This is a genomic window from Rhodoferax sp. ZS1R25 (assembly GCF_056521335.1).
Genome location: NZ_JBWMAZ010000002.1, coordinates 1,300,451 through 1,355,911 on the forward strand (window position 1 = coordinate 1,300,451; position 55,461 = coordinate 1,355,911).

54 protein-coding genes (2 of these 54 only partly in view) are annotated in these 55,461 nt (G+C 64.9%); 28 read left to right on the plus strand and 26 right to left on the minus strand.

What is annotated here, in order from left to right; all coding sequences use genetic code 11:
- From AC097R_RS16925 to queE, 5 genes are all read right to left on the minus strand, one after another.
- On the minus strand, window positions 1-273 hold the start of the coding sequence (locus AC097R_RS16925; RefSeq protein ID WP_479599355.1) for a dihydrofolate reductase family protein. 399 nt of this gene lie to the left of the window's left edge; 273 of the gene's 672 nt are visible here — the first part of the coding sequence; it begins with the start codon at window positions 271-273; its stop codon lies beyond the left edge, outside the window.
- Window positions 270-1,508: an MFS transporter gene (locus tag AC097R_RS16930; RefSeq protein ID WP_479599356.1), complete on the minus strand. Its 1,239-nt coding sequence runs from the start codon at window positions 1,506-1,508 to the stop codon at window positions 270-272. The genes AC097R_RS16925 and AC097R_RS16930 overlap by 4 nt, the downstream gene beginning before the upstream one ends.
- Window positions 1,505-2,851, minus strand: a complete 1,347-nt coding sequence (gene guaD, locus AC097R_RS16935; protein WP_479599357.1) for a guanine deaminase — start codon at window positions 2,849-2,851, stop codon at window positions 1,505-1,507. The genes AC097R_RS16930 and guaD overlap by 4 nt, the downstream gene beginning before the upstream one ends.
- Before the next feature lie 75 nt (window positions 2,852-2,926).
- Window positions 2,927-3,331: a 6-carboxytetrahydropterin synthase gene (locus AC097R_RS16940; RefSeq protein WP_479599358.1), complete on the minus strand. Its 405-nt coding sequence runs from the start codon at window positions 3,329-3,331 to the stop codon at window positions 2,927-2,929.
- Window positions 3,328-3,963 carry a 7-carboxy-7-deazaguanine synthase gene (queE, locus tag AC097R_RS16945; protein WP_479599359.1) on the minus strand — a complete coding sequence of 212 codons (636 nt, stop codon included), beginning with the start codon at window positions 3,961-3,963 and terminating at the stop codon, window positions 3,328-3,330. The genes AC097R_RS16940 and queE overlap by 4 nt, the downstream gene beginning before the upstream one ends.
- 233 nt (window positions 3,964-4,196) lie before the next feature.
- On the opposite strand from queE, the gene atzF reads away from it, so the two are divergent.
- The 11 genes from atzF to AC097R_RS17000 all read left to right on the plus strand — a co-directional run bounded on the left by atzF (window position 4,197) and on the right by AC097R_RS17000 (window position 14,984).
- A complete protein-coding gene (gene atzF, locus AC097R_RS16950) occupies window positions 4,197-5,915 on the plus strand; it encodes an allophanate hydrolase (RefSeq protein WP_479599360.1) in 1,719 nt (572 codons plus the stop codon).
- Window positions 5,912-6,133, plus strand: coding sequence for an AtzG-like protein (locus AC097R_RS16955; RefSeq protein ID WP_479599361.1), 222 nt, complete (start codon window positions 5,912-5,914; stop codon window positions 6,131-6,133). Before atzF ends, AC097R_RS16955 begins: the two co-directional genes overlap by 4 nt.
- Window positions 6,130-7,539: an AtzE family amidohydrolase gene (locus tag AC097R_RS16960; RefSeq protein WP_479599362.1), complete on the plus strand. Its 1,410-nt coding sequence runs from the start codon at window positions 6,130-6,132 to the stop codon at window positions 7,537-7,539. Before AC097R_RS16955 ends, AC097R_RS16960 begins: the two co-directional genes overlap by 4 nt.
- 1 nt (window position 7,540) lies before the next feature.
- Window positions 7,541-7,915: an oxalurate catabolism protein HpxZ gene (gene hpxZ / locus AC097R_RS16965; RefSeq protein WP_479599363.1), complete on the plus strand. Its 375-nt coding sequence runs from the start codon at window positions 7,541-7,543 to the stop codon at window positions 7,913-7,915.
- A 121-nt stretch (window positions 7,916-8,036) separates the two neighbouring features.
- Window positions 8,037-9,155 carry a BMP family ABC transporter substrate-binding protein gene (locus AC097R_RS16970; protein WP_479599364.1) on the plus strand — a complete coding sequence of 373 codons (1,119 nt, stop codon included), beginning with the start codon at window positions 8,037-8,039 and terminating at the stop codon, window positions 9,153-9,155.
- Window positions 9,156-9,179: 24 nt separating this feature from the next.
- On the plus strand, window positions 9,180-10,271 hold the full coding sequence (locus AC097R_RS16975; RefSeq protein ID WP_479599365.1) for an ABC transporter permease: 1,092 nt from the start codon (window positions 9,180-9,182) through the stop codon (window positions 10,269-10,271).
- A complete protein-coding gene (locus AC097R_RS16980) occupies window positions 10,268-11,185 on the plus strand; it encodes an ABC transporter permease (protein WP_479599366.1) in 918 nt (305 codons plus the stop codon). Before AC097R_RS16975 ends, AC097R_RS16980 begins: the two co-directional genes overlap by 4 nt.
- 21 nt (window positions 11,186-11,206) lie before the next feature.
- Entirely contained in the window at window positions 11,207-11,902 is a 696-nt protein-coding gene (gene biuH, locus AC097R_RS16985) for a biuret amidohydrolase (RefSeq protein WP_479599367.1), read from the plus strand.
- A gap of 11 nt (window positions 11,903-11,913) precedes the next feature.
- Window positions 11,914-13,581, plus strand: coding sequence for an ABC transporter ATP-binding protein (locus AC097R_RS16990; protein ID WP_479599368.1), 1,668 nt, complete (start codon window positions 11,914-11,916; stop codon window positions 13,579-13,581).
- A gap of 12 nt (window positions 13,582-13,593) precedes the next feature.
- Window positions 13,594-14,280, plus strand: coding sequence for a cysteine hydrolase family protein (locus AC097R_RS16995; RefSeq protein WP_479599369.1), 687 nt, complete (start codon window positions 13,594-13,596; stop codon window positions 14,278-14,280).
- A complete protein-coding gene (locus AC097R_RS17000; RefSeq protein ID WP_479599370.1) occupies window positions 14,280-14,984 on the plus strand; it encodes a GntR family transcriptional regulator in 705 nt (234 codons plus the stop codon). Before AC097R_RS16995 ends, AC097R_RS17000 begins: the two co-directional genes overlap by 1 nt.
- A gap of 15 nt (window positions 14,985-14,999) precedes the next feature.
- Here AC097R_RS17000 and AC097R_RS17005 read toward each other — a convergent pair whose 3' ends face one another.
- Window positions 15,000-16,073, minus strand: a complete 1,074-nt coding sequence (locus AC097R_RS17005; protein WP_479599371.1) for a DUF1989 domain-containing protein — start codon at window positions 16,071-16,073, stop codon at window positions 15,000-15,002.
- 181 nt (window positions 16,074-16,254) lie between these two features.
- On the opposite strand from AC097R_RS17005, the gene AC097R_RS17010 reads away from it, so the two are divergent.
- The 5 genes from AC097R_RS17010 to AC097R_RS17030 all read left to right on the plus strand — a co-directional run bounded on the left by AC097R_RS17010 (window position 16,255) and on the right by AC097R_RS17030 (window position 21,700).
- Window positions 16,255-17,019, plus strand: a complete 765-nt coding sequence (locus AC097R_RS17010; protein ID WP_479599372.1) for a GntR family transcriptional regulator — start codon at window positions 16,255-16,257, stop codon at window positions 17,017-17,019.
- A 40-nt stretch (window positions 17,020-17,059) separates the two neighbouring features.
- Window positions 17,060-18,172 carry a BMP family ABC transporter substrate-binding protein gene (locus AC097R_RS17015; RefSeq protein ID WP_479599373.1) on the plus strand — a complete coding sequence of 371 codons (1,113 nt, stop codon included), beginning with the start codon at window positions 17,060-17,062 and terminating at the stop codon, window positions 18,170-18,172.
- Window positions 18,173-18,194: 22 nt separating this feature from the next.
- The gene (locus AC097R_RS17020; protein ID WP_479599374.1) at window positions 18,195-18,830 is read left to right on the plus strand and encodes a flavin reductase family protein; all 636 of its coding nucleotides are present in this window, start codon (window positions 18,195-18,197) and stop codon (window positions 18,828-18,830) included.
- A gap of 55 nt (window positions 18,831-18,885) precedes the next feature.
- Window positions 18,886-19,680 (plus strand): tetratricopeptide repeat protein, encoded by a 795-nt coding sequence (locus tag AC097R_RS17025; RefSeq protein ID WP_479599375.1) that lies wholly within the window; start codon window positions 18,886-18,888, stop codon window positions 19,678-19,680.
- Window positions 19,681-20,191: 511 nt separating this feature from the next.
- Window positions 20,192-21,700, plus strand: a complete 1,509-nt coding sequence (locus AC097R_RS17030; RefSeq protein WP_479599376.1) for an aminotransferase-like domain-containing protein — start codon at window positions 20,192-20,194, stop codon at window positions 21,698-21,700.
- Here AC097R_RS17030 and AC097R_RS17035 read toward each other — a convergent pair.
- From AC097R_RS17035 to AC097R_RS17050, 4 genes are read right to left on the minus strand one after another with little or no spacing between them, the layout of a single operon-like run.
- Window positions 21,693-22,730: an adenosine deaminase gene (locus AC097R_RS17035; protein WP_479599377.1), complete on the minus strand. Its 1,038-nt coding sequence runs from the start codon at window positions 22,728-22,730 to the stop codon at window positions 21,693-21,695. The two genes, AC097R_RS17030 and AC097R_RS17035, sit on opposite strands and share 8 nt — an antisense overlap.
- Before the next feature lie 31 nt (window positions 22,731-22,761).
- Window positions 22,762-23,448 (minus strand): glutathione S-transferase family protein, encoded by a 687-nt coding sequence (locus tag AC097R_RS17040; protein WP_479599378.1) that lies wholly within the window; start codon window positions 23,446-23,448, stop codon window positions 22,762-22,764.
- A gap of 11 nt (window positions 23,449-23,459) precedes the next feature.
- A complete protein-coding gene (locus AC097R_RS17045; protein ID WP_479599379.1) occupies window positions 23,460-25,190 on the minus strand; it encodes a PDR/VanB family oxidoreductase in 1,731 nt (576 codons plus the stop codon).
- The gene (locus AC097R_RS17050; protein ID WP_479599380.1) at window positions 25,190-26,044 is read right to left on the minus strand and encodes an aromatic ring-hydroxylating dioxygenase subunit alpha; all 855 of its coding nucleotides are present in this window, start codon (window positions 26,042-26,044) and stop codon (window positions 25,190-25,192) included. Before AC097R_RS17050 ends, AC097R_RS17045 begins: the two co-directional genes overlap by 1 nt.
- A gap of 90 nt (window positions 26,045-26,134) precedes the next feature.
- Here AC097R_RS17050 and AC097R_RS17055 point away from each other — a divergent pair, with 90 nt between their 5' ends.
- Complete coding sequence (locus AC097R_RS17055) at window positions 26,135-26,806, plus strand: GntR family transcriptional regulator (RefSeq protein ID WP_479599381.1); 672 nt, start codon at window positions 26,135-26,137, stop codon at window positions 26,804-26,806.
- Between the two features lie 62 nt (window positions 26,807-26,868).
- Here the strand turns inward: AC097R_RS17055 and AC097R_RS17060 are convergent, their stop codons facing one another.
- From AC097R_RS17060 to AC097R_RS17080, 5 genes are read right to left on the minus strand one after another with little or no spacing between them, the layout of a single operon-like run.
- Window positions 26,869-28,029 carry a BMP family ABC transporter substrate-binding protein gene (locus tag AC097R_RS17060; RefSeq protein WP_479599382.1) on the minus strand — a complete coding sequence of 387 codons (1,161 nt, stop codon included), beginning with the start codon at window positions 28,027-28,029 and terminating at the stop codon, window positions 26,869-26,871.
- 48 nt (window positions 28,030-28,077) lie between these two features.
- The gene (locus tag AC097R_RS17065) at window positions 28,078-28,998 is read right to left on the minus strand and encodes an ABC transporter permease (RefSeq protein ID WP_479599383.1); all 921 of its coding nucleotides are present in this window, start codon (window positions 28,996-28,998) and stop codon (window positions 28,078-28,080) included.
- Window positions 28,998-30,074, minus strand: a complete 1,077-nt coding sequence (locus AC097R_RS17070; RefSeq protein ID WP_479599384.1) for an ABC transporter permease — start codon at window positions 30,072-30,074, stop codon at window positions 28,998-29,000. Before AC097R_RS17070 ends, AC097R_RS17065 begins: the two co-directional genes overlap by 1 nt.
- Complete coding sequence (locus AC097R_RS17075) at window positions 30,067-31,626, minus strand: ABC transporter ATP-binding protein (protein ID WP_479599385.1); 1,560 nt, start codon at window positions 31,624-31,626, stop codon at window positions 30,067-30,069. Before AC097R_RS17075 ends, AC097R_RS17070 begins: the two co-directional genes overlap by 8 nt.
- Window positions 31,627-31,639: 13 nt before the next feature.
- The gene (locus AC097R_RS17080) at window positions 31,640-32,572 is read right to left on the minus strand and encodes a LysR family transcriptional regulator (RefSeq protein WP_479599386.1); all 933 of its coding nucleotides are present in this window, start codon (window positions 32,570-32,572) and stop codon (window positions 31,640-31,642) included.
- An 86-nt stretch (window positions 32,573-32,658) separates the two neighbouring features.
- Here AC097R_RS17080 and xdhA point away from each other — a divergent pair, with 86 nt between their 5' ends.
- On the plus strand, window positions 32,659-34,137 hold the full coding sequence (gene xdhA, locus AC097R_RS17085) for a xanthine dehydrogenase small subunit (protein WP_479599387.1): 1,479 nt from the start codon (window positions 32,659-32,661) through the stop codon (window positions 34,135-34,137).
- Window positions 34,134-36,464: a xanthine dehydrogenase molybdopterin binding subunit gene (gene xdhB, locus AC097R_RS17090; protein WP_479599388.1), complete on the plus strand. Its 2,331-nt coding sequence runs from the start codon at window positions 34,134-34,136 to the stop codon at window positions 36,462-36,464. The genes xdhA and xdhB overlap by 4 nt, the downstream gene beginning before the upstream one ends.
- Window positions 36,465-36,483: 19 nt before the next feature.
- On the opposite strand, the gene AC097R_RS17095 is transcribed toward xdhB, so the two are convergent.
- A complete protein-coding gene (locus tag AC097R_RS17095; protein ID WP_479599389.1) occupies window positions 36,484-37,320 on the minus strand; it encodes a phytanoyl-CoA dioxygenase family protein in 837 nt (278 codons plus the stop codon).
- A gap of 64 nt (window positions 37,321-37,384) precedes the next feature.
- Here AC097R_RS17095 and AC097R_RS17100 point away from each other — a divergent pair, with 64 nt between their 5' ends.
- Window positions 37,385-37,678 carry a helix-turn-helix domain-containing protein gene (locus tag AC097R_RS17100; protein ID WP_479599390.1) on the plus strand — a complete coding sequence of 98 codons (294 nt, stop codon included), beginning with the start codon at window positions 37,385-37,387 and terminating at the stop codon, window positions 37,676-37,678.
- On the opposite strand, the gene AC097R_RS17105 is transcribed toward AC097R_RS17100, so the two are convergent.
- The 3 genes from AC097R_RS17105 to AC097R_RS17115 all read right to left on the minus strand — a co-directional run bounded on the left by AC097R_RS17105 (window position 37,675) and on the right by AC097R_RS17115 (window position 39,919).
- Window positions 37,675-38,358, minus strand: a complete 684-nt coding sequence (locus tag AC097R_RS17105; RefSeq protein ID WP_479599391.1) for an ankyrin repeat domain-containing protein — start codon at window positions 38,356-38,358, stop codon at window positions 37,675-37,677. The two genes, AC097R_RS17100 and AC097R_RS17105, sit on opposite strands and share 4 nt — an antisense overlap.
- Window positions 38,359-38,367: 9 nt before the next feature.
- Entirely contained in the window at window positions 38,368-38,865 is a 498-nt protein-coding gene (locus AC097R_RS17110) for a GlcG/HbpS family heme-binding protein (RefSeq protein ID WP_479599392.1), read from the minus strand.
- A gap of 178 nt (window positions 38,866-39,043) precedes the next feature.
- Window positions 39,044-39,919 (minus strand): LysR family transcriptional regulator, encoded by an 876-nt coding sequence (locus tag AC097R_RS17115; RefSeq protein WP_479599393.1) that lies wholly within the window; start codon window positions 39,917-39,919, stop codon window positions 39,044-39,046.
- Between the two features lie 125 nt (window positions 39,920-40,044).
- Between AC097R_RS17115 and AC097R_RS17120 the strand changes: the two genes are divergently transcribed.
- Entirely contained in the window at window positions 40,045-41,115 is a 1,071-nt protein-coding gene (locus tag AC097R_RS17120; RefSeq protein WP_479599394.1) for an alkene reductase, read from the plus strand.
- Window positions 41,116-41,131: 16 nt separating this feature from the next.
- A complete protein-coding gene (locus AC097R_RS17125; RefSeq protein ID WP_479599395.1) occupies window positions 41,132-42,067 on the plus strand; it encodes an NADP-dependent oxidoreductase in 936 nt (311 codons plus the stop codon).
- A gap of 78 nt (window positions 42,068-42,145) precedes the next feature.
- Here the strand turns inward: AC097R_RS17125 and AC097R_RS17130 are convergent, their stop codons facing one another.
- The 5 genes from AC097R_RS17130 to AC097R_RS17150 all read right to left on the minus strand — a co-directional run bounded on the left by AC097R_RS17130 (window position 42,146) and on the right by AC097R_RS17150 (window position 48,076).
- Window positions 42,146-42,778 (minus strand): response regulator transcription factor, encoded by a 633-nt coding sequence (locus tag AC097R_RS17130; RefSeq protein ID WP_479599396.1) that lies wholly within the window; start codon window positions 42,776-42,778, stop codon window positions 42,146-42,148.
- On the minus strand, window positions 42,775-44,247 hold the full coding sequence (locus AC097R_RS17135) for a sensor histidine kinase (RefSeq protein WP_479599397.1): 1,473 nt from the start codon (window positions 44,245-44,247) through the stop codon (window positions 42,775-42,777). The genes AC097R_RS17130 and AC097R_RS17135 overlap by 4 nt, the downstream gene beginning before the upstream one ends.
- Entirely contained in the window at window positions 44,231-45,745 is a 1,515-nt protein-coding gene (locus AC097R_RS17140) for a diguanylate cyclase domain-containing protein (RefSeq protein WP_479599398.1), read from the minus strand. The genes AC097R_RS17135 and AC097R_RS17140 overlap by 17 nt, the downstream gene beginning before the upstream one ends.
- 231 nt (window positions 45,746-45,976) lie before the next feature.
- On the minus strand, window positions 45,977-46,627 hold the full coding sequence (locus AC097R_RS17145) for a Crp/Fnr family transcriptional regulator (RefSeq protein WP_479599399.1): 651 nt from the start codon (window positions 46,625-46,627) through the stop codon (window positions 45,977-45,979).
- A gap of 84 nt (window positions 46,628-46,711) precedes the next feature.
- Window positions 46,712-48,076, minus strand: a complete 1,365-nt coding sequence (locus AC097R_RS17150; RefSeq protein ID WP_479599400.1) for a glycerate kinase type-2 family protein — start codon at window positions 48,074-48,076, stop codon at window positions 46,712-46,714.
- A gap of 176 nt (window positions 48,077-48,252) precedes the next feature.
- On the opposite strand from AC097R_RS17150, the gene AC097R_RS17155 reads away from it, so the two are divergent.
- Window positions 48,253-49,689 (plus strand): 8-oxoguanine deaminase, encoded by a 1,437-nt coding sequence (locus AC097R_RS17155; RefSeq protein WP_479599401.1) that lies wholly within the window; start codon window positions 48,253-48,255, stop codon window positions 49,687-49,689.
- On the opposite strand, the gene gudD is transcribed toward AC097R_RS17155, so the two are convergent.
- Window positions 49,686-51,038 (minus strand): glucarate dehydratase, encoded by a 1,353-nt coding sequence (gene gudD, locus AC097R_RS17160; RefSeq protein ID WP_479599402.1) that lies wholly within the window; start codon window positions 51,036-51,038, stop codon window positions 49,686-49,688. The two genes, AC097R_RS17155 and gudD, sit on opposite strands and share 4 nt — an antisense overlap.
- A 61-nt stretch (window positions 51,039-51,099) precedes the next feature.
- Complete coding sequence (locus AC097R_RS17165; RefSeq protein WP_479599403.1) at window positions 51,100-51,879, minus strand: FadR/GntR family transcriptional regulator; 780 nt, start codon at window positions 51,877-51,879, stop codon at window positions 51,100-51,102.
- 85 nt (window positions 51,880-51,964) lie between these two features.
- Between AC097R_RS17165 and AC097R_RS17170 the strand changes: the two genes are divergently transcribed.
- The 5 genes from AC097R_RS17170 to AC097R_RS17190 all read left to right on the plus strand — a co-directional run.
- Complete coding sequence (locus AC097R_RS17170) at window positions 51,965-52,792, plus strand: NAD-dependent epimerase/dehydratase family protein (RefSeq protein ID WP_479599404.1); 828 nt, start codon at window positions 51,965-51,967, stop codon at window positions 52,790-52,792.
- Between the two features lie 7 nt (window positions 52,793-52,799).
- Window positions 52,800-53,717: an SMP-30/gluconolactonase/LRE family protein gene (locus AC097R_RS17175; RefSeq protein ID WP_479599405.1), complete on the plus strand. Its 918-nt coding sequence runs from the start codon at window positions 52,800-52,802 to the stop codon at window positions 53,715-53,717.
- A 20-nt stretch (window positions 53,718-53,737) separates the two neighbouring features.
- A complete protein-coding gene (locus AC097R_RS17180) occupies window positions 53,738-54,706 on the plus strand; it encodes a TRAP transporter substrate-binding protein (RefSeq protein WP_479599406.1) in 969 nt (322 codons plus the stop codon).
- Between the two features lie 63 nt (window positions 54,707-54,769).
- Entirely contained in the window at window positions 54,770-55,258 is a 489-nt protein-coding gene (locus AC097R_RS17185) for a TRAP transporter small permease (RefSeq protein WP_479599407.1), read from the plus strand.
- Window positions 55,249-55,461 carry the 5' portion of a TRAP transporter large permease gene (locus AC097R_RS17190; protein WP_479599408.1) on the plus strand. 1,080 nt of this gene lie beyond the right edge of the window, so only the first 213 of its 1,293 coding nucleotides appear in the window; it begins with the start codon at window positions 55,249-55,251; its stop codon lies off the right edge, out of view. Before AC097R_RS17185 ends, AC097R_RS17190 begins: the two co-directional genes overlap by 10 nt.

Here is a 55,461-nt window from a genome sequence, read left to right on the forward strand (position 1 = left end):
CATGTCGGGCCAGGGACCGCGATCCGGGCTGAACATATTTCTACCGAGAATCCAGGCGCCCACATTGCCGAAGCCCCGTGCCGCGAAGTCATCATCGATGCCCGTAGTGCCACCGTCGGCACCAAAGAGTTTCTGTTGGAACGTGCGTGTGGGGAACAACCACTGGTGCAAATCGGTCCCGCCCACGCCGAGCGGATGGCTGAGGTCCTGGTTCGGCCCCGCGCCGTATCCGTCCAGCGAAATGGTAAAGCCCTCAACTCGAACGCGTGTCATGTGCATGCCTTTCTTGAAATGGGCACCAATACTTCTGTGCCGCGAATGGGGTTGCCGCGGCGCTCCAGCATCACAGACGCCGCGAATACGAACAGGCCAATGAACGACAGGAAGGCACCCACATAGCCGGTGGCGGCATAGCCGTAGCCAAAGGCAATGGCCAGACCGCCCAGCCAGGCACCCAGGGCGTTGGCGATATTGAAGGCCGAGTGCATCGAGGCGGCCGCCAGCGTCTGGCCGTCCGCGGCCACATCCATCAGGCGCGTCTGGATGGCAGGCCCCGCGGCAAAGGTGCAACCAATCAGGAACGCCGAGGTACACAACATCCAGGGCGAGGCGGCGGTGAGGCTGAACAGCGTCATCACCACGATGTTGAACACCAGCATGCCACCGATGGTTCCCATCAAGGCGATGTCCGCCAGTTTGGAGCCCACGACATTGCCCACATTCATGCCGATGCCGAACAGCACCATGATCACGGGAATCATGCCTACGGGCATGTGCGCCACCTCGGTGGCCGTGCTGGCGATGTAGGAGAAGATGGAGAACATGCCGCCAAAGCCGGTGGCGGCGAGCGTGAGGGTCAGCAGCACTTGCGGGTGGGTGAACGCCACCAATTCCCGCATCACGCTGGCGCCTGCTTGCGGCTTGTCCCGCGGCAGGTAGATCCAGATGAGCGTCACGGTCAGAACGCTGATCAGCCCCACCGCGAGGAACATGACGCGCCAACTCAGGTACTGGCCAAACAGTGCCATGACCGGAGTGCCGACCAGCGTTGCACCGGTCAGCCCCAGCATCACGTAACCCACTGTGCGGGCCCGCATGTCCAACGGGACCAGAGACGCAGCCACCAGCGCGGAGACGCCAAAGTAGGCCCCGTGCGGCAGGCCAGAGAGAAAGCGCAGCACGATGAAGCTCAGAAAATTAGGCGCCAGCGCGCTGGCCAGATTGCCGACGGTGAAGACTGCCATGAGGATGAGCAGCAGCGTGCGGCGCGAGGACTTGGCGCCTGCAATGGCAATCAGCGGCGCCCCCACCACCACGCCCAGGGCATAGGCACTGATGACATAGCCGGCCTGCGGGGTGGTGACGGCAAAGGTGTTGGCCACATCCGGCAGCAAGCCCATGATGGCGAATTCGCCGGTGCCGATGGCAAAGCCGCCACAGGCCAGCGCCAGAATGACCAAAACAATCTGTAGCCGTGTCAGCGGAGTGACGTCTTCTGTCGCAATCATGGGTTCCTTGGAATCGGGGTCGGGCTCGCGCCCTCAATGGCTTGAGAAATGATGGTGTGTTCGATCAGGCGGTCGTCGCCCAGCACGATCAGCGAGAACAGCAGCTCGTCCAGGTTGGCGGCCAGCGCCGTCTTGCGCTCCAGCAGGGGCGTGGCCTGGGGGTTGATAACGACAAAGTCAGCCTCGCAGCCGGGCAGCAAGTTGCCCACCACGCCGTTCAACCCCAAGGCCGCCGCAGCACCCGCCGTGTGCTGCCACCACAGGTGCTGGGGCGAGAGCGACAGGCCGGGCTTGGTTTGCCCCTCACGGCCCACGTAGTAGGCGGCCAACATGGTGTGGAACGGGCTGAACGAGGTGCCCCCGCCCACATCGCTGGCCAGGCCGTACTGGTAGCCCACGCGGTTGGCGCCTTCGTAGTCAAAAAAGCCGCTGCCCAAAAACAGGTTGCTCGTGGGGCTGACGGCCGCCGCAGCGCCGGTGTCGCGCATCAGCGCGCGGTCGTCATCGTCAAAGTGGATGCAGTGGGCGTAGATGGCGCGGTCGCGCATCAGGCCGAAGTCGTCATACGTGGCGAGATAGGAACGGGACGCAGGAAACAATTCGCGGGCCCAGGTGATTTCGTCCTTGTTCTCGGCCACGTGGCTTTGGATCCACACGTCGGCATAGCGCTGGGCCAGCTCGCCCGCGCCGCGCAGCTGGGCCTCGGTGCTGGTGGGGGCAAAGCGCGGGGTGATGGCGTAGCCCAAGCGGTCCACGCCGTGCCAGCGCTGGATCAGCGCTTCGGTGTCGCGCAGGCTTTGCTCGGTGCCGCTCACGCTGCCCTGCCCCTGGTTCAGCAGGTCTACCGGCGCATGGCGGTCCATCAGGCACAGGCCGGTGATCAGACGCAGGCGCTGGGCCTGGGCCTCGGCAAACAAGGCATGGACCGATTCAGGGTGCGAGGTGGCAAAGGTGAGTGCAGTGGTGACGCCGTTGCGCAACAGCTCTGCTACAAAAAAAGTAGCTGCTTGCGCACTGTATTCGGGGGCTGCAAAGCGTTTTTCTTCTGGAAAGGTGTAATTCTCCAGCCAGGGCAGCAAACCGGGCGCGGGCGAGCCGATGACGTTGGTCTGCGGGTAGTGGATGTGCAGGTCGATAAACCCCGGCGCGATGATGCGGCCCGGGAAGTGCTGTACGGCCACCTGCGGGTACTGCGGCGCAAGGGCGCTGTACGCACCAATGGCCTGCACCACCTGGGTGCCCTGGGCGTTGGGGCCGACGACGAGCAGGCCATCGGTTTCAAAATGGGCTTGCCCCGTTGCATCGGGGGCAAACCACAAAAGGGAGGCGCGGTAGGCTTTCATGCGGGGGAGCATATATCGGGGCGCAGCAATCTCTATACCAAGCCGCGCATAGCCCCTATGGCGTCACATGGCACATCAGGCGCGCAGCGTGCAGCTGTCGCCAATGCCCTCGCGCCAGACGCGCACCTGCCATAGGCCGGTGAACTCCAGCGCCATGGCGCGCCAGATGAAGGCGGCCAGGTTTTCCAGCGTGGGCGGGCCCAGGCCCTCCACTTCGTCCAGCAAATGGTGGTCCAGGCGCGGGCGCAGCACCGCGATGGCCTGGCGCAGATGGGCCAGGTCCATCACCATGCCGGTGTCTTCGTCGGCATTGCCAGCCACGGTGACTTCGGCATGGTAAGTGTGGCCGTGGATGCGGCGGCTGCCGGCGACCTCCTCCGCGTCGTCCAGAGTGCGCTTCAAGGTATGGGCGGCGTCAAAGAAGAACTTTTGGCTCACCTCGCAGCGGCGCGGAATGGGGATGGATGGCGCTTGGGTCATCGGATGCCTGTGATCTTGTGGGTTTGCAGGGACAGGCGCCACTGCGGGCGCTCCAGGCACTGGGCGATGCAGGCCCGGGTGTTGTCGGCCCGCAGGATGTTGTCCATGGGCTGCAGGTAGCGGTGCCTAAAGTCCTCCGCCTCGCAGTCGGCCAGCGTGATGCCGGGCTGGGGCCAGACCAGCTTGAGCTCGTGCCCGCTGCGCTGCACCCAGGTGGAGCCGGCCTTGGGGCTCACGCAGATCCAGTCGATGCCTGCGGGCGCTTTCACCGTGCCGTTGGTTTCTACGGCGATTTCGAAACCCAATGCGTGCAGGGCGTCTATCAACGCGGTATCCACCTGCAGCAGTGGCTCGCCACCCGTCATCACCACAAAGCGGTTCGCGGCATCGGTACCGGGCCACTGCGCGGCGATGCGCTCGGCCAGCGCCTGCGCAGTTGTGAACTTGCCGCCCAGCGTGCCATCGGTGCCCACAAAGTCGGTATCGCAAAACTGGCAAACGGCGCTGGCGCGGTCCTGCTCACGGCCGGTCCAGAGGTTGCAGCCGGCAAAGCGGCAGAACACGGCGGGGCGGCCGGCGTTGGAGCCTTCGCCCTGCAGGGTGTAGAAAATTTCTTTGATCTGGTACGCCATACATGAATCCCTAGCAAAGGGGAACGGCGAGAAAACGGCAAGCGGCCACGCACGTGGCTACGAGGTTTTTGTACATGGTAGTCCTCTACATGGCTCCGAACACAAAAGACAAAGCCCGCCGGAGCAGCGGGCCTTGGGGCGTATTTTAACCGGCAAGGCGCTGGCGGCCCAGCCCCCGGATTTTTTGGCACAGCTTTTGCAATCCCATCTTGGATACAAGATAGGACTCCAACATGGTGCAGAGCAGCTCCGGCAGTGATGGTGGTGCCCCCCAGGCATGGATAACGCGCTTTGCCACACCCGTGGTGGGCAACAGCACCGGGCCATTGACGGGGCTGCGCTTTGCGATCAAGGACAACATCGATGCCCAGGGCCACCCCACCACCGCAGCCTGCGCCGAATTTGCCTATGTGGCCGGCGCACACGCCACCGTGGTGCAAAAGCTGCTCGATGCTGGTGCAGTGCTGGTGGGCAAGACCAACCTGGACCAGTTTGCCTGCGGCCTCAACGGCACGCGCTCCCCCTATGGCGCGGTGCCCAACGCCTTCAACGCGGACTATGTGTCGGGCGGTTCCAGCGCCGGCTCGGCCTATGTGGTGGCCACGGGCCAGGTGGACTTTGCGCTGGGCACCGACACCGCGGGCTCGGGCCGGGTGCCGGCGGGGCTGAACAACATTGTGGGCATCAAGCCCAGCAAGGGACTGCTGAGCGCACGCGGTGTGGTGCCGGCTGCGCAGAGCGTGGACTGCGTCTCCATCTTCGCGCGCACGGTAGACATGGCGGCCCGCGTGCTGGCCGTGGCACAGGGGCCCGATGCCCGTGACCCCTACTCGCGCACGCTGGCGCTGGCCAGCACGCCCTGGGGCGCACAGTTCCGCTTTGGGGTGCCCACGCAGCTGGAGTTCTTTGGCGATGCCGCCGCGCAGGTGGCATTTACCGAGGCCATCGCCAGGCTCACCGCCATGGGAGGCGTGGCCGTGCCCATTGATTACACGCCATTGGCCCAGGCCGCCACCCTGCTCTACGAGAGCGCGCTTGTGGCCGAGCGTTATGCCGCGGTGCGCGCCTTCTTTGACCTGCATGAGGACACGGTGATGGAGCCGGTACGCAGCATCATTGCCAAGGGGCGCAACTACAGCGCGGCCGACCTGTGCGCCGCGCAAACCCAGCTGCACGCCTGCGGCCAGCAGGCCGCCGCGATGTGGAAAAACATCGACGTGCTGCTGGTACCCACTGCCCCCACGCACTACACCATTGCCGCCATGCGGGCCAACCCCGTGGTGCTGAACCGCAACCTGGGCCAGTACACCAACTTTGTGAACTTGCTGGACTACGCGGCCATCGCTGTGCCCAGCAGCTTGCGCGCCGACGGCCTGCCGTTTGGCATCACGCTCATTGCGCCCTGCGGCAGCGACTGGCCGCTGGCCGAGCTGGGCCAGCGCTACCACCACGCCACCGGGCTGCCCCTGGGGGCGCTGGACCAGCCCCTGCCCGCGCCCCAGCCGCTGGCCGGCATCGCCACCGGCCCGGCACGCATGCAGGTGGCCGTGGTGGGCGCCCATCTCTCGGGCATGCCGCTGAACAACCAACTGCTGGAGCGTGGCGCCCGGCTGGTACAGACCACCACCACCGCCCCGGCCTACCGCCTGTACGCCCTGCCCGGCACCGTGCCGCCCAAACCGGGCCTGCGCCGCGTGGCGCAAGCGGGTGCCGCCATTGCGCTGGAGGTGTGGGACATGCCGCAGGAACACGTGGGCAGCTTTCTGGCCCTGATCCCTCCGCCCCTGGGCCTGGGCCGCGTGGAGCTGGCCGATGGCACCTGGGTCACCGGCTTCATCTGCGAAGGCCACGCGCTGGAGGCCGCGCAGGACGTGACCGCGCACGGCGGCTGGCGTGCCTACCTGGCCGCGCACCTGGCCCAACCCACCACCCCTGCGGAGGCTCGCCCATGACGGACGCCGAGATCCTGAACTACGTGAAGGCCAGCGCCGTGGCGCTGGACCTGCCCATGGACGAAGCACGCACCCTGCGCGTGGCCGCGCACCTCACGCGCACCGCTGCATTGGCGCAGCTGCTGCTAGACGCGCCCATGGAGCCGCACGACGAGTTGGCCGAGATATACAAGCCTTTGGCCTTCCAGCCCGCATCGGACATGCGCAACAAGCTATGAAAACCATAGCGCACGACATCCATGGCCTGCAGAGCTATGCGCTGGCCCGGGCCATCAGCGCTGGCGACATCAGCGCACGCGAGGCCACGCAAGCCTGCATAGCCCGCATCGACGCGACCGATGGTGCGCTCAACGCCTTCACCAGCAAAAGCTACCCGCGCGCCCTGCAAGAGGCCGATGCGGTGGACGCCCGGCGTGCGCGTGGCGAGGTGCTGCCACCGCTGGCCGGCGTGCCCTATGCGGTCAAGGATTTGTTTGACGTGGCGGGTGAGGTGACCCGCGCGGGCTCCAAGGTGAACCGCCATAACCCGCCCGCGGCGCACGATGCCTTTCTGGTGGCACAGATGCAAGCGGCGGGCGCCGTGCTGGTGGGTTCGCTGAACATGGACGAGTACGCCTATGGCTTCACCACCGAGAACACGCACTACGGCCCCACGCACAACCCGCACGACCTGACGCGCACCGCGGGTGGCTCGTCGGGCGGTTGTGGTGCGGCGGTAGCGGCGGGCCAGGTAGGCATTGCACTCGGGTCGGACACCAATGGCTCCATCCGCGTGCCTTCGTCTTTCTGTGGCACCTGGGGGCTGAAGCCCACGTTTGGGCGCCTGTCGCGCCGCGGTTCCTACCCGTTTGTGCAAAGCATTGACCACCTGGGTCCATTTGCGGATTCGGTGGAGAGCCTGGCCCTGGCCTACGACGTGCTGCAGGGCGCCGACCCGCTGGACCCCGGCAGCCATGCGGTGCATGTGCAGCCCGTGGGTTCATTGCAACAGGGTGTGCAGGGCCTGCGCGTGGGCGTGCTCGGCGGCTACTTCCATGCGCACGCCACCGCGCCGGCGCGCGAAGCCGTGGCCCAGGCCGCCAAGATTTTGGGCGCGGTGGATACCGTGGAATGGCCCGACGCCGCGCTGGGCCGCGCGGCCGCCTTCATCATCACCGCCAGCGAAGGCGGCAGCCAACACCTGGACGATCTGCGCACGCAGGCCGATGACTTCGAGCCGCTGTCGGTAGACCGCTTCCTTGCGGGCGCGCTCATCCCCGCCGCTTGGTACCTGCGCGCGCAGCGCTTTCGCCGCATCTACCGCGACAAGGTGAACGCGCTGCTGCGTGAGTGGGACGTGCTGCTGGCACCCGCCACACCGGTGGCCGCGCCGCTGCTGGGCTCGGAGTGGCTGGACATCAACGGCACGCTGCTGCCCACGCGCCCGTCCATCGGGCTGCTGACCCAACCGGTCTCGTTTGCCGGCTGCCCCGTGGTGGCCGCCCCCATGTGGCCCAGCGGCAGCGGCGGGTTGCCGATTGGCGTGCAGATCATCACTGCGCCCTGGCGCGAAGACCTGGCCCTGCGCGCCGCGTTTGCACTGCAAGCGACGGGTGGCGCCTACCTCAAACCTGTGGAGCTTTAGCGTGGACATCAACCTACCCGACGTACTGGCCGAGGTGACCCTGCAATGCGAGCGCTACGAGCGCGCGCTGGTGGAGAACGATGTGGGCGTGCTGGACGAACTGTTCTGGAACAGCCCGCACACCCTGCGCTATGGCGCTACCGAAAACCTGTATGGCTATGACGCCATCGCAACCTTCCGCGCCGGGCGCCCATCGCAGGGGCTGCAGCGCGCCGTGCTGAAGAACGTGATCACCACCTATGGGCGTGACTTTGCGACGGCCAACGTCGAATTCCAGCGCCTGGGCAGTGCCAAAACCGGCCGCCAAAGCCAGACCTGGATGCGCACACACCAGGGCTGGCGCGTGGTGGCCGCCCACGTCAGCCTGCTGGGCTGAAGCATCCCATGCAAGCGGGCACACATATTGCATCCAATCTTGGATACAAGATGGCAATCGCCGGTGCGGCACCAACTTGATGCAGCCATTTTCAACGTCCCCTTTTTACGGAGAACCGAACATGATCCCCAGCACCCCGAACCGCCGCGACACCCTCAAATCCCTGGCTGCCCTGAGTGCGGCCGGTACCCTGGGGGCGTGGAGCTCCAGCGTGCTGGCGCAGAAGCCGTTGACGGTGGGGGTGATCTACGTCGGCCCGCGCGATGACTATGGCTACAACCAGGCCCAGGCGCAGGCGGCTGCCGAGCTCAAGAAGATGCCCGGCATCAAGGTGGTGGAAGAGGAAAACGTGCCCGAGACGGCCGCCGTGCAAAAGACCATGACCGGCATGATTGCGCAAGACGGTGCGTCGCTGATCTTCCCGACCTCGTTTGGTTACTTTGACCCCCACATGCTGGCGGTGGCGGCCAAATACCCCGATGTGCGCTTTGCCCACTGCGGCGGCATGTGGACCGAGGGCAAACACCCCAAGAACACCGCCAGCTACTTTGGTTACATCGACGAGTGCCAGTACCTCAACGGCATAGTGGCCGGCCATATGAGCAAGAGCGGCAAGATCGGTTTTGTCGCCGCCAAACCCATTCCTCAGGTGCTGCGCAACATCAACGCTTTCCTCATGGGCGCGCGCTCGGTCAAGCCCGGCATCACCTGCAACGTCATCTTCACGGGCGACTGGTCCATGGCCGTCAAGGAAGCCGAAGCCACCAACAGCCTGGCCGACCAGGGTTGCGATGTGTTCACCATGCACGTGGACGGACCCAAGGTGATTGTGGAGACCGCGGCCAAGCGCGGCAAGATGGTCTGCGGCTACCACGCCAGCCAGGCCAAGCTGGCGCCACAGGCCTACCTCACGGGTGCCGAGTGGAACTGGCTCACCGCTTACACCACCTTCATCGATGCGGCCAAGTCCGGCAAGCCCCACCCCAACTTCATTCGCGGTGGCCTGAAAGAAGGCTACGTGAAGATGTCCGCCTACGGTCCCGCCGTGAGCGATGCGGCCAAGAAGAACGCCGACGAGGTGAAGGCCAAGATGGTGGCTGGCACTTTCGACATCTTCAAGGGCCCGCTCAAGGACAACAAGGGCAAGGAAGTGATTGCGGCCGGCAAGACCCTCAAGCAGACCGACATGGCGCTGGAGAGCATGAACTACCTGGTCGAAGGCGTGGTCGGCTCCATCTAAGTCCTTCACCCGCTGAAAGCTGCCATGCGCGACACCCTGTACGACATCGGGCTCCCCATTCTGGCCATCGTGGCGGCGCTGGCCGTGTTTGGCGTGTTCGTCAGCTTCGCGGGGGCCAATCCGCTGGACGTGTGGGTGCTGCTGTTCAAGGGCGCGTTTGGCGACGCGTTCTCGTGGCAAAACACCCTGCAGCGCGCCGCGCCGCTGATGCTCACCGCGCTGTGCGTGGCGGTACCGGCCCGCGCCGGGTTGGTGGTCATTGGGGGGGAAGGTGCGCTGGTGCTGGGCGGGCTGGCCTGCGCAGCCACGGCCTACTATGTTCCGCTGCCGGGTAATGCACTGGGCACGGCCATAGCGTGTGCGGTGGGTGCCGTGGTGGGCGGGCTGTGGGTGGGCTTGGCCGGCTGGCTGCGGCAGTACCGCGGCATCAACGAGACCATCAGCAGCCTGCTGCTGGCCTACATTGCCATCGGCCTGTTCAAGCATCTGGTGGAAGGCCCGCTGCGCGACCCCGCCAGCCTGAACAAGCCCTCCACCCATACCGTGCCCGAGCCCCTGCTCATGGGCGGCATTGCCGGCACCGATGTGCACTGGGGCCTGGTGCTGGGCGTGCTGGCCTGCCTGGGCCTGGCGGTGTGGATGCGCTGGACGGCGTCGGGCTTCTCGGTCCGCGTGGTGGGCGGCAACCCGCGCACGGCGCAGCTCATGGGCCTGCCCGCATCCCAGTTGATTCTGATCGCCTGCTGCATCGGTGGCGCCTGCGCCGGTCTGGCCGGCGCGGTGGAGGTGGTGGCCGTGCACACCAATGCCAATGCCTCGCTGATTGCCTTCTACGGCTATGCCGGCATTCTGGTGTCCTTCATTGCGAGGCACCACCCGCTGGCCATCATTCCGGTGGCCATTCTGTTTGGCGGCTTTGGTGCGGCGGGCAGCCTGCTGCAGCGTCGCCTGGGGCTGCCCGACGCTTCGGTGCTGGTGCTGCAGGGCATTGCCTTTGTGCTGATTCTGGCCAGCGAAGCGCTGCGCGATGTGCACTGGAGCCAGTGGCTGCGCCGGCGCACCGACCCTGTGGACACACCGGCCCTGCCCGCTACCGCAGAAGGAACCCCCTCATGACCGCAGACCAATGGCTCACCCTGTTCGCCGGCATTGTGGGCGGCGCCCTGCGCGTGGGCACGCCATTCCTCTTCGTCAGCCTGGGTGAATGCCTGACTGAAAAATCCGGTCGCATCAACCTGGGCCTGGAGGGCGTGCTGGTGCTGTCCGCTATGGCGGCCTTTGGCGGTGCCTACCTCAGTGGCTCGCCCTGGGTGGGCGTGCTGGTGGGCGCGTTGGCCGGCGGCCTGCTGGCGGCCTTGCACGGCGTGCTGTGCTCGCTCGAACGCGTGAACGATGTGGCCACCGGCATTGCGCTGATGCTGCTGGGCACCGGTCTGGCCTTCTACCTGGGCAAGCCGCTGATACAGCCGCAGGCACCACAAATTCCGGCGATGGAGCTGGGCTTGTGGAGCGATTCATCGGCCGTGCGCTCGGCCCTGCAGGTCAACATGCTGCTGCCACTGGGCCTGGCCCTCGCGGTGTTCATGGGGTGGGCCTTCAAGCGCACGCGCTACGGCCTCCTGGTGCGCATGGCAGGCGACTCGGCCCATGCGGCACGGGCGCTGGGTTATTCGGTAGGCGGCATCCGCGTCATCGCCACCACACTGGGCGGCATGATCGCCGGCCTGGGCGGCGCATCGCTCACCCTGTTTTATCCCGGTAGCTGGAACGAAGGAATCTCCAGCGGCCAAGGCCTGATCGCCGTGGCGCTGGTGATCTTTGCGCGCTGGAGCCCGCTGCGCTGCATCCTGGCTGCGGCGCTGTTCGGTGGCGCGGGCGCCATTGGCCCGGCCCTGCAGTCGGCCGGCATCGGTTGGGGCTACCACCTCTTCAACACGGTTCCCTACGCACTCACCCTGCTGATTCTGGTCATCACCTGCAAACCCGGCAGCGTGGCCCAGGGCAGCCCGGGCGAACTGTCTTCCCGTTGATCTGAACGCACGCCAAGCACCATGCACATACAAGCCAACCCCTACGCCTGGCCCTGGAACGGGGACCTGCGGCCGGAGAACACGGCCCTCCTCGTCATCGACATGCAGACCGACTTCTGCGGTGTGGGCGGCTATGTGGACAAGATGGGCTACGACATCTCGCTCACCCGCGCGCCCATTGCGCCGTTGAGGGTCTTGATGCCCGCCTTGCGTGCGGCGGGCTACGCCGTCATGCACACGCGTGAAGGCCACCGGCCCGATCTGTCAGACCTGCCAGCCAACAAGCGCTGGCGCTCGCAGCAGATTGGCACCGACGGCGTGGGCATTGGCGATGCGGGCCCCTGCGGGCGCATTCTGGTGCGTGGCGAGCCGGGCTGGGAGCTGATTCCCGAGCTCGCACCGCTGCCGGGCGAGGTGGTGATTGACAAGCCCGGCAAGGGCTCGTTCTACGCCACGGACCTGGAACTGGTGCTGCGCACACGCGGCATCACCAACCTGCTGCTGGCCGGCATCACCACCGACGTGTGCGTGCACACCACCATGCGCGATGCCAACGACCGAGGCTTTGAATGCCTGTTGCTGTCCGACTGCACCGCCGCCACCGACCACGGAAACCACCTGGCCGCGCTGAAGATGATCACCATGCAGGGCGGCGTGTTTGGCGCGCATGCACCCTCGAGCGCCGTGCTCGCGGCGCTGTCTTCGGTTCACAGCTAGCAAGGACTGCCATGACCTCTGCCGCCACCGCCACGCCCATTGGCGCCCTGCCCGCCCAGACCGGCGCGCTGGCGCTGGATACCTACGAGTTGACCAAGCGCTTTGGCAGCTTCACCGCCATGGACCGCGTCACCATGAAGGTGGAGCCCGGCACCGTGCACGCCCTGCTGGGGGAGAACGGTGCGGGCAAGAGCACGCTGGTGAAATGCGTGGCTGGTTTTCAGCGGGCCGAGGAAGGCAGCATCCTCATCGACGGGCGCGAGCAGGACATTGCCAACCCCATCGTCGCGCGCGCGCTGGGCATTGGCATGGTGTACCAGCACTTCACGCTGGCACCTGGCATGACGGTGGCCGAAAACCTGCTCCTGGCCGCCGACCGCGTGCCCCTGGTGGTGGACTGGAAAGCCAAGCGCGCCGAGCTGCAGGCATTTTTGGCGACCACGCCCTTCAGCCTGAACCTGGACGCCTGCCCGGCCGACCTGGCGGCAGGCGAGAAGCAGAAGCTGGAACTGCTCAAGCAGCTCTACCTCAAACCGCGCCTGCTGATCCTGGACGAACCCACCTCGGTACTGACTCCTCAGGAGGCCGACGAGGTGCTGGGCCACATCCGCGACTTTGCGCGGCGCGGCGAATGCACCGTCATCATCATCACCCACAAGTTCCGCGAAGTGATGGCCTACGCCGACGCGGTGACCGTGCTGCGCAAGGGCCGGGCCGTGCACCACTGCCGCGTGGCCGACACCACCCCCACGCTGCTGGCCGAGGCCATGATGGGCGAGGCGGCCAACGCTGCTCCAGCCGGCGATTCTGCGCCAAAAGTGCCTGTAGCCCCCGTGGATACTGCGCAAGCAGCTACTGATTCAATAGCAGAATCGACCACGCCTGCACTGCAGGTAGACGGCCTGCACGCGCTGGGCGACCGCGGCACGCTGGCGCTGCATGGGTTGAGCCTGTCCGTCATGCCCGGCGAAATCCTTGGCGTGGCGGGCGTGTCTGGCAATGGCCAGCGTGAGCTGGTAGAGGCGCTGGTGGGCCAGCGCACACGCTTGTCGGGCCAGGTGCAGGTGATGGGCCAGCCCTATGCGGCCACACGGCTGGAGAACCGCGCGCTCAAGGTGCGCAGCCTGCCCGAAGAGCCGCTGCGCAATGCCTGCGTCGGCAACCTCAGCGTGGCCGAGAACATGGCCCTGCGCGACTTCGACCAGCCGCCGCTGGCAAGTTCGGCGTTTGGCGGCGTGCTGCGCTTTCCGACCTGGCGGGCCCGCGCACGCGCCTGGATTGCCGAGTACGGCATCAAAACCCAGGGCGAAGACGCGCCCATCCGCAGCCTGTCGGGCGGCAATGTGCAACGCGCCGTGCTGGCGCGCGAGCTGGCGGGCGACATCAATGTGCTGATTGCGGCCAACCCGGTGTTCGGGCTGGACTTTGCCGCCGTGGCCGAAATCCACAGCCGACTGCGCCAGGTGCGCGGCCGTGGGGCCGGCGTGCTGCTCATCAGCGAAGACCTGGACGAGCTGCTGGAGCTGGCCGACCGCATCGTGGTGATGAGCGAAGGCCGCATCGTCTTCGAGACCACGGCCGCCGCGGCCGACCGCCACGTGCTGGGTGCCCACATGGGCGGTGGCGCGCATGGGGAAGCCCATGGCGACACTGCTTCAACTGCTACCATTCCCCTTTGAAAAAACCGCTGCATGACTGCCTCTTCCACTCCCCTGCTCTCCCTGCCGGCTACGCCCTTTGCCTACGACTTTGCCGTGGCGCACACGGCGCTGGTCATCATCGACATGCAGCGTGATTTTGTGGAACCCGGCGGCTTTGGCGAGACACTGGGCAACGATGTGTCGCTGCTCACGGCCATCGTGCCGGCCTGCCAGGCCATGCTGGGCGCGTGGCGCGCAGCAGGTGGCACCGTGGTGCACACCCGCGAGGCCCACAGCGCCGACCTGGCGGACTGCCCGCCTGCCAAGCGCAACCGCGGCAACCCCACGCTGCGCATTGGCGATGTGGGGCCCATGGGTCGCATTCTGGTGGCCGGTGAACCGGGCAACGACATCATTGCCGAGCTGGCGCCGCTGCCTGGCGAGATCGTCATCAACAAGCCCGGCAAGGGCGCCTTCTACGCCACTGGCCTGCACGAGATGCTGACCGACCTGGGCATCACCCACCTGCTCTTCATGGGCGTGACCACCGAGGTCTGCGTGCAGACCTCCATGCGCGAGGCCAACGACCGCGGCTATGACTGCCTGCTGCTGGTGGACTGCACGGAGAGCTACTTTCCGCACTTCAAGGCCGCGGCCGTGGAGATGATCCACGCCCAGGGCGCCATCGTGGGCTGGACCGCGCCGAGCACACAGGTGTTGACGGCGCTGGCATCGTAGTGGCGACCAAAAAGCCCACCACCGAACGTACCTCGCGCGCCGACACGGTGTACGAGCAGCTCAAGCGCGATGTGGCCGAGTTCCGCCTGGTGCCGGGCGACCGTTTTACCGAACAGTCCGTCTGCGAACGGCTGGACGTGTCACGCACCCCCGTGCGACAGGCGCTGACCCGGCTGCAGCAAGAGGGCTACGTAGAGGTGATGTACCGCAGCGGCTGGCGCGTGCTGCCGTTTGACTTTGAAAAGTTCGAACAGCTCTACGACCTGCGCATGGTGCTGGAATCCACCGCCGCGCACCGCCTCTGCGAAGACGGCCTGCACGCCGCCAACACCAAAAACCGTGCCCTGCTGGACGGCCTGATTGCACGCTGGCTGGTCCCCGTGGCCGAGCGCAGCACCGACGCCGCGCTGGTAAGCCAGTGGGACGAAGCCTTCCACTGCACACTGGTGGAGGCCGCGGGCAACGCCGAGATGGCACGTGTGCACCGCGATGTGACCGACCGCATCCGCATCATCCGCCGGCTGGATTTCACCAAGCAGGCCCGCATCGACGCCACCTACGACGAACACGGCAAGATCCTCAAGGCCATACGCGCCAAGCGCGGCGACCAGGCGGCGATGCTGCTGCGCGCCCACATCACCACCAGCCAGACCGAGGTGCGCAAGATCACGCTGCACCAGATGCACATGGCACGGCAGGCCTAAGGCCTGCCGCCGCGTTCACAGGTAGCGTGTCTCCCACCAGCTGAAGAGCACGTCGCGCAGTGCGGCGCCATCGTCGTCACCGTAGTAGATGTCCAAGCCCGCCTGCTGCAGGGAGGCGTATTCACCCTCCTCCAGCACCACGTCCACCGGGCTGATGCGCAGCGGCACATTGGTGAAGCTGGCTTGGTAGTGCGGGTCGCGCCGCAGCGCGCGGTCGGCCTTGATCTGCGGCTGTTTGAAGTCTGCCGGTGTGCGCTGGTTGGTGTAGCTGGTGAGCAGCGGTACGCTGGCCAGGTCCTGTGCGCTGGCGCGCCAGATCTGCAGCTTGGCGGGCTTGAGCGAGAAGTTGCTGGTGCGCATGATGTCGGCGCCGCAGATGTTGGGCACGGCCAGCACATCCATCAGCGCCAGCAGGTCCACATGGTCACCAGGTCGCGACTGCTGGCGCAGGATATGGCCGCGTCCGCTGTGCACCTCGGTGCGCATGAACAGGTTGAACGAGTCGTGCACGTCGTCGGGCGTCAGGCCGTACTCGCGTTGCGCTTCGGCCTGGATGTCGTGGCAGTTGGTATGCACCGGCATGCCGTAGCTGGACTCATACAAGTAAGCACTGCAGCGCGGGAATAGCACGTCATTGCACTGCGCCGTGTCCTCCAGCAAATACATCATGGCGCGCTCACGTGGCGGGGCGGACCACAGGAAATGCCCCTTGGTGGGCAGCAGGCCGTGCACCGTTCTCGTGCGGCCGGTGTGCATGAATTCCTTGTAATCGTGCAGGTTGAAGCAGTTGAAGTCCAGGCACTGCCCGCCCTCGATCTGCTCGATGCGCAGGAACTGTCCCTGCAGCACTTCCAGCGCCTTGCCGGTGCCGGGCTCGATCACCCGCTCGTCCAGCAACTCGCGTGTGGCGTCCAGTCCGCTCACATCGGGCGCGGGCGGCACAGGCCGCACTGGCGCGGGCAGCGCACGCTCGCGCAGTGCACGTCGGACCAGCGACACCCGGTCTGGTGCAGCGCCCAACGCCACGGTGTTGTCGATCAGCGTGAGCTGCTGCTGGTTCAGAAGAAGGGTGACGGTGCGTTGCGGCATGGTGCTCCTTGGCAATGAAAATCTTGTATACGTGATTGCAGAAGCAGCGAGCAATGAACATGCCAGCGGTGTACGGCATTAGCCGTAGAAGAACGCCTGTTTCTGGTGCAAGGTACCTGCAGATGGTTGGCACAGAGTTTGCTGATGGGCATGCAACTTTTTGTATACCTGCCTTCCCACCATGCTGACCCCCGCCAAGAAAGCCGAGCTCGCCTACAAGTCGATCCGGCGCGCCATCATCGAACAGGCCCTGGCCCCGGGCAGCAAGCTGCCGGAAGACCAGTTGGGGTTGCAGTTCGGCGTCAGCCGCACGCTGATCCGCTCGGTGCTGAGCCGCCTGTCGTCAGAGGCTTTGGTTGATATTGGCAATAAGCGCACCGCCACCGTGGCCCAGCCCAGCCTGGACGAGGCGCGTGCGGTGTTCGAGATGCGCCGTGCGCTGGAGGCCGAAGCCGTGCGCATGGTGATGGCGCGCTGGCAGCCCGCCATGGGCGCGGCGCTGGAGGGCCATGTGCGCCAGGAGGAACAGGCGGCGCGCGATGGCAAGACGCCAGTGGCGGTGCGGCTTGCCGGCGAGTTCCACACCCGGCTGGCGCAGATGACGGGCAACCCGCTGATGGAGCGCTACCTGTCCGAAGTGGTGACTCGCTGTTCGCTGATCCTGGCGGTGTACGGCCGCCCGCATTCATCGGACTGCGCCTGCGCCGAACACCACGGCCTGATCGATGCGCTGCGCGATGGCAACACCGAGCGCGCCATCCAGCTGATGACCGCGCACATCCACGGCATCGAGAAACGCGCGCTGCTGCCCGAGCTGTTTCACGACGGCCAGGCGCTGTCCAGTGTGCTGTCCCGTTACACCGAAGAACTCAGCACGCCCGAGACCACGCATGTGCTGAAGCCCGCCCGTAAGGCCCCTCCCAAACGCCGCGCTGCAGGCGCATGAATATCCCTTCTCACCTGTCCCCAACCTCTAGGAGCTCACCATGACATCACCTTCCTTTGACCGTCGCCAATTCCTGGGCAGCAGCATCGCCGGTGCCGCCGCACTGGCCGTGGGCGGCTCGCCACTGTCTGCACTGGCGCAGGGCAAGACCACCACGGTGGGCATCATCTATGTGGGCCCGCGCGACGACTACGGCTGGAACCAGGCCCACGCCGTGGCCGCCAAGGCGCTGAGCCAGGTGCCGGGCGTGAAAGTGGTGGAAGAGGAAAACGTGCCCGAGACCACGGCCGTGCGCAAGACGCTGGAAGCCATGGTGCAGACCGACGGCGCCTCGCTGGTCTTTGGCACCTCCTTCGGCTACTTCGACCCCTTCATGATCGACATGGCCAAGAAGTACCCCAAGGTGGAGTTCCGCCATCCCACATCGCTGTGGTCAGCCGACAAGCACCCGATGAACCTGGGCGGCTACTTCTGCTTCCTGGACCAGGCGCACTACGTGAACGGCATTGCCGCCGGCCTGTCCACCACGTCCAACAAGATTGGCTACGTCGCGGCCAAGCCCATCCCCATCGTGCTGCGCAACATCAACGCCTTCACCATGGGCGTGCGCAAGGTCAACCCCAACGCCATAGTGCAGCTGGTGATTACCGGCGAATGGTCGGCCCCGGTGCGCGAGGCCGAAGCCACCAACTCACTCATCAGCTCCGGCTGCGACGTGATCGCCTGCCATGTGGACAGCCCCAAGATCGTGATCGAGACGGCCGAGCGCAAAGGCGTCAAGACGCTGGGCCACAACGCATCGCAAGCCAAGCTCGCGCCCAAGGGCTTCATCACTGGTGCCGAGAACAAGTGGGAGACCGTCTACAAATCCTTCGCGGCCAAGATCGCCGCGGGTGAGAAGCTACCCAACACCTTCTTTGGCGGCTACGACAAGGACATGGTGCTGAGCACGCCATTTGGTGCCGGCGCAACGGACAAGGCACGCAACGCCGCCACCGCCGCCATGGCCGAGATGAAGGCCGGTAAGCCGATTTTTGTCGGCCCCATCAAGGGCAACACCGGCAAGGTGGTCATCGACAAGAGCTATGGCCTGTATGACCCCTTCCTGGACCGCATGGACTACCTGGTGGAAGGTGTAGTCGGTTCCCTTTGAACTATCACGTGCAATAGGTTTTATGGACATCGACTTCGCCGAGCTCACCGAGTACCAGCGCTACAAGCTGATGGCCAGCCTCATCGTGCCGCGGCCCATTGCCCTCATCACCACCCTGGGCGCGGGCGGTGTGGTCAACGCCGCACCGTTCAGCATGTTCAACATGCTGGGCGAAGACCCCCCCATCGTGATGGTCAGCATCAACCGGCTGGACAACGGCGCGCTCAAGGACACGGCTGCCAACATCGTGCGCATGAAAGAATTTGTGGTGCACATGACCGACGAGGCCATGGCCGAAAAGATGCACCGCTGCGGTGAACGCCTGCCACCCGACGTGAGCGAGCTGGAGCGCGTGGGCCTGCATGTGCGGCCGTCCAAAGCGGTGGCGCCGCCCTGCATCGTCGAAGCGCCGGTGGCGTTTGAATGCACGCTGTGGGAGACACTGGAAACCGCCAGCCGGCAAATCTTCATTGGCAAGGTGGTGTGGATGCATGCGCGCGATGGCCTGATCGACACCGAGACCTGGCGCGTGCGCCTGCAGGACTACCACCCGGTGGGCCGCTTTGGTGCGAGCTTTTATGTGCGCTCCAGCGACCGCTTTGCCATTGCCGACCCCGGCGCTGCCAACGCCACAGTCACGCCCATCGACGAACTCTAAAAACCGTGGGGCAAGCTTGGCATAATTGAGAACAATTCTTATTTGAGTCGTTTTCATGCCCTCGCTCTCTGCCGCCCCGTCCCCACTGCCACCACGCCCCGCCACCCTGGAGGAAGCGTCGGCCCTGACACCGGCCGACTGGCAGGCCGCCACCGCCGCAGAACCCGTAGCGGCCGCGCAGTGGATGCTGCACTGCGCCCGACTGGGCCACGCCGATGCGCAGACCATTCTGGGCCAGTGGCTGTTGAACGGCCACGGCTTGGACCGCGACCCCGTGGGCGCCTTGGCCTGGTTTCTGAAAGCTGCAGCGCAAGGCCACCCCCTGGGCATCAACATGGCGGGGCGTTGTTTTGAGAATGGCTGGGGCGCAGACGCCGACAACTTTGCCGCCGCCAACTGGTACCGCCAGGCCGCCGCCAAAGGCCTGGACGCTGGCATGTACAACTACGCCAACCTGCTGGCCACAGGCCAGGGCGTGAAGCAGGACCCCGCAGAGGCCCTGCAGTGGTACCGCAAAGCCGCGGCGCTAGGCCATGCCAAGTCCATGACCAAGATTGGCTTTTTTTACGAGGACGGCCGTGTGGTGGCCCAGGATGCAGCTGCTGCTTTCACCTGGTTTGAGGGCGGCGCGCGCGGTGGAGACTTCCGCGGCCAGTACAACTACGCCAGCATGCTGGCCGCACGCGGCCAGATGGACGAGGCGCTGGCCTGGTTGCGCAAGGTGCCGCTGACCGCTACCCCTGGCTTCAAGCGGCTGGTGGGCGAGCAATTGCTGCAGTCGCCCCACCCCGCGTTTCAGGCCGTGGGCCAGCAGATGCTGGACGCAGTGTTCGTCGCGGCAGCGCCCTAGCAAGCCACGCCACCAGCGCACGTGCCAGCGGCCGCAGGGACACGGACTGGGGCACCTGCAATACCAGCCTGGTATCCGACTGAGCCCTGATTTCCAGCCAGTCCGATACCTGGACACCGTGTACGGCGCCGCGTGCCATGGGGGTATGCCGTCGCAGCGTGGTGTGGTCCAACTGAATGCACTGCACCAGGGTGGCCGTACCGACGGCGACGCGGATCACGGTGCCCCGCGGAATCTTCTCAAACAGGGATTGCCCCCGGGCCAGCGTGAGCTGGCGGGTTTGAAATGATGGTCCTGAGCGGCTTGGCATACGAAACCTCCTGCGTGCTGCGGTAAAGACCCGATCCGGTGGTGTCGGGCATGGGGAAATCGTAGGGCGCACGGCACTTTGGCAACAGGCACAGCGGTGCACTGTCTTGGCCAGAACAGATGCGGCATCAGGCATCTGTTACGGTACGGTTTTGACAAATCTGTATCTGTTTTCCCCGCTCCGGATCAAGGAACATCGGCCATGGACACCGCAATCATCGCCACCGCAGGACACCGCCCGCCCCCCGCAGCAGAGCCCATCTACCAGCGCCTGGCCGCGCACTACCGCGGCGCCATCCAGGCTGGTTCCCTGGTGGTAGGGGACCGCATGCCCTCGCTGCGCAGCCTGATGCGCCAGCACGAGGTCAGCCTGTCCACCGCCATGCAACTCAGCCGGCAGCTGGAAAGCGAGGGCTGGCTGGAGGCGCGGCCGCGCTCAGGCTACTTTGTGCGCCGGCCCTTGCGCAACACGCTGGCCAGCGTGAGCGAGCCGCGCATGGACGTGACGCCGGACCCCGCACAGTACGTGGGCATCCATGCCCGGGTGTCGGACTTCATCGCACGCGGCCGGCTGCACATGGTCAAGACCAATCTGGCGGTGGCGCGCTGCGCGCCCGAGCTTTACCCTGCCGAGGCCTTGAAACTGGCCGCCATGCGGGTGCTGCGCACCCACCCCCAGCTGTTGGTGTCGGCCTCGTCCCCGCGTGGCAACCCGGTGTTTCGTGCGGTGCTGGCCAAGCGCGCCCTCGGCCTGGGCGTGACGCTGTCGCCAGACGAAGTGCAGATCACCAATGGCTGCATCGAAGCGCTGAACCTGGCGCTGCGCGCCGTAGCCCAGCCCGGCGACACCATTGCGGTGGAATCGCCCACCTTCTACGGCCTGCTGCAGGTGCTGGAGGCGCTGGGCCTGCGCGCGCTGGAAATACCGACCAGCCCGCAGACCGGCATTTCGCTGGATGCACTGGAAATGGCGATGCAGACCTACGACAACATCAAGGCCGTGGTGGTGATTCCGCACCTGCAAAACCCGCTGGGCAGCATCATGCCGGACACGCACAAACAGAGCCTGGTGCAGCTATGCGAACGCTACGGCACCCCGCTCATTGAAGACGACACCTACAGCGAACTGGTCAACGAAAGCACGCGCGGCGATTCCCCTTTGCGGGCGATGAAGTCGTGGGACACCACGGGTGGTGTGATCTATTGCGCCTCGCTGCACAAGATCCTGGCGCCGGGGGCACGCGTGGGCTGGATGGCGGCGGGCCGCTGGCAGGCGCGGGTGGAGATGCTCAAGTTCAGCCAGACCCGCAGCAACGAAGAGTTGTCACAGCTGGCGTTGGCAGACTACATGGCGTCGCCCGCTTATGACCGCCATTTGCGCCGCCTGCGCAGCACCTTGCATGTGCAGCGTGAAAAAACGGCGCAGGCCATTGCCAGTTATTTCCCCGAAGGCACGCGCCTGAATGTGCCTGACGGCGGGCTATCCCTCTGGGTGGAGCTGCCGCAGAAGCTGTCCAGCCGGCACGTGTTTGACGCCGCCCTGGCGCAGCAGATTCTGGTGACACCGGGGCAGATGTTTTCCAACAGCCTGCGCTTTGACTCCTACCTGCGCATCAACTGCGGCTGGCCGCACCAGCACGACGTGGAACAGGGCCTGCGCCGCCTGGGGCAGATCGTGACGACTCTGTTGGAGAACCAGGCGCCTACCTGAACGTCTCGAACACCCCATCCAGGCGTTGGACATAGTTCTGGCGCAGTGACGCATCGATGAAGCTGGCGTCGAAGCTGTTGCGCGCCAGCGTGTAGGCGTGTTGTGCGGTCAGGCCCAGGGCCGCAAAGGTCTGGGTGTAGTTTTCGTTTACATAGCCACCAAAGTAAGCCGGGTCGTCCGAGTTGACGGTGGCCATGATGCCGGCGTCCAGCATGGCGCCCAGGTTGTGCTGCTTCAACGTGGGGAACACGCGCAGCTTGAGGTTGGACAGCGGGCACACGGTGAGCGGCATTTTGTCGTTGGCCAGGCGCTGCATCAGCGCGGCGTCGTGGATGGCCTGCACGCCGTGGTCGATGCGCTCGACCTTGAGCACGTCGAGCGCACTCCAGATGTAGGCCGGCGGCGCTTCTTCGCCCGCATGGGCCACCAGACGGAAGCCCAGTTGCTTGGCGCGGGCATAGACCTTGGCAAATTTCTCAGGCGGGTGTCCCACCTCGCTGGAGGCCAGGCCAATGCCAACGATCTTGTCGCGCAGCGGCAGCGCCTGCTCCAGGCATTCAAAGGCTTCCTCTTCGCTCAGATGCCGCAGAAAGCACAGGATCAGCGAGGCCGTCATGCCGAACTTGGCCGGGGCATCGGCGCAGGCGCGGTACAGACCGTTGATCACCACATCCGCGCTCAGCCCGTGGCCCGTGTGCGTTTGCGTGTCGAAGAAAATTTCGGTGTGCAGCACGTTGTCGGCCTGCGCACGTGCCAGGTAGGCGCAGGTCATGTCGTAGAAGTCCTGCTCGGTCTTCAGCACCATGGTGCCTTCGTGGTAAATGTCCAAAAACTCTTGCAGGTTGTTGAACACATAGGCATCGCGCAACGCCTGTTCGCTGGGGAAGCGCAGCGGTACGCTGTTGCGCTTGGCCAGCGCAAACATCAGTTCGGGCTCCAGCGAGCCTTCGATGTGCATATGCAGCTCGGCTTTGGGCATCGCGCGCAACAAGGCGGGCATGCGGTCGGCGGGAATAATGGGCAGGTTCATAGGGGCTCGCGATGCGGACGCAGTCGGTGGTTCAGACAGATGAATGGGATGGTACCCGTAATAGCAGATCGCGTGCCAGCGGGCTGGGACTGGTTGGAAACACACCGCTCATGACGACAAATCCGGGAATGCGCTTGACGCGGTCGGTCCAACGGCGGATGGCCGGGTAGTTCAACAAGGGAATACCACCGTCCTCGCTCATCACCACATAGGGGAAGCAGGCAATATCAGCCACCGTGGGATGCTCGGCGGAGCACAGCCACTGCCCGCCCTGCGCCTCGCGGAACCACAGGTGTTCATCGAGGATGCGGTACAGCCGGTGGGCCCCGGCGCGCGCGGCCTCCACATCCAGTGGGTAAAACAGCATGTCGTGCAGGCGCGCGGCGGAAGCCGTGGCGGTAATGCCATCGGCAAAGGCCATCCACTGCAGCACTTCGCCCAGAAGCGCGGCGTCATTCACAGGCAGCCACTGCTGGTGGGTGTCGTACCGCCGCGCCAGGTAGGACAGGATGGCCTGCGCATCACGCAACACATAGCCGTTGTCGTCAATGACTGGCAATTGGCCCAGCGGGTTGATCTCCAAAAAGGCCTCACTCTTGTGCTGCGCCGCCGGGTAGAAGCTGATGGGCTCCTTCTCGTAGGCCACGCCCAGCATGCTGAGCAGCAGCCGCACCTTGTAGCAATTGCCAGAGAGTTCAAAGTCGTAGAGTTTGAGCATGGTGCGAAGGCCTAAAGATCGAGAACCAGGGTAGGAGTTTTGGCGCGCGACACGCACACCATGGTGCAACGCTGGCTGAGCCTTTCGTCGGCGGACAGGTAGACATCGCGGTGGTCGGGCTCGCCCTCCAGCACCGCGGTTTCACAGGTGCCGCAGGCGCCCTGCTCGCACACGGTGTTGACGCTGACACCGGCCTCGCGCACCACCTGCACAATCGTGCGCCCTGCGGGCACATGCAGGGTTTTGCCACTGCGCTGCAGCACCACATCAAAGGCGCTGTCGTCCGCGCGGTCCAGTGCCTGGTTGTTGGCAAAGTACTCGCGGTGCAGCTGGTCTTCGGGCCAGCCCAAGGTACGTGCAGTCTGCAGCACCAGGTCCATCATGGCGCCGGGACCGCACACGTACAAGCGTTTGTCTGTCGTATCGGTAGCCAGCAAGTTCTGTAGCGTGTCGGCCGTGCCTTGCACATCCAAGCCGGTGTGCAACTGGACTGCGCCTCCCATGGCTTGGATGCGCTCCGGGAATGCCACATGCTCGGCCCCCCGCACAAAGTAGTGCAACACAAAGCTGCGTCCCGCAGCCTGCAGCTGCTGCGCCATGGCCAGCAAAGGCGTGATGCCAATGCCGCCGGCGATCAGCACGCTGTGCGCGGCATCCTGCAAGCCAAAGCGGTTCACCGGCCGCCCCGTGGACAGTGTGTCACCCACCTGCAGGTCGTCACACATGGCCCGCGAGCCACCGCGTGACGCCGCGTCGCGCTTCACACCAATCACATAGTGCGTGCGTTCGGCAGGTCCGTTGACCAGTGAGTAGTGGCGCACCAGCCCCCCGGGAGTGACGACCTCCAGATGTGCACCGGCGGTAAAGCCTTGCAGGGGCGCTGCGCCGTCGCTCACCAGACGGAAGGCCACCACATCGTGTGCGGTCTGCACCTTCTCCACCACCTTGAGACTCTGGCGCGCCTGGCGCTCCCCCTGGTTCAGCGGAATGGCCATGGGTTCTGGCAGCGCAAGACTCAGGGACGCGTGTGCCTGGGCTTCCAGGCGGGCACGCAGATGCGAGAAACGGGTGTTGAACTGCCGCTGCATCGCCAGGGTGGCCTCCGCATCCAAAGGCTGCGCACTGCCCCACTGCGCATGCAGAACGCAGCTGTTGTCGCTCTGGGCTTGCACCTGCACACGCACGCTTCCGCCGGGCAAAGTGCGGGTGTAGAACTGCCCAGTACCTGCCGCGCCGTGCACCTCCAACGGCCCACCCAATTCGGCCTCCAGCGCCGCCATCAGCGTGCGGCAGGCTACATGCACGGGCAGTGCGCGCAGCGCCACTTGGCCGCCCTGCGCAGCCCACGCGGGCACGGCAAATGCATCGGGTTTGACCAATGCCACCCACACCCAGCCATCCTGCTCGATGCAGTCAAAACTGTTCACACAGGCCGCATGGTTGTCACGCCGGCCCACCTCGGCCGGCACGGTGGTGCACTCGCCAGAGCCGGAAGCAAAGCGCCAGCCGTGGTACTGGCAACGCAGCTCCTGGCCCAGGTTGATGCCCATGCTCAGCGGCACGCTGCGGTGCGGGCAACGGTTTTCCCAGGCGTTCACCAGACCATCGTCACTGCGCCACAGCGCCAGGTTGTAGGCGCCCACGCGCGCATGGAATACGTGGCGCAAGGCCAGGTCGGCGCTGGAAGCCAGCACATGCCAGCCACGCAAAGCGTCCAGGGGATGCAGTACGGACGTAGCCATCAAACAATCGCTCCATAACTGACGTGCTTGGCACGTAGCCAGCGCCGGTAGGCCACCGACATGGCGTCAATTTTCACGGGGAACTCCAGGTTCCAGGCCAGCGGCAGGCGCTTGGGGTTGTGCGACTGCAGAATGGGCCGGTCTTGCCCAAAAATGATTTGCTGGAAACGCGAGATCGGCTCTTCGGAGCCTGGCGCATCGACATAGCAGAGCAGCGTGTGGCCGATGCTGCTGGTTTCCGACACGGGTTGCAGACCCAGCACAATGATGTCGAACTCGCGTGTGTCTACGGACGAGGTTTTCTTCAGCATCGCAATGTGCGGGTGCACCACGCGGTACTCGTACTGCGTGTCCAGGCCCTCACCGCCAGCGGTGGGCGAGCCTTGGGGTTGCCAGAACTTGCAGTCAGTGGCGACGATCTGGTCAGTGGCTTCTTCGTGGTGCAGCTTGTACGGCGGCACCTCGGTGTGCGGCTCTTTGCCCAGGTAGTCGGTGTGGACAAACGGGAAATGGCCCATGTCCAAAAAGTTCTCGACACAGCGCAGTGCGGAGGCCTGCACGCCAAAGCTGCCCGGGTGCGTGAACACGCGCCCTGGCACATCCCAGCGGGGAAACGCCACGATGTCACGCGCAGGGGTCCCCAAGCACACCCACACCCAGCCATGGCGCACCTGCACATGGGGCACAGCGTGGTCGCTGTCGGCAAACGTCACCGACACCTCGTCGCCCACGCGGCGCAGGGTCAGTGGGCGGTCAAACAGCTGGGTGTGCAGCGGCGCATGGGCGGGGATGCGATCTGGCGGGCCCAGGGTTTGCCAGTCGTTCCACAGCGCCGCATCGTCTTGTGCATTCATGGGGAGTCTTTCGGAGAAATCGCGTTAGGTTCCATTGTATTTTGGTATACCAAAATATCCAACACCCCAACCCCTAGAATCCAGCGAAACATGAAAAATCCTCGAGTCCAACACCTGGTGGATGCGGTCACCGCCGCCATCGTCGCTCGGCGCCTGCCGCCCGGCACCCGACTGCCAGAGCGTGAACTCGGTGACATCTTCGGCGTCAGCCGTACCCTGGTGCGGGCGGCGGTGGCCGAACTCAAGACCCACGGCCTAGTGGAGGCAACGGGTCCCAAGACCACCATCGTGGCCCAACCCAGCGTAGAAGATGCACAGGCCTTGTTCGAGACCATGCAGGTGCTGGAGTCCGGTGCCGTGCAACGCCTGAGTGGCCAGCTCAAACCCAAACAACTCACCCACCTGCGCCGGCACGCAGCCCGCGAGGTGCAAGCCCAGCGTCGCCAGGATTGGCTGCTGGCCAACCAGCTGGGGCGGGCCTTCCACACCGAGCTCGTGGCGCAACTGGGCAACCCCATCCTGTCGCAGGTGTTCGAAAGCCTGCTGACGCGCGAGGCCGTGATCTCCGCGCTGTACAACACCGAGTTCGACTACGACCACCTGCACGACGAGCACCTGGAACTGCTGGACCACCTGGAGGCCGGCCGCACGGCACAGGCGCAAGCCCTGGTCGTGGAGCACTGGACGCTGGTGGTCAAAGGCTATCGCATTGAAAGTACCGAGCCCGAAAGCCTGGACCTGGCTGCGGTGCTGCAGGCATAAAAAAGGCCACCCGAGGGTGGCCTTTTTTGAGTTCACTACGCGCCGTAGCGCGCGATGGCCGCTTACTTGGCGCCAGGAACCTTGCCTTCCACGCCCTTGACGAAGAAGTTCAGACCACCCAGCATCTTGCCGTCGGCCACTTCATCCTTCTTCAGACGTTCCTTGCCGGTGTTGTCCAGCAGGGGGCCTTTCCAGATGGAGAAGCTGCCGTCCTTCAGGCCAGCTTTGACTTCTTCAACTTTGGCCTTGACGTCGGCAGGCACGTCTTCGGCGATGGACACCAGGTCAATCGCGCCTTCTTTCACACCGTACTCGGTGTCGCCTTCAGACTTCCAAGTGCCTTCCAGTGCATCTTTGGTGGCCTTGATGTAATAAGGCGTCCAGTTGATCACGCTCGAAGCCAAGTGGGCCTTGGGGCCGTAAGCAGTCATGTCAGAGTCCCAACCGAAAGCGCGCTTGCCCTTGTCCTGCGCGGTCTTCAGCACGGCAGGAGAGTCGGTGTTCTGGAACAGGATGTCGGCGCCGCCATTGATCAGGCTGGTGGCAGCTTCGGTTTCTTTGGGTGGGTTGAACCACTCATTGACCCACACCACTTTGGTCTTGATCTTGGGGTTGCCAGTTTGGGCGCCCAACGTGAAGGCGTTGATGTTGCGGATCACTTCAGGAATTGGCACCGATGCCACCACGCCCAAAGTACCGGTCTTGCTCATCTTGCCGGCAATCACGCCAGCCATGTACGCACCTTCGTAGGTACGGCTGTTGTAGGTGCGCAGGTTGTCGGATTGCTTGTAGCCGGTAGCGTGCTCAAACTTCACGTCCTTGAAATCAGGGGCGACCTTGAGCATGGGTTCCATATAGCCAAAGCTGGTGCCGAAAATCAGCTTGTTGCCTTGGGTGGCCATGTCGCGCACCACGCGCTCGGCGTCCGCACCTTCGGGTACGTTTTCCACGAAGGAGGTGGCGATCTTGTCGCCGAACTCTTTTTCCAGCGCCTTGCGGGCGTTGTCGTGGGCGAATGTCCAGCCGCCGTCGCCCACAGGGCCGACGTAGGCAAAAGCAATCTTCAGGGGTTCAGGCTTGGCCGGTGCGGGGGCAGAAGCAGCAGGTGCTGGTGCGGGCGCAGGAGCCGGCTCTTCTTTCTTGCCGCAACCCACCAGGGCCGCACTCGCGATAGCGGTCAGGGCCGCTATTTTGAGCAATGAACGTTTCTGCAAATCTGTCATGTCACTTCCTTATAAAAAAACGAGGGATGAAAACGAAACAACCACGTATCACGAGCCCGGATAAAACGGCTTGCCGATGGAAGCAGGCATGTTAATCCGAATCCAGCGCGGGTTACGCGATATCAGGGCCAAAACCAGGATGGTGGCGGCATAGGGCAGCATGGTCAAGAACTGGCTGGGCACATCCACACCAATGCCCTGCAAGTGGAACTGCAACATGGTCACGCCCCCAAACAGATAAGCACCAAGCAACACCCGTGCCGGGCGCCACGTGGCGAAGGTGGTGAGCGCCAGAGCGATCCAGCCTTTGCCGGCCACCATGCCCTCCACCCACAGCGGCGTGTACACCACCGAGATATAGGCGCCGGCCAGTCCGCACAGCGCCCCACCCGCCACCACGGCCAGCAGGCGGATGCCGCGCACCGGGTAGCCCAGGGCATGGGCCGACTCAGGGCTTTCGCCCACGCTGCGCAAAATCAGGCCGGCGCGGGTGCGGTACAAGAACCAGATCAGCGCCAGTGCAAACAGCACCGTCAGGTAGACCATGGGGTGGTGGCGAAACAGGGCCTCGCCGAGGAACGGAATATCCGACAAACCGGGAATGGCGAACGACGCGCGGTCAGGGATTTTTTCCTGCACATACGAGATGCCCGCAAACGCCGAGAACCCGCCGCCAAACAGGCTGAGCGCCAGGCCCGTGGCGTACTGGTTGGTGTTGAGCCAGATGACCAGGCCGCCGAAAATAGCCGCAAGCACCGCACCGGCCGCCATGCCGGCCAAAAAGCCGGCCACCGGGCTGCCGGTGTGCACTACGGTGGCAAAGCCGGCGATGGCAGCGCAGAGCATCATGCCTTCGGCGCCCAGGTTGACGATGCCAGCCTTTTCGTTGATCAGCAGGCCCAGTGCCGCCAGGGCCAGCACGGTGCCGGCATTCAGCGTCGATGCAATCAGCAGAGCGTACGAGTCCATTATTTTTTTCCTCCGGCCACCGACTTGGCCCACCTGAAGCGGTAATTCACCAGGGTGTCACAGGCCAGCAGACTGAACAGCAGCAGGCCCTGGAACACGCCAGTCAGCGACTTGGGCAGGCCCAGGCGCGACTGCGCGAGCTCGCCACCGATGTAGAACATGCTCATCAGGATGGCAGAGAACACCATGCCCACGGGGTGCAGCCGCCCCACATACGCCACGATGATGGCGGCGAAGCCATAACCCACGGGCACAAACGGGGTGAGCTGGCCCACGGGGCCCGCCACCTCCAGCGCACCAGCCAGACCGGCAGTGGCGCCAGACACCAGCATGGCGGTCCACAGCGCGCTGCGGGCCGAGAAGCCAGCGTAGCGCGCGGCGGCCGGTGCCAGCCCGCCCACCTGCTGTGCAAAGCCAGCGCGTGTGCGGAACAAAAACACCCACAGCCCGGCCACGCCCAGCAAGGCAAAGATCACCCCGATGTTCACGCGCGAGCCCGTGAACAGGCGGGGAATGCGCGTGATGGCGTCGAAGTTTTTGGACTGTGGAAAGTTGTAGCCCAGCGGGTCTTTCCAAGGACCGTAGACCAGGTAATACAGCAACTGCACGGCGATGTAGACCATCATCAGGGTCACCAGGATTTCATTGGCGTTGAAGCGGTCCCGCAACAAGGCCGCAATGCCGGCCCAGACCATGCCACCGAGCATGCCCGCCACCAGCAGGTACACCACGATCTCACCACCCGTGCCCGGGCCCGCCATCAGCGCCACGCCGCTGGCGGCCACGGCGCCGATCACATACTGCCCTTCGGCCCCGATGTTCCAGACGTTGGAGCGGTAGCACACGGCCAGCCCCAGCGCAATCAGCAAGAGCGGCGTGGCCTTCACGACCAGTTCGCCAATGGCATAACCCGACTTGAGCGGTTCCCAAAAGAACACCAGCAGCCCGCGTACCGGGTCTTTGCCCAGCAGCGAAAACAGAATGACACCAATGACCAGGGTGATGGCCACCGCCAGCAAGGGCGAGGCATAGGTCCACAGCCGCGAGGGTTGCGCGCGTACTTCCAGCTTAAGCATGTTGCAACTCCGGCGCGTTCCACAAACCACTCATCCACTCTCCGATCTTTTCCACCGTGGCCTCGGCCACTGGCACCGAGGGCGACAGCTTGCCGCGTGCAATCACGTGCAGGCGGTCGCTCACCTCGAACAATTCATCCAGCTCTTCGCTGACCACCAGCACGGCACAGCCCGCATCGCGCAGCGCCAGAATGGCTCCGCGGATTTGCGCGGCCGCCCCCACGTCCACCCCCCAAGTGGGCTGGGACACGATGAACAGCTTGGGCTCCGCGTCAATCTCGCGGCCCACAATGAATTTCTGCAAATTGCCGCCCGACAGCGAACGCGCCACGGCCGTAGGCCCATTGGCCTTCACGCTGAAAGACTTGATGATGCGGGCCGCATGCTCTTCAAGCTGGCGCACGCGAATCCAGCCACCGGCGAACTTGGGCAGCGAGATGGAACCCGTGCGGGTCAACAACATGTTTTGCGCCAGACTGAGCGTGGGCACGGCGCCGCGACCCAGGCGTTCTTCGGGCACAAAGTGCAGGCCCAGCGCGCGCCGTGCACCCGGGTGCAGGGCCGACACATCGGCTTGGCCCATGCGCACACTGCCCTTGGGCGCGCGGCAGTCTTCACCCGACAACGCGTAGAGCAGCTCCTTCTGGCCATTGCCCGAGACACCGGCAATGCCCACCACCTCGCCCGCATGCACGGTCAGCGAAATGCCATCCAGGTCCACGCCAAACTGGTCCTCGCGCGCCAGGCTCAGCTGGCTCACGCTCAGCACTGGGGCACCCGCATGCAGGGGGCGGTGCTCCAGCTGCGGGGGCTCGGCGCCAATCATCAGGCGCGAGAGCGACGCGTTGGATTCTTCGGCCGGGTTGCAGACACCAGTGACCTTGCCGCCGCGCAGCACGGTACAGGCGTTGCACAGCTCGCGGATCTCGTGCAGCTTGTGGCTGATGTAGAGGATGCTGCAGCCCTGGGAGGCCAGCTTCTTGAGCACCACAAAGAGTTTTTCCACCGCCTGCGGTGTCAGCACCGAGGTGGGCTCGTCCAGGATCAGCAGCTGCGGGTTGGTCAGCAGCGCGCGGATGATTTCCACGCGCTGCATCTCGCCCACGCTGAGCGTATGCACGGGGCGGCTGGGGTCAATGTCCAGGCCGTATTCGGTGGCCTTGGCGGTGATGCTGGCGGTGACCTGCTCCAGGCTCTGCGCCTTGTCCAGGCCCAACCACACGTTTTCGGCCACGGTGATGGTGTCAAACAGGTTGAAGTGCTGGAACACCATGCTGATGCCGAGGGCCCGCGCTTCCTTGGGGTTGCGGATGGTCACGGGCTTGCCGTTGAACAGCATCTGGCCAGCATCGGGCTTGACCGAGCCGTAAATGATCTTCATCAGCGTGGACTTGCCGGCGCCGTTTTCGCCCAGCACCGCATGGGTCTGGCCGGGCAGCACGCTGAGCGAGACCTCGCTGTTGGCTACCACGCCGGGGTAGGCCTTGGTGATACCGGTGAGCTGGAGGCGGGGAACGGAGGAATGCGGAGAGTCGGGTGCGGGGGTGGCCATGGGTGCGTGTCTTTTATTCTTTTCGGAGTTCGGCCGCGACCGACTTGATGCGCTCGCGCAGCCACTTGTTGGAGGCGCTGGTATGGGTGCGGGCGTGCCAAAGCTGGTAATACATCATGCGGGGAAACTCCACAGGGCAAGGCAGTATTTTGACGGGGAGTGTGTCCACAAACCGTTCGCAGTACTGCCTGCCGGTGGTGAGCACCAGCAAGGTTGATGCCACCATGCCCGGAATCAACCCGAAATGCGGGCAGCGCGCCACGATATGGCGCTGCAGGCCCAGGCCACTCAGGTGGTCGTCAATCACGCCCTTGGCGCCGGGGTGGGTGGCACCGGGCGCAATGTGCTCGGCCTCCAGCCAAGAGGCCTGGTCCCAGCCGCGGCGCACCGCGGGGTGCTTTTTGGACACTAGGCACACCACCTCGTCGCCAAACAGACGGCCCAGGTGCAGGTCGTCGGGCGGTTGCGGCCAGTTGCCAATCACCACGTCAATATCGCCCTGGGCCAGCAGCGTGCGGTAGTCGCTGGCGCCAGACAACGCGTGGATGTCGATCTCGGCCATGGGCGCGTGGGACTTGATCTGCGCCACCAGCTGGGGCAAAAACAGGGGGTCCAGGTAATCGCTGGCGGCCAGGCGGAAGGTGTTGCGTGCGGTGGCGGGCTCGAAGCCGCGGGCATCCGAGAACAACATCTCGGCGGCACGCAATATGCTGGCACTGGGCTCCAGCATGCGCAGCGCCGTCTCGGTGGGCACCATGCCCGAGCCGGAGCGCACCAAAAGTGGGTCGCCGGCGAAGTCGCGCAAGCGTTTGAGCGACGCGCTCACCGCCGGCTGGTGCATGCCCAGGCGGATGGCGGCTTTGGAAACGCTGCGCTCAGTTAACACGGTATGAAGGACCCTGATCAGATGAAGGTCTATCTTGTCGAAAAGGGATTGGTCTCTCATACAGGCGTGTAAATTGGTGCCATATGCTAATGCGTATGGGAGCGATGCCACTCCCGACTTACCCTCCCGCACGAGGAACCCATTCCATGACAACCCAAGTTTTGAGATTCATCCGCCGCGGCGAGATCGTGACGCTGGCCGATGTGCCCCCCACCCGCACCCTGCTGGAGGTGCTGCGCGAGGACCTGCACTGCACCGGCACCAAGGAAGGCTGCAACGAAGGCGACTGCGGGGCCTGCACCGTGGTGGTGGGCGAAGAAGTCAACGGCCAGCTGCAGACCAAGGCGGTGAACAGCTGCATCAAGATGGCGCACAGCCTGGACGGCAAGGCACTTTGGACCGTGGAAGACATTGCCGCGGACGACGGCTGCCTGCACCCCGCACAGGAGGCGATGGTGCAGTGCCATGGCAGCCAGTGCGGCTTTTGCACCCCCGGCTTTGTGATGAGCCTGTTTGGCCTGTACCAGCAGCACGCCCATGCCGGCCAGCCCATCACCCGGGCCGACGCCCTGCACGCCCTCAGCGGCAACCTCTGCCGCTGCACCGGCTACCGGCCGATTCTGGACGCCGCCCAGACCATGCTGGGCCTGCCCGCGGTGCCGGTGGACGAAGCCAGAGTGCTATCAAAACTGAAGCTGCTCGCGCATATTCCACGGGGGCTAGAGGCCGATTTGGCTTACAAATCACCCGCCACGCTGCCTGCGCTGCTTGCCGCCCGCGCGCAGTACCCGCAGGCACAAATCGTGGCCGGCTGTACCGACGTGGGCCTGTGGGTCAACAAGATGCATATGGACTTTCCCCAGGTGCTGGACGTGACCCAGGTGGCCGAACTGCGCCGTGTGGAGCAGTACCCGCACCACATCGCCATTGGCGCCGCCGTGACGCTGACCGACGCCTTTGCCGCGCTGGTGGCCGACCGGCCGCAGCTGGGCGCTTTTGCCAGCCGCTTTGCCGGCCTGCCGGTGCGCAACGCTGGCACGCTGGGTGGCAATGTGGCCAATGGCTCGCCGATTGGCGATTCCATGCCGCTGTTGATTGCGCTGGGTGCCAACGTGGTGCTGATGGCGCTGCGCAAAGGCAAGGTGGTGCACCGCGAGCTGCGGCTGGAAGACCTGTACACCGGCTACCGCAAGAACGTGATGGCCCCAGACGAGGTGCTGGCCTGGATCAAGGTGCCCAAGGCGGTTGAAAAAGAACGCTCCAGGGTCTACAAAATCTCCAAGCGCTTTGAGGACGACATCTCGGCCGTCTGCTTGGCGCTGAACCTGCACATCGTGGGCGGCAAGGTGGCGCATGCCAGCATTGGCGTAGGCGGCGTGGCCGCCACCCCAGTGCGCGCCCGCGCGACCGAAGCGGCCCTCACCGGCCAAGCCTGGACGGCCGACACCGTGATGACCGCCATGGCCACACTGCGCGCCGAGTTCTCGCCCATCTCGGACATGCGCGCCAGCGGCGCCTACCGCACCGAGGTGCTGGGCAACCTGCTGCAGCGCTACTGGCTGGAGAGCCAGGGCCTGGCCGCCATCAATCTGGAAAGCTTTGTGCTGGAAGGAGAAACCGCATGAACGCCAACACCCCTATCGCGGGACTGACTGCTTCGCACGCCGCTGGCGTGTCGCATGCGCATGAAAGCGCCGTGGCCCAAGTGGCCGGCGCCGTGCACTACATCGACGACCTGCCCGAGGTGCGCGGTACGCTGCACGCAGCGCCCATCCTCTCCACCGTGGCGCACGGCAAGCTGCTGGGCGTGGACGCCAGCGCCGCGCTGGCCATGCCCGGTGTGGTGAGCGTGGTGCTGAGTGAGGACATTCCCGGCGACCCCATGCTGGCGGCCTTTGCGGGCGACGAGCCCGTGTTTGCCATGGACACCGTGCAGTTTGTCGGCCAGGTGGTGGGCGTGGTGGTGGCGCAGACCGCCATGCAGGCGCGCCACGCGGCGCGCAAGGTCAAGCTGAACATCGAGGCGCTGCCCGCCGTGCTGAGCGTGCAGCAGGCGCTGGACGCCAAAAGCTTTGTGCTGCCGCCCGTGACCGTGAAGCGCGGTGATGCCGCCGCCGCCGCACTGGTCGCGGCGCCGCACACCCTGCACGGCACGCTGGAGGTGGGCGGCCAGGAGCACTTTTACCTGGAGGGGCAGATTGCCTACGCCATGCCGCTGGAGCAAAACCAGTGGTGGATTTACAGCAGCACCCAGCACCCGGGCGAGGTACAGCACTGGGTAAGCCACGCGCTGGGCATCGACAACCACGCCGTGCGCGTGGAGTGCCGGCGCATGGGCGGCGGCTTTGGTGGCAAGGAAACGCAGGCCGGCCATCTGGCCGTGTGGGCCGCCGTGGCCGCGGTGAAGACCAAACGCGCCGTGAAGTTGCGCCTGGACCGCGACGACGACTTCATGGTCACCGGCAAGCGCCACCCGTTTGCCTACGAATACCGCGCGGGTTTCGACGACAGTGGCCGCCTGACCGCGCTGCAGCTGCAGATGGCGGTGAACTGCGGCTTTAGCGCCGACCTGTCGGGCCCCGTGGCCGACCGCGCCATCTTCCACAGCGACAACGCCTACTACCTGCAGGATGTGGACATTACGTCTTACCGCTGCAAGACGAACACGCAAAGCCACACCGCCTTCCGCGGCTTTGGCGGGCCGCAGGGCGTGATCCTGATCGAGACGGTGATGGGCGACATTGCCCGCCATTTGGGGCTGGACCCGCTGGATGTGCGCCTGCGCAACCTGTACAGCGACGAGGCCATTGCGGGCACCGATAAGAAGCGGGACACCACCCACTACCAGATGAAGGTAGAGGACAACATCCTCCAACCTCTGCTATCAAAACTGGAGCAGTCTGCGCAATACCGACGCCGGGTAGAGACCATTTCTGCATGGAATGCACAGAGCGCGGTGCTCAAGCGCGGCATTGCCATCACACCGGTCAAGTTCGGCATCAGCTTCACCGCCACGCTGTTCAACCAGGCTGGTGCGCTGGTGCATGTCTATACCGACGGCAGCGTGCAGGTGAACCACGGCGGCACCGAAATGGGCCAGGGCCTGCACACCAAGGTGGCGCAGATTGTGGCGGACGAGTTGGGTATTCCGTTTGCGCGCGTGCTGTGCACCGCCAGCGACACCAGCAAGGTACCCAACGCATCGGCCACCGCGGCCAGCGCGGGCACCGACCTGAATGGCCGCGCCGCCCAATTTGCAGCCCGCCATGTGCGCGACAACCTGGCGGCCTTCGTCTGCGGGCTGGACGGTTGCGGTGCCGGCGCCATCAAGTTCAAGGGTGGCGAGGTGTTCTCGCCCGTGGCCACGCGCAGCTTTGACGAGGTGGTGAAGCTGGCCTATGCCAACCGCATCCAGCTGTGGAGCGATGGCTTCTACCGCACGCCCAAGATCCACTACGACAAGACCACCCTGACCGGCCGCCCCTTCTACTACTTTGCCTATGGCGCAGCGTGTACCGAAGTCGTCATCGACACGCTGACCGGCGAGAGCCGGGTGCTTAAAGTGGACATCCTGCACGACGTGGGCCGCAGCATCAACCCGGCGATTGACGTGGGGCAGATCGAAGGCGGCTTTGTGCAGGGCATGGGCTGGCTGACCACCGAGCAGCTGGTGTGGAACGACAAGGGTTACCTCAGCACCCACGCACCCAGCACCTACAAGATTCCCACTGCGGGCGATGTGCCCGAGCACTTCAAGGTGGACCTGTGGCCCGAGCCCAACCGCGAAGACAACGTGTTTGGCAGCAAGGCCGTGGGCGAGCCGCCGTTCATGCTGGCCATCAGCGTGTATGAGGCGCTGCGCGACGCGGTGGCGCAGGCACGGGGCGATGGCGCCGCCGTGCGGCTGACCGCGCCCGCGACCGCAGAGAACGTGCTCAAGGCCTTGCACTAAGGCCAGCACCCCACTCTCTTCAGGTGCGCTCGGCTCCCATCACCAGCCCTTCGATACCGTGCTTCTGGGTGATGGGCACCAGCTCATCCACGATGCGGCACACCAGATGCTGTCTCGCAATGTCCGGCAGCGCGTCGCTCCACGCCTTGGTCACCATCATGTCGTGGAGCTGCGCGTGTCCCGCGCCGGGGGCGTCCACGCCCAGCACCATCACGGGGCGGGCGATGGGCGAGAGGTGTTCCGTGCCGCGGTGGACCGCTAAGGCAGACCGGCACGAAATATCGCCACGCTGGGGGTATTTGCGTGTGGCCTTCTCTTCGAAGCGCGACCACAGCGACTTGTCGGGGAACATCTGGTGTTTCCATTCGCGGCCGTCGTCGTATTGGGTGCCTGGCGCCACTTCGAACGGCCCCATGTCCTCGGTCACGTCCACTCCCGTGAGGTTGAACGCCAGCGATGTGATTTTCCGGTCACGGTAGGTATCGGTGGGAGACGGAAAGTCGCGATGCCAGGGCTGGTACTTCGCGCCCTGAAAAGGAACGTCAAAACCAATTTCCACGATTTGGTAGTCGGGCCCGAGAGCGTTTTTGCACATGGCAACGACCCAAGGGTGGGTCACCAGATCGACGAAACCCCGGAACTGCTGCGGATGAATCTCGACATACCATCGGCGTGGACCCCGACCCACTGCGCCCCCTGGCCGCTGGATAGCGTCCCAGAACGCTGTCATCATGTCTTCGCGTATGGCGTCAGCCCACTCTGGGGTAAAGGCACCTTTCAGGCCCACCACGCCATCGGTTTTCAGGGTTTCTAATTGGGATGAGAGTTTGTCGTCAAATCCTGCATCGGATGTCATTTGGTGCTCCTAAACGTCGATCTAACAAATATTACTAATAATTCAATGAATATTAACTAATAAAATGCAAGCAGTCAACGAACTCAAGACCATCCCCATCATGCTGAACATGCCCATTCCCACGGGCGAACAACTCAAGGCCGCGCGCCTGGCGGCCGGGCTGAACCAGGCCCAGGCGGCAGAGCTGATGGGCTATTCCTTGCAAACCGGCAGCCGCGGCGGCCTGCAGTCCCGCACCTGGCAGGCGCTGGAGAGCCCCACCGACGAGCGCTGCATGCAAGGCCCCATGTTCGCCATGTTTTTGCTGCTGACGGGGCAGCACCCGGCCTATACCTTGGTGCCGAAGGCGGAAGACTAAGGCCGCGCCTGCAGCAACTGCACCATGGCCTGGTAACCCCGGGCCTGGGCCAGTTGCAGCGGCGTGTTGCCGCTGCGGTCGGCCAGCCTGGGGTTGGCACCTGCCGCCAGCAGCTGGCGCACGATGTCGGTGTGGCGCGCACCGCCATCCCCCAACACCACGGCCTCGATCAGCGCCGTCCAGTGCAGGTTGTTCACATGGTCCAGCGGCGCACCGGCCGCAATGAGCTGGCGCACCACACCTGCGTGGCCCAGGTGCGCAGCGGCGATCAGCGCCGTGCCCTCATAAGGGCTCGTCGTGTTCTTGGCACTGGCACCCAGCTGCAGCAGCAGGGCCAGCGTCTCTTCGTCATTGGCCACCGCCGCAATGGTCACCGGGTCGTACTGCTGGTACTCCATGGCGTTTAGGTCGGCTCCGGCCGCCACCAGCAGGCGAATCGCTTCGCGCTGGCTGGCATAGGTGGCTACATGCAGCGCTGTGCGTTGCTGGGCATCACGCACTTCCAGCGCCGGCTTGGCCGCCAGCAGGGTGCGCAGCTTGGCCACGTCGCCGCGGTGCGCGGCACCCAGCAGCCCGGTGTACTGTGCGGCCTGGGCCGCGCTGGGCGCAACCTGCGCCTGGGCGGGGGCCAGCCCCAGCAGAGCCCAGGCAATAGCAATGGCGGAAAGAGACTGGCGCATGGCGAAACCTTACTTCAGCAGGTCAGCCACGGTGGCCAGAGCCGCCACGGCGCACTGCTCGTCCAGGTGGCCGCCAGGTGCGCCGCCAATGCCCACAGCACCAATCACTTCATTGCCCACCTTCACAGGCACACCGCCACCCACCAGCAGCATGCCGGGCAGGTACACCAGCGTGGCGGCTGCGGGGTTCTTCTGGGCGTTTTCCATCATGGCCAGCGTGGTGTTCTTGGCCGATGCGGAGGTGTAAGCCTTGGCGCGGCTGGCTTCCACGGTGTGGGGGCCGGCATTGTCAGCGCGCTGCACGGCACGTACGGTGCCCGCGCGATCCACCACGGTGGTGGTCACGGCGTAGCCCTTGTCGAGGCACGAAGCCACAGCGGCCGTGGCAATGCGGTTGGCCAGGTCCAGCGACATGTTGTGCTCGGTGCGTACGGCCTGGGCTTGCGCACCAGCGGCGGCGAACAGGGCGATGGAAGCGATGGCGAGGGCAGACAGGGACTTGTTCATACGGTTCTCCTAAAGGGTTTTAAGGGACGGCAGACAGTTGTTTGCCGTTGGGAGAACTGTAGAAAAAGGAGGCGCTGCGGGGTATTCGTAGGCTTACGCGTGGGGGTCCGTAGAAATACGGAGAGGGATCCGATTGGGAACTGTGCAAATCAAAGCGGACTTTCGTCTCTCTTCCCTCTTATTGGGCAACCAGTCGCTCCTGCAAAAACTCAATGAAGCGCAGCGTCTTGGCAGGCAACAGCCGCGTTTCGGTCAAGGCGTACACCGGTATGGGGCTTCCATGCCAGCCAGGCAGGACGCGACGCAAGCGCCCCTCGGCCACATCATCCGCGACGACGCCCTCGTTCAGCAGGGCGACCCCTTGGTCCAGGACGGCGAGGCTGCGGTACATGCCCACGCTATTGGCGATGAAACGTCGACCGATTTGCACTTCGACTGTTTCCTCCTCTCTATGGAGTACCCACGGGCCGACCTTCGAGAAGCCAAGGCACTCGTGCTGCCCAAGCTCAGCTGGATCGGTCGGCTCGCCTGCCTTCTTCAGATAACTGGGCGACGCATAAAGGTAGGGCGTGAGGCGCGCCAGTTGGCGTGCGATCAGTGTTGAACTGGGTTGCTCACCCATGCGGATGGCGACATCGAATGGGTCGGTCACCAGGTCCACCCTGCGCGGAGTGAGGTCCAACTCGAAGGTGATGCCAGGGTAGCGGCGGGCGAACTCCGCGATCAGCGGCGCCAGGTAGATAGTTGCGAAGTCCACCGGCAACGAGACACGCAGCACGCCGCTGGGCTGGGCCAGCATCTCGCCCAGTTGCTCATGCGCGATCCGCGCCTCTTCGACGATGCGCCGACACCGCTCGTAATAGATCTCCCCCGCCTCGGTCAGCTCGATCCTGCGGGTCGTGCGGTGCAGCAGGCGCAGGCCGATCGACTTTTCCAGCGCCCCGATACGGCGCGACAAGGTGGAGTTAGGCACCCCTGTCGCGTCGCCCGCCGCGCGAAAGCTTTTGGCCTTCACGACCTCCACGAACAGAGCCATGTCGTTCAGATATTCCATCTTTATAGTGCCATATATGGATCAATCATTCTCATTAAACCATCTTTATCTTATTGATGGGTTAATCGAAGATACGGCTTCGTATCCAAGAAAGCCTTTTCTTCCCATCCCTTCAGGAGATCCTCATGACCCCACTCTTCAGCCCCGTCCAAGTCGGCCGCTACACCCTCTCTAACCGCCTCGTGATGGCACCGATGACCCGCTCACGCGCCGAATTCGACGGCACGCCCAAGGCCCTGGCCGTCACCTACTACGCCCAGCGCGCCAGCGTCGGCCTGATCGCCTCCGAGGGCACGCAGCCTTCCGACGACGGTCAGGGCTATCTCTGCACTCCCGGCATCTACACCGATGCCCAGGTCGCCGGCTGGAAGGCCATCACCCAGGCCGTGCATAACAAGGGCTCGCGCCTGTTCATCCAGCTCATGCACGCGGGGCGCATGTCCCATCCCGACAACACGCCCCACCACCGGCAGGCCGTGGCGCCCTCGGCCATTGCTCCCGGCGCGCCGATGTTCACGATGACCGGCATGCAGCCCATCCCCGAGCCCCGCGCGCTGACCACCGAAGAGATTCGCCAGACCGTGGCAGACTTCCGCCTGGCCGCGCGCCGGGCGATCGAAGCCGGTGCCGACGGGGTCGAGATCCACGGCGCGAATGCCTATCTGATCCAGCAGTTCTTCGCCCCCAGCGCCAACACCCGCACCGACCAGTACGGTGGATCGGCCGAGAACCGGGCCCGTTTCGCAATCGAGGTGGCGACAGCGATCGCCGAAGAAATCGGCGCGGACCGGACCGCCATCCGCTTTTCTCCCGGCGCCAAGCTGTGGGGCATCGATGAGGGCTCCGAGGCGCCAGCCCTCTACCGCCATGTGATCACTGAACTCGCCAAGCTGGGCCTGGCCTATGTGCATGTGATGCACGTGGGCGACGACGCCTTGGTGGCAGACATCCGCAAGCTCTGGACAGGCACGCTCATCGTGAATCGGCCGGGGCGCGCACGCGAACAGATCGGCACTGATCTGGCGTCGGGCCTTGCCGAGCTGGAAGCCTACGGACAGATGGTGCTGGCCAACCCCGACTTCGTCGAACGCCTCAAGACCAACGCACCGATGAACCCACCGGACCACGCCACTTACTACGGTGGGGATGCCAAGGGATATACCGACTACCCCAGCTTAGTCAGCGTAGCGGCCTGAACAGGAGAAACTTCATATGACAACCACTCAACGCTCCATACTGGTCCGCGCCTATGGCGGTGCTTCTGCCGCCGAGGTCGCCGAGATTGCCAAACCCGTCGCCGACGACGGCCAGGTGCTGGTTCGCGTTCGCGCGGCTGGCGTGAACGGCATCGACTGGAAATTCCGCGAAGGCCTCGTCCAGAAGGCTTTCCCCGTGCAACTGCCCGCCGTGCTGGGCATTGAACTGGCGGGCACCGTCGAGGCGGTCGGGCCGGGGGCTTCGCGCTTTCAGGTGGGCGACCGCGTCATGGGGCCTCTGGGCCGATTGGGCGCCTACGCCGAGTTCGTCGCGGTCGCAGAGGCGAACCTAGTGCACACGCCTGCGGGCCTGGACGATGTGCAGGCGGCCGGCATCCCCGTGGCGGCAGTGGCTGCTTGGCTGAGCTTGCACCAGGCGGGGCCCATCGCCGCAGGTCAGCGCATCCTGATCCACGGTGCAGCGGGCGGGCTGGGCGGCTATGCCGTGCAGTACGCCAAGCAGGCGGGTGCCGAAGTCTTTGCCACTGTGTCCGCCACCCACCTGGATTACGTGCGCAGCCTGGGCGCAGACCATGTGATCGACTACCGGAGCCAACGCTTCGAGTCGGTGGCGCAGGACATCGACTTGGTGCTCGACTACGTTGGCGGTGAAGTGCTCGACCGCTCGTGGGACGTGCTAACCAAGGACGGCGCCATCGTTAGCGCAGCAGCGCCCGACATCCTAGCGCGCACCCCCGTCGGCCGCCGTGGACTGTGGTTCGTGAACAAGGCGGACGCGACGCTGCTGGCGCGGCTCGCTGCGGAGATTGCCCAAGGCTCGCTGGTCTCCAAACTCAGCGACGTCGTGGGTTTCAACGACATCCCTGCTGCCATTGAGCGCAACCGCACCGGCCCACGCATCGGCAAGGTCGTGGCGGACTTCTCGCGCTAATCCATCCTGCAATGGCTGGAGACGTCGAGCAAGAAAGTTAATCGCACTGGCATCTTCAGCCGACACCGCCACGCCGTCTCATCCGTCCCCCTCCTCCACCAACGCCGCATAGTGCCGAATCAAATGCGCCAGCGAAGGCGCTTCCAGCTTCTCGAACAGGTTGGCGCGATGCGTTTCCACCGTGCGCGGTGACACGGCCATGGCGCGGCCGATTTCCTTGTTGGTCAGGCCTTCGATGATCAGCCCCAGCACCTCGCGCTCGCGCTCGGTCAGGCCCGCGTAGCGCTGGCGCGCGGCCTGGTCGGCGGCGTGGCGCTGGCGGGATTTGACGTGGCGGCGCACGGCCTGTTGCAGAGTGTCCAGCAGCAGTTCGTCGTTCACCGGTTTTTCCAGAAACTCGGCCGCACCGGCCTTGAAGGCGCGGCGGCACAGGTCTACCGTGCCGTGGCCGGTGAGCATGACCACGGGGTGGTCCACGCCCGCGGCCTGCAGCTGCTCCAGCACCGCCAGGCCGGATATGCCGGGCATGCGCATGTCCAGCACCACGGCGCCCAGGCTATGCCGGTCGAACTCGGCCAGAAACCGTTCGGGGTCGGCCCAGGGCTGCACGCGCAGGCCCACGGTGCCGATGAGCAACGCCAGCGCCTCGCGCACGGGCTCGTCGTCGTCCACCAGGTGGATGAGGGGAGACAGGGATTCGGCGGCGCTCATGCGTTGTCTCCTGCGGGCAACTCCAACACAAACACGGCACCCGGTTGCGCCGGCGTGTAGCGGATGCGGCCGCCCATCTCGGCGGCCAGGGTTTCGCACAGACTCAGGCCCAGCCCCAGGCCACCGGGGCGCCCGCTCACAAAGGGTTCAAACAATCGATTGGCCAGCGCGGCCGGCACACCGGGGCCGTTGTCTTGCACAGACAGGCGCACCGTGGCGGGCGCCACGGCCTCCACCGTCAGCGTGAGTACACGCGCCCTGCCCTGCACCTGCTCCAGCGCGCTCAACGCGTTGATCACCAGGTTGTGCAGGATTTGCTCCAGCGCCACCGGGTCACCCAGCGCCCGCAGCGATGTGGGGCCTTGCAGTTGCACGGCCACCGCGCGCTTGCGGCATTCGGGTTCCAGCAGCTGCAGCACATCGCGTGCGGCCTGGGCCACGTCTACGGGTGTGGTGGTGCCGGTGTTGGGCCGCTCGATGGCGCGGCGCAGGCGGGCCACCACCTCGGCGGCGCGCCGGGCCTGCACCACAGTCTTCTCCATCGCCGCCTGGGCCTGCGCCACATCAGGCGGGTCGTCGGCCAGCAGGCGCACGGTGGCCTGGGTGGTAGCCAGCACCGCGGTCAGCGGCTGGTTCAGCTCATGGGCCAGGCCGGCGGCCAGCTCGCCCAGCGCGTTGAGGCGCGACACCTGGCCCAGGCGCAGCAGTTCTTCTGCGCGCTGGCGCGCACGGCGCTGGCGCAGTGCACTGGCCAGTGCGGCCAGGGCCAGGCTCCAGCCCACTAGCCAGGCCAGCCATGGCAACCAAGGCAGGTCTGCCAGGCCATAGCTGCGCTCGGCCACCATGTCGAAAGGCTGGCTGGCGGCGGCCAGGTGCTTGCGGAACACAAAGCGGCGCAGCGCGCGGTCGTCGCCCGCATGGATCTGCCAGCGCGCGGTGCCCAGCTCCAGCCAGGCGCGGGTGTGGCGCGCCGTGGCCGCCTCGGGCCCATCACCAAAGGGCCAGTCGGCCCAGGGCACCATGAGCGGCAGCGACACCTCCAGCGCATACGACGCGGCATCGGGCGCGCCGCTGGCCGCGGCCATGGCGATCCAGAACCGGCCTGCGGCGAAATCTGCACGCGCCAGTTCGGGCGCCCCCTTCGATGCCTCGGCGGCACTCAGGTCCGCGGCCAGCGCCGTATCTACGGGCCAGGTCTGGTGGGGTGAGCGCTGCCACATGGCCAGGAACTGCGGGTAGATCGCGGGCAGACGGCTGTCCAGCTCGGGCTGCATGAGGCTCAGCGTGGCCAGCACCGCCTCGTGCTGCAGCGCGCGCTGCGACAAGATGCGGTGGGCGATGCGGGCGTCGGTTTCAAAGTCGGCTTGGCTGCGGTCCATGGACTGCATCAGCAGCCAAGCACCGCCCGCCAGAGCGCCCAGCAGCCACGCGGCGGCCCAAAGGAACCACCCCCTACTGAGGACGGGCATAAAACTGCACGCCATCGCGGCCCTGGGTTTTGGCCTGGTACATGGCGAAGTCGGCCGCGCTGAGCAGACCGTTGAGTTCGGTGCCGTCCTGCGGGAAGCAGCTCACGCCGATGCTGGCCGTGACGCACACGGCATGGTCCCCCAGCTGGTACTCCGGGCGCAACACGGCAAGGATTTTTTCGGCCATGCGGTGGGCATCGTCACTGCCCTCCACCAGCACCACAAACTCATCGCCCCCCAGGCGGGCAACCAGATCGCCCTCGCGCACACAGTCTTGAATGCGCAGCGCCACCTGCTGCAACAGCAGGTCGCCAGTCTCGTGGCCCAGGCGGTCATTGACCGTCTTGAAATGGTCCAGGTCGATGAACAGCAGCGAGGTGGCGCCCTCGCTGCGCTCCATGCGGTGCAAGGTGCGTTTGAGGGCGTCCATAAACATGGCGCGGTTGGGCAGGCCGGTCAACGCGTCGTGGTAGGCCCGGTAACTCAGCTCGTCGTGCGCGCGCTTGCGTTCGTCCACATTCAGCAGCGCTGTCATCACGCATTCGTGCCCGCCATAGCGGATGCGCTGGGATGAATACAGCCCCCAAAATACTTTGCCATTGGCGTCTTTCAGCAAAAGCTCCAGGTCCGAGACGCGGCCGGAGGCTTGCACAGCGGCGACCATGCGATCACGGTCAGCGCTGTTCACATAAAAGTCACGGGGGCGAAGGGTTTCCAGTGGCCGATCACCCAAACCGAACTCGCTGCGGGTACGGTCATTGACATAGACCACGCCTTCGTCCGACAAGCGCACGATGACGATAGGCAAGGGGGCGAACTGCAACACGTTCTTGAGCTGCTCCTCCCCTTTGCGCAGCAGCTCTTGGGTGACCTCAAACTGCAGCAATAAGCGCCGTGAGGCCCAGTAGGCCAACGCGAGCATCAGCAACACGGCCACAAACACCACCACCACAATCACCTGCGTGTATTTGCGTGCGGCCTCACCCAGGGTGTAGGAAAAGTTGTCTTCCAGCGGCGTGAGCTGGTCATTGATGGCGTGCAGTTGCAGCAGAAACTGCTGCATCTTCTCGGGGGGCAACGGACCCGCACCCACGGCCGCGTGGATGCGCTCGCCCACCCGCGTCAGCTCTTCAAGATGGTGGTCGGCGGCGGCCCAGATCGTGATGGCTTTGTCGATATCGGGCAGCCGCCGGAAGCGCCGAAACAGGAACACCATGCCATCGATATCGTCCGGGTGGTTGCGCCCCTGCAAAAAACCAGCCCGCGCGACGTCGTAGTCAGGGGATGGCTTTTCCAGCTCGATACGGGCCTGCCGGTCGCCCTGGTTGACGGCCAGCGCGGCTTGGTAGGAGGTGTAGTCCGCCTCCTTGGCATACAGGGTGTAGCGGGTCAGGGCGTAGAGGGCGTCCTTTTGCCCCTTGGACCACAGGCCCTCGCCTTCCACATAGGCACGCACGGCCGACAGCAAGGAGATGCTCAGGCACGTGAGTACGAACACACCCACCACCACGGACACGAAAATCCAGACGACAACAAAAAGTCGCCTGCGCTTTCGAACGGGTAGGGCTGGCGCCGACAGGTCCGCCAGAAGGGTCATCTGCATCTCCCAATGAAGACATGCCAGACCAGGTTCCTAGCGGCACCCCGGGCCAGACACTGCCATGCCACCTTGTTCTCTTGACGGCATCGGCATGCTTGACACCACTATAACGGGAAGGCAGCGCAGCCGCTAGACGCCGGCTAGGGCGCGCAAGCCCTGTGTGTCCACCAGTTGGACGACCCGGCCTGAACCGCCGATGAGGCCGCGCTCACGCAGGTGACGCAGTACGCGCGACAGGGTTTCGGGCGCCATGCCCAACTGGGCGGCAATGAGCCGTTTGCGCTGCTGCAGCTGCACCGCGCACCCGCCCTGCTCGGTCAGCTCGGCATGGCGCAGCAGCCATGCGGCACAGCGTGCTTCGGCCCCTTTGGCCAGGCGGTTGACGGTCAGCTCGGTCTGCTGGCGATGGGCATGGGCCATGTCGGCAAGAACACTGCGCATCAGCTTGCTGGCGTCTGCCAACGTCGCTTGGAACACCGCCAGCGGCACGGCACGCAGCCGTACCGCCGTTTGGGTGACCGCATCCATGGCAGCGGGCTGGGCCAGCACTGCAGAAGCGGCGTCCAGCCAGCAGGGGCCGGTGAGCGTGCCCAGCGGATGCTCCAGCAGCGCGCCCTGCAGCAGCACTGTGCCCTGCACGCCTTGCACCACCTGGCCAGCCTCCAGGTACAGCGCCTCGGTAGTGGGCTCGCCGCGGCGCACCAGCAGGGCCCCGGCGGGCCGGATCTGGGCGGGGTAAGTCGCCCACAGGGCGGAGAGGGACGGAGCGGGGGCCAACATGGCAGCACTGTGCCGCGCCTTGGGGCGCCGCACTTTGAGGCACATCAAGCTTTGCGCAGGCCGGAGCGTGCCCCGGCAAGGAGGTCAGAGCACCAGCAAGGCCCGAAAGTCGTTCACATTGGTGTGGGTCGGGCCGGTGGTGAACAGGTCCCCCAGCGGGGCGAAGAAGCCCACGGCGTCGTTGCGGTCCAGGCAATCGGCCAGCGAGAGGCCTGCGGCCTTGGCGCGCGCCAGCGTGTCGGGCGCCACCAGGGCCCCGGCGTTGTCTTCCACACCGTCAATGCCGTCGGTGTCGGCGGCCAGGGCCCAGACGTCGGCTTGCCCCTGCAGCGCTTGGGCCAGGCCCATGCAAAATTCACCGGCCCGCCCGCCCCGGCCCTTGGCGGCGCCTTCGCGGCGCGGGCGCACCGTGACCGTGGTTTCACCGCCGCTCAGGATCACACAGGGCCGCGCAAACGGCGCACCGCGCAGCGCCACGGCCCGTGCCAGCGCCGCGTGCACCTTGCCCACCTCGCGCGCCTCCCCCTCCATCTCGTCACTGAGGATGTGCGCGGTCAGGCCCATGGCGCGCGCGGCCGCGGCCGCGGCTTCGAGCGACTGTTGCGGCGTGGCGATCAGATGCACGGTGTTGCGGGCAAACACCGGGTCGCCGGGTTTGGGCGTCTCCAGCGTGCCGTCTTCGAGGGCTTCCACAATGAAATCGGCCTCTGGCCCCGATGAAACCTGCGCCAGGCGCTTCAAAATTGATAGCGCATCGGCGCAGGTGGTGGGGTCGGGCACGGTCGGCCCACTGGCGATGACGCTGGGGTCGTCGCCCGGCACATCGCTGATCAAGAGCGTCACCACCTGCGCCGGGTAGCAGGCTGCAGCCAGGCGCCCGCCCTTGATGGCCGAGAGGTGCTTGCGCACGCAGTTCATCTCCTGGATGCTGGCGCCGCTCTCCAGCAGCATCTTGTTGATGCGCTGCTTGTCTTCCAGCGTGATACCACCGCCCTGCCACTGCGCAGGCAGGGTCAACAACGACGAGCCGCCGCCCGAGATCAGGCAAATCACCAAATCGTCTTCGGTCAAGCCGTCGGTCAACGCCAGGATGCGCTGCGCCGCCGCCAGCCCGGCCGCATCGGGCACGGGGTGGGCGGCCTCGACCACCTCAATGCGCTGGGGCGCGGCGTCTGCCGGGCGTGGCGGGGTGTGGTGGTAGCGCGTGACCACCAGCCCCGACATGGGTGCGTCTTGCGGCCACAACGCGTCCAGTGCATGGGCCATGGCGCCACCGGCTTTGCCGGCGCCCAGCACCAGCGTGCGGCCCTTGGGCACGGGCGGCAGGAACCCCGCCAAAGTGTGGGCTGGCAGAGCCTGGTGCACGGCGGCCCAATAGAGCTGGGTCAGCACGTCGCGCGGGGCCAGGTCAGAAAAATGGGCGGGGGGAGTTGGGCTTGGCATGGTCATCGCTTTATTTTGAAGGAACTGGGGCAAAATCCACAGGCGCAATGCGCAAGCACAGCCCGGGATGCTCGGCAACGTGGTGCTCGCCTCTGGCGGCTCTTGCAGCCATCCAGCGGGATTCGGCCTCGGCAGGACCCACCTTTGCAGGTGGCAGACTTGTTTGACGGAGAGACTCTGACATGGGCACTTTGCTGATCCACAACGCGCGGGCTATTGCTACTTTTGACAATACCAATCCGGCGCAATCCACCGAGCTGCGCAATGCCTCGATCTACATCGAGGGCAACCGCATTGCCTTCATCGGTGTCACCGCTGATTTGCCGCCGCAGGCCCTGCAAGCTGACGAGGTGATCGACGCCTGCCACCACCTGGTCACTCCGGGCCTGGTGAACACGCACCACCACATGTACCAAAGCCTCACGCGGGCTGTTCCCCAGGTGCAAAACGCCGAGCTGTTTGGCTGGCTGCGCGGGCTGTACCCGATCTGGGCCGGGCTCACGCCCGAGATGGTGCAGGTCAGCACACAAATTGCGATGGCCGAGCTGCTGCTCTCCGGCTGCACGACCAGCAGCGACCACCTCTACATCTACCCCAACGGCGTGCGCCTCGACGACAGCATCGAAGCGGCGGCCGAGATCGGCATGCGTTTTGTGGCCACGCGCGGCAGCATGAGCGTGGGGCAAAGCCAAGGCGGTCTGCCGCCGGACCGGGTGGTGGAACGCGAAGACTTCATCCTCAAAGACACGCAGCGCCTGATCGAGCAGTACCACGATGCGTCGCATGGATCGATGTTGAACGTGGCGGTGGCGCCCTGTTCGCCGTTCAGCGTGAGCCGCGATCTGATGCGCGAGTCGGCGCTGTTGGCCCGCAGGTACGGTGCGCGCTTGCACACCCACCTGGCCGAGAACGACCACGACCTGGCCTATTCGCAGGAAAAATTCAACTGCACGCCCACGCAGTACGCACAAGACCTGGGCTGGCTGGGCCATGACGTGTGGCACGCGCACTGCGTGAAGCTGGACGACGAAGGCATCAGCCTGTTTGCCGCCAGCCGCACCGGCGTGGCGCACTGCCCGTGCAGCAATATGCGGCTGGCCAGCGGCATCGCGCCCATTCGCAAGATGCTGAACGCCGGTGTGCCCGTGGGCCTGGGCGTGGACGGCAGCGCCAGCAATGATGCAGCACACATGGTCAACGAAGCGCGCCAGGCGCTGCTGCTGGCCCGCGTGGGCCGCGCCATGCAAGCACCTGAAGTGCGCGATGGCAAAACCTTCTTCGGCTGCGACCTGGGCCCGGCCGAGATGACCGCACGCGATGCACTGAGCGTGGCCACGCGCGGTGGTGCGCAGGTGCTGGGCCGTGCAGACATTGGCCACCTGGCCGTGGGCATGTGCGCCGACCTGGTGCTGTTTGACCTGGACACGCTGGGCTTTGCGGGCGGCGCCGTGCACGATCCCGTGGGCAGCCTGCTGCTGTGCGCGAGCCCGCAGGCCGACTACACCGTGGTCAATGGCCGGGTGGTGGTGCGCGAAGGGCATCTGGAAACCGTGGACCTGGGCCCGCTCATGGAGCGCCACAACCGGCTGGCGCTGCAACTGGCGGCCGGCCCGACCTAGCGCACCAGGCAGGGGCTCTTGGGGTTAAACGCCCAGCCCGGTATCAGGTACTGCATGGCCATGGCGTCGTTGCGTGCGCCCAGGCCGTGCTGCAGGTAGAGCTGGTGGGCTTTCTCCACTTCCACCATGTCCAGCTCCACTCCCAGGCCCGCCTTGGCCGGCACGGCGATCTGCCCGCCGACGATCTGCAGCGGTGCCTTGGTCAGGCGCTGGCCGTCTTGCCAGATCCAGTGGGTGTCAATCGCCGTGACTTTGCCGGGCGCGGCCGCCGCCACATGCGTGAACATGGCCAGCGACACGTCGAAGTGGTTGTTCGAGTGCGAACCCCAGGTCAGGCCCCAAGTCTCGCAAACCTGCGCCACGCGCACCGAGCCCTGCATGGTCCAGAAATGCGGATCCGCCAGCGGAATGTCCACCGACTGCAGCGCCAGCGAATGCGCGAGTTCGCGCCAGTCGGTGGCCACCATGTTGGTGGCAGTCAAGAGGCCCGTGGCGCGGCGGAATTCGGCCAGCACCTCGCGGCCCGAGAACACGCCTTCGCCACCACACGGGTCTTCGGCATAGGCCAGCACGTCGTGCTGGTCGCGGCACAGGCGTATGGCGTCTTTGAGCAACCAGCCACCGTTCGGGTCCAGCGTGATGCGGGCTTTGGGGAAGCGTTTGTGCAGCGCAGTCACGGCTTCAATTTCTTCTTCACCGCGCAGCACGCCGCCCTTGAGCTTGAAATCCTGGAAACCATAACGCGCATGTGCGGCTTCGGCCAGACGCACCACGGCGTCTGCGTCCATGGCTTTCTCATGGCGCAGGCGTTTCCAGTCGTCGGCCTGGTCGGGCTCGCTGATATAGGGCAGATCGGTCTGGTTGCGGTCGCCCACGTAGAACAGGTAGCCGAGCACCGCCACGCTGTCGCGCTGCTGGCCGTCACCCAACAGGGCCGCCACAGGCACATCGAGAAACTGGCCCAGCAGATCGAGCAAGGCACTTTCCACCGCAGTCACGGCGTGGATGGCAATGCGCAGGTCAAACGTCTGCAGACCGCGCCCGCCGCTGTCGCGCGCGGCAAAGGCTTCGCGCATGCGGTTCAGAATGGCGTTGTAGCTGCCCAGCGGCTGGCCCACCACGAGCGGACGCGCGTCTTCGAGCGTCTGGCGGATCTTCTCTCCACCGGGTACTTCACCCACGCCGGTGTTGCCGCTGCTGTCGGTGAGGATAACGATGTTGCGCGTGAAAAACGGGGCGTGGGCGCCGCTCAGGTTCATCAGCATGCCGTCATGGCCCGCGACGGGGATGACTTGCAGGGCGGTGATGGTGGGGGCGCCACGCACGGCGCCGGACTGGGGGGTAGTCATGGGTTAAGTCTCCTCAGCGAGGCACTCGACATGGCGCCCCTACAAGTCAGACATCATACAACTAAACCGTATCGGGTTGCGACTTTCGCAGGCGGTCTTTGCTGTTCGCCAGGTGCGTGCGCATGGCGGCGCGGGCGGCATCGGCGTCCTGGTTGCGGATGGCGTTGTAGATATTTTCATGCTCACCATGCACCCGGCGCAGATAGCCCTGGCGGCCTTCTGGCGCTGTGCTGGGTGTATTAACCCGGGTGCGCGGAATGATCATGGTGCCCAGATACGTCATCAGGTCGGCAAAGTGGCGGTTGCCCGTGGCTTTGGCCACTTCCATGTGGAAGCTGAAGTCCGAGGGCACAGCGTCTGAGTCTTCCTGGATGGAGGTCTGGAACGCATCGAGCATGGCCTGCATGGACTGCAGATTCGCATCGGTGCGGCGCTGGGCGGCCAGGCCTGCGGCCTCGGTTTCCAGGCTAATGCGCAGCTCCAGCAGGGCAATCACGTCGGCGATGGTGGCAAAGTCCACATCGGCGATCTGGAAGTTACCGCTGCTTTGGGGCGCCAGTGCAAAGGTGCCCACACCGTGGCGGGTCTCTACCAGGCGGTTGGCCTGCAGGCGCGAAATAGCCTCGCGCACCACCGTGCGGCTCACGTCAAAGCGGGCCATGATTTCGGACTCGGTGGGCAATTTGTTGCCCGGCTGAATCGCGCCATCGCGGATGCTGGCGGCCAGACTTTCCACCACTTCTTGCACCAGCCCACGGGCGCGCCGCGGGCGTGGCGCATCGCCTGCATCGGCAGGTGATGGTGGCGCTACGGCAGCTCTAGGGGTTTGCACTAGGTCCATGGAAAAGCCCTTGACTTGGTTGGAACAGGTGTTGACAATTTAACACATCAGACAACATACAACTGACAAGGCAGCGATAAATTTCATGACCCTCAAAGTACACCACACTTTGCTGATGACCGGCGCAGCAGGCGGTTTGGGCACGGCGATGCGAGACCGATTGAAGGCCAATTGCGAGGTGCTGCGTCTGTCCGACCGCGCCGATTTTGGCCCCGCACGTGCGGGCGAGGAGATCGCCCTGGCGGACCTGGCCGACGCCACCGCCGTAGAAGCCATGGTGAAGGGCGTGCAAGCCATCGTGCACTTTGGCGGCATTTCCGTCGAAGGCCCCTTCGAGCCCATCTTGCAAGCCAACATTCTGGGCGTCTACAACCTGTACGAGGCCGCGCGCAAGCATGGCATCAAGCGCGTGGTGTTTGCCAGCTCCAACCACGTGACTGGCTTTTACAAGCAGAGCGAAACCATCACCCTGGACCACCCTGCCCGCCCCGACAGCCTGTATGGCGTGAGCAAGGCCTTTGGTGAAGACCTGTCGCGCATGTACTTTGACCGCTACGGCATCGAGACCGCCTGCGTGCGCATCGGCTCCTCGTTTGCCGAGCCTAAAGATCGGCGCATGCTGGCGAGCTGGCTGAGCTTTGATGACCTGCACCGCCTGGTGACCGCCTGCCTGACCACGCCCATCCTGGGCCACACGGCCATCTTTGGCATGTCCGACAACGCCGTGGTCTGGTACGACAACAGTGCAGCACGTCATGTGGGCTATGTGCCGCAAGACAGCTCGGACCCGTTTCGCGAAGCCATCTACGCCCGCACGCCACAACCCGACATTACCGACCCTGCTGCGATCTACCAAGGTGGCGGATTTCTGTTTCAGGGCGAGCCCATGACCGCCCACAAGGCTGGCAAGTAAGCCATTCATGAGTACCGCCGCCATTGCCATCAGCACCGCACGCGACCGCGTGGGCGAATCGCCCGTGTGGTCTGTGCAAGCCCAGGCCTTGTACTGGGTGGACATTGAAGGCCAGCGTATTCACCGCCTGGACTGGGCCAGCCGCACGCAAAGCAGCTGGGCCCTGGCCGAACGCGTGGGTTGCATTGCACTGAGCAACCGTGGCACCGTGATAGCCGCCATGGAAAGCGGCATCTACGAGGTGGAGCTGCAAGAGGCTACCCTGGCCCGCGTGAAGTGCCTGGCCACGGTGGACCACCCGCAGGCAGGCATGCGCTTCAACGACGGCCGCTGCGATGCGCAGGGCCGTCTGTGGGTAGGCACCATGGTGCGCGACATGTCGCTGGGCAGCCCTGCCGGTGGCATCTATTGCCTGGATGCTTCGGGTCTGCGTGGCCCGGTGCTGCAGGGTTACATCACGCCCAATGGCATGGCTTTCAGCCCCGATGGGCGCACTGCCTACCTGTCAGATTCCCACCCCAGCCGCCAAACCATTTGGCAACACGCCTTTGACGGTGCCACCGGCACCTGGGGGCCGCAAACCGAATGGATAGACATGAAGCCCCTGCCTGGGCGCCCCGATGGCGCGGCAGTGGATGCCGAGGGTTGCTACTGGATCTGCGGCAACGACGCGGGCCAGGTGCACCGCTTCAGCCCCGCGGGCACCTTGTTGCAATCCATGGCGGTGCCGGTGAGCAAGCCCGCCATGTGCGCTTTTGGCGGCCCTGAACTACGGCACCTGTTTATTACCTCTATCCAGCCCGCACAACCCGCACCCGGCTTTGACGCCGCGCTGGACGGTGCCGTACTGGTCGTGCAACCGGGCGTGCAAGGGCGGGCCGAGCCCCTGTTCACCCAATTTCCGCTTTCCGTTCCATCCCACTAAAACCACCCACAGGAGACATCATGAAACTGGTACCCACCCTCATCGCCACACTGCTGGCCAGCATTGGCATGGCTAGCTACGCCACCGAGTTCAAGTCCGCCGACATCCACAACTCGGACGACTACCCCACCGTCACTGCCGTCAAATTCATGGGCGAAGAGCTCAAGAAGGCTACCGGCGGCAAAGACACCATCAAGGTGTTCAACAAAGGCGCCCTGGGCACCGAGAAAGAAACCATCGACCAAGTGAAGATTGGTGCGCTGGACATGGTGCGCGTGAACATCAGCCCCATGAACTCCGTCTGCGCCAAGACCAATATTCCGGTGCTTCCCTTCCTGTTCCGCTCGGTAGACCATTTGCACAAAGTGCTGGACGGCCCTATCGGCGAAGAAATTGCCAAAGATTGCGAAGCGTCAGGCTTTGTACTGCTGGCCTACTACGACTCCGGTTCGCGCTCCATTTACAGCAAGAAGCCCGTCAAGTCTGTGGCCGACACCAAGGGCATGAAGATTCGCGTGCAACAGTCCGACCTGTGGGTGGCTGTGGCCGGTGCCATGGGTGCCAACCCCACCCCCATGCCAGCGGGCGAAGTGTTGACCGCACTGAAGACCGGCCTGGTGGATGCGGCGGAGAACAACTACCCATCGTACGGCTCCGGTTTCCGCCACTTTGAAGCTGCCAAGTACTACAACAAGACCGAGCACTCCATGGCCCCTGAAGTGCTGCTGTTCTCCAAGGTCATCTTTGACAAGCTGAGCAAGGCGGAGCAAGACCAGATCCGCGCAGCCGCCAAGGCGTCCGTTCCCTTCAACCGCCAGGCCTGGGCTGCCTACGAGAAGAAGGAATACGACATGGTGAAGGCCGCCGGCACCGAGTTCGTGGAAGTGGACAAGAAGTCCTTCCAGGACGTCATGGGGCCGGTGTATGACAAGTTTGCCAACACGCCTGACCTCAAGCGCCTGGTGAAGGCTGTTCAAGACACCAAGTAAGCGTGTCTTTCCAACACCCTGGCAGATCCGCCGGGGTGTTTTCCCCATTCACCGGAGCTGTCCATGTATACCCGCTTCTGTGCCACCCTCTCCAAGCTCAGCCTGATGCTTGCGGTGGCTGGTCTCATCGTGCTCATCGCCTGCGTGCAATACCAGGTGATCGGGCGATATGTTTTCAATGACACCCCCACCTGGGCCGAAGCGCTGGCCCTGCTGCTGGTGCTCTATATCACTGCGCTGGGCGTGGCTGTGGGCGTACGCGACGCCGGCCACATCGGCATGGATTCCATCATCAGCCTGCTACCCGAAAGCATGCGCCTGAAACTGGAAATCGTCATCCACATGCTGGTGGGCCTATTCGGCGCCCTGATGGCCTACAACGGCTACATCTGGGCGGTCCTGAAGTGGAACGACCAGAAGCCCATGCTGGCGATTCCGTCCAGCATGGACTACGTGCCCCTTGTCATTGCCGGCGTGCTGGTGGTGCTTTTTACGATTGAACATGTGATCGCCCTGATTCAGGGCAAGGAAGTGGTGCCAGCATGGAACTGACCGTTTTGGGTGTGAGCTTCGGCGTGTTGCTGCTGATCGGGGTGCCGGTCGGCTTTGCGGTGGGTCTCTCCTCCGTTGCAACCATCATCGCGGCCGGCATTCCGGTGGCCGTGGTATTTCAAAAGATGGTGGGGGGCATGCAGGTGTTCTCCTTCCTCGCTATCCCGTTCTTCATCTTTGCGGGTGAGCTGATGCTGCACGGC

Bases quoted from the DNA above. Each gene is read 5' to 3' on its own strand.
- AC097R_RS16990 (WP_479599368.1), top strand. From the start codon at position 11,914: ATGACCTCTGCCGCCACCGCCACGCCCATTGGCGCCCTGCCCGCCCAG.
- AC097R_RS17020 (WP_479599374.1), top strand. From the start codon at position 18,195: ATGGACATCGACTTCGCCGAGCTCACCGAGTACCAGCGCTACAAGCTG.
- biuH (WP_479599367.1), top strand. From the start codon at position 11,207: ATGCACATACAAGCCAACCCCTACGCCTGGCCCTGGAACGGGGACCTG.
- guaD (WP_479599357.1), bottom strand. From the start codon at position 2,851: ATGAAAGCCTACCGCGCCTCCCTTTTGTGGTTTGCCCCCGATGCAACG.
- AC097R_RS17105 (WP_479599391.1), bottom strand. From the start codon at position 38,358: ATGCGCCAGTCTCTTTCCGCCATTGCTATTGCCTGGGCTCTGCTGGGG.
- AC097R_RS17030 (WP_479599376.1), top strand. From the start codon at position 20,192: ATGGACACCGCAATCATCGCCACCGCAGGACACCGCCCGCCCCCCGCA.
- AC097R_RS17130 (WP_479599396.1), bottom strand. From the start codon at position 42,778: ATGAGCGCCGCCGAATCCCTGTCTCCCCTCATCCACCTGGTGGACGAC.
- AC097R_RS17145 (WP_479599399.1), bottom strand. From the start codon at position 46,627: ATGTTGGCCCCCGCTCCGTCCCTCTCCGCCCTGTGGGCGACTTACCCC.
- gudD (WP_479599402.1), bottom strand. From the start codon at position 51,038: ATGACTACCCCCCAGTCCGGCGCCGTGCGTGGCGCCCCCACCATCACC.
- AC097R_RS17025 (WP_479599375.1), top strand. From the start codon at position 18,886: ATGCCCTCGCTCTCTGCCGCCCCGTCCCCACTGCCACCACGCCCCGCC.
- AC097R_RS16995 (WP_479599369.1), top strand. From the start codon at position 13,594: ATGACTGCCTCTTCCACTCCCCTGCTCTCCCTGCCGGCTACGCCCTTT.
- AC097R_RS16930 (WP_479599356.1), bottom strand. From the start codon at position 1,508: ATGATTGCGACAGAAGACGTCACTCCGCTGACACGGCTACAGATTGTT.
- AC097R_RS17040 (WP_479599378.1), bottom strand. From the start codon at position 23,448: ATGCTCAAACTCTACGACTTTGAACTCTCTGGCAATTGCTACAAGGTG.
- AC097R_RS16970 (WP_479599364.1), top strand. From the start codon at position 8,037: ATGATCCCCAGCACCCCGAACCGCCGCGACACCCTCAAATCCCTGGCT.
- AC097R_RS17080 (WP_479599386.1), bottom strand. From the start codon at position 32,572: ATGAGAGACCAATCCCTTTTCGACAAGATAGACCTTCATCTGATCAGG.
- queE (WP_479599359.1), bottom strand. From the start codon at position 3,963: ATGGCGTACCAGATCAAAGAAATTTTCTACACCCTGCAGGGCGAAGGC.
- AC097R_RS16975 (WP_479599365.1), top strand. From the start codon at position 9,180: ATGCGCGACACCCTGTACGACATCGGGCTCCCCATTCTGGCCATCGTG.
- AC097R_RS17180 (WP_479599406.1), top strand. From the start codon at position 53,738: ATGAAACTGGTACCCACCCTCATCGCCACACTGCTGGCCAGCATTGGC.
- atzF (WP_479599360.1), top strand. From the start codon at position 4,197: ATGGTGCAGAGCAGCTCCGGCAGTGATGGTGGTGCCCCCCAGGCATGG.
- AC097R_RS17050 (WP_479599380.1), bottom strand. From the start codon at position 26,044: ATGAATGCACAAGACGATGCGGCGCTGTGGAACGACTGGCAAACCCTG.
- AC097R_RS17185 (WP_479599407.1), top strand. From the start codon at position 54,770: ATGTATACCCGCTTCTGTGCCACCCTCTCCAAGCTCAGCCTGATGCTT.
- AC097R_RS17170 (WP_479599404.1), top strand. From the start codon at position 51,965: ATGACCCTCAAAGTACACCACACTTTGCTGATGACCGGCGCAGCAGGC.
- AC097R_RS17010 (WP_479599372.1), top strand. From the start codon at position 16,255: ATGCTGACCCCCGCCAAGAAAGCCGAGCTCGCCTACAAGTCGATCCGG.
- AC097R_RS17060 (WP_479599382.1), bottom strand. From the start codon at position 28,029: ATGACAGATTTGCAGAAACGTTCATTGCTCAAAATAGCGGCCCTGACC.
- AC097R_RS17150 (WP_479599400.1), bottom strand. From the start codon at position 48,076: ATGACCATGCCAAGCCCAACTCCCCCCGCCCATTTTTCTGACCTGGCC.
- AC097R_RS17045 (WP_479599379.1), bottom strand. From the start codon at position 25,190: ATGGCTACGTCCGTACTGCATCCCCTGGACGCTTTGCGTGGCTGGCAT.
- AC097R_RS17110 (WP_479599392.1), bottom strand. From the start codon at position 38,865: ATGAACAAGTCCCTGTCTGCCCTCGCCATCGCTTCCATCGCCCTGTTC.
- AC097R_RS17175 (WP_479599405.1), top strand. From the start codon at position 52,800: ATGAGTACCGCCGCCATTGCCATCAGCACCGCACGCGACCGCGTGGGC.
- AC097R_RS17115 (WP_479599393.1), bottom strand. From the start codon at position 39,919: ATGGAATATCTGAACGACATGGCTCTGTTCGTGGAGGTCGTGAAGGCC.
- AC097R_RS17155 (WP_479599401.1), top strand. From the start codon at position 48,253: ATGGGCACTTTGCTGATCCACAACGCGCGGGCTATTGCTACTTTTGAC.
- AC097R_RS17070 (WP_479599384.1), bottom strand. From the start codon at position 30,074: ATGCTTAAGCTGGAAGTACGCGCGCAACCCTCGCGGCTGTGGACCTAT.
- AC097R_RS17065 (WP_479599383.1), bottom strand. From the start codon at position 28,998: ATGGACTCGTACGCTCTGCTGATTGCATCGACGCTGAATGCCGGCACC.
- AC097R_RS17005 (WP_479599371.1), bottom strand. From the start codon at position 16,073: ATGCCGCAACGCACCGTCACCCTTCTTCTGAACCAGCAGCAGCTCACG.
- AC097R_RS16960 (WP_479599362.1), top strand. From the start codon at position 6,130: ATGAAAACCATAGCGCACGACATCCATGGCCTGCAGAGCTATGCGCTG.
- AC097R_RS17015 (WP_479599373.1), top strand. From the start codon at position 17,060: ATGACATCACCTTCCTTTGACCGTCGCCAATTCCTGGGCAGCAGCATC.
- AC097R_RS16980 (WP_479599366.1), top strand. From the start codon at position 10,268: ATGACCGCAGACCAATGGCTCACCCTGTTCGCCGGCATTGTGGGCGGC.
- AC097R_RS17125 (WP_479599395.1), top strand. From the start codon at position 41,132: ATGACAACCACTCAACGCTCCATACTGGTCCGCGCCTATGGCGGTGCT.
- AC097R_RS16940 (WP_479599358.1), bottom strand. From the start codon at position 3,331: ATGACCCAAGCGCCATCCATCCCCATTCCGCGCCGCTGCGAGGTGAGC.
- AC097R_RS17095 (WP_479599389.1), bottom strand. From the start codon at position 37,320: ATGACATCCGATGCAGGATTTGACGACAAACTCTCATCCCAATTAGAA.
- AC097R_RS17135 (WP_479599397.1), bottom strand. From the start codon at position 44,247: ATGCCCGTCCTCAGTAGGGGGTGGTTCCTTTGGGCCGCCGCGTGGCTG.
- AC097R_RS17075 (WP_479599385.1), bottom strand. From the start codon at position 31,626: ATGGCCACCCCCGCACCCGACTCTCCGCATTCCTCCGTTCCCCGCCTC.
- AC097R_RS16955 (WP_479599361.1), top strand. From the start codon at position 5,912: ATGACGGACGCCGAGATCCTGAACTACGTGAAGGCCAGCGCCGTGGCG.
- AC097R_RS17100 (WP_479599390.1), top strand. From the start codon at position 37,385: ATGCAAGCAGTCAACGAACTCAAGACCATCCCCATCATGCTGAACATG.
- xdhB (WP_479599388.1), top strand. From the start codon at position 34,134: ATGAACGCCAACACCCCTATCGCGGGACTGACTGCTTCGCACGCCGCT.
- AC097R_RS17120 (WP_479599394.1), top strand. From the start codon at position 40,045: ATGACCCCACTCTTCAGCCCCGTCCAAGTCGGCCGCTACACCCTCTCT.
- AC097R_RS17035 (WP_479599377.1), bottom strand. From the start codon at position 22,730: ATGAACCTGCCCATTATTCCCGCCGACCGCATGCCCGCCTTGTTGCGC.
- AC097R_RS17055 (WP_479599381.1), top strand. From the start codon at position 26,135: ATGAAAAATCCTCGAGTCCAACACCTGGTGGATGCGGTCACCGCCGCC.
- xdhA (WP_479599387.1), top strand. From the start codon at position 32,659: ATGACAACCCAAGTTTTGAGATTCATCCGCCGCGGCGAGATCGTGACG.
- AC097R_RS17165 (WP_479599403.1), bottom strand. From the start codon at position 51,879: ATGGACCTAGTGCAAACCCCTAGAGCTGCCGTAGCGCCACCATCACCT.